The organism is Haloarcula sp. CBA1129 (assembly GCF_008729015.1).
Classification (GTDB): domain Archaea; phylum Halobacteriota; class Halobacteria; order Halobacteriales; family Haloarculaceae; genus Haloarcula.
In genome coordinates this window covers 2,025,111-2,081,220 of sequence record NZ_RKSM01000001.1, presented here as the reverse complement: position 1 = coordinate 2,081,220, position 56,110 = coordinate 2,025,111, and the positions used below count along the sequence as shown (strand labels likewise).

The 56,110-nt window shown below is 64.1% G+C and carries 54 protein-coding genes (2 of these 54 only partly in view); 19 read left to right on the top strand and 35 right to left on the bottom strand.

Features of this window, described 5'->3' with window-relative positions:
- A protein-coding gene (gene gltB / locus Har1129_RS10390) for a glutamate synthase large subunit (protein ID WP_151100586.1) crosses the window boundary here: on the top strand, nucleotides 1-4,343 show its 3' portion. The gene continues 205 nt to the left of window position 1, outside the view; 4,343 of the gene's 4,548 nt are visible here — the last part of the coding sequence; its start codon lies beyond the left edge, outside the window; it ends in the stop codon at nucleotides 4,341-4,343.
- Between the two features lie 185 nt (nucleotides 4,344-4,528).
- Nucleotides 4,529-5,500 carry a prohibitin family protein gene (locus Har1129_RS10385; protein ID WP_151100585.1) on the top strand — a complete coding sequence of 324 codons (972 nt, stop codon included), beginning with the start codon at nucleotides 4,529-4,531 and terminating at the stop codon, nucleotides 5,498-5,500.
- Nucleotides 5,501-5,623: 123 nt separating this feature from the next.
- Here Har1129_RS10385 and Har1129_RS10380 read toward each other — a convergent pair whose 3' ends face one another.
- Nucleotides 5,624-6,184: a type IV pilin gene (locus tag Har1129_RS10380; protein WP_151100584.1), complete on the bottom strand. Its 561-nt coding sequence runs from the start codon at nucleotides 6,182-6,184 to the stop codon at nucleotides 5,624-5,626.
- A gap of 210 nt (nucleotides 6,185-6,394) precedes the next feature.
- Here Har1129_RS10380 and Har1129_RS10375 point away from each other — a divergent pair, with 210 nt between their 5' ends.
- Nucleotides 6,395-7,378: an NAD-dependent epimerase/dehydratase family protein gene (locus Har1129_RS10375; RefSeq protein ID WP_191906153.1), complete on the top strand. Its 984-nt coding sequence runs from the start codon at nucleotides 6,395-6,397 to the stop codon at nucleotides 7,376-7,378.
- A 3-nt stretch (nucleotides 7,379-7,381) separates the two neighbouring features.
- Here Har1129_RS10375 and Har1129_RS10370 read toward each other — a convergent pair whose 3' ends face one another.
- Nucleotides 7,382-8,452: a TrmB family transcriptional regulator sugar-binding domain-containing protein gene (locus Har1129_RS10370; protein WP_151100582.1), complete on the bottom strand. Its 1,071-nt coding sequence runs from the start codon at nucleotides 8,450-8,452 to the stop codon at nucleotides 7,382-7,384.
- A gap of 176 nt (nucleotides 8,453-8,628) precedes the next feature.
- Nucleotides 8,629-11,211 carry a glycoside hydrolase family 3 N-terminal domain-containing protein gene (locus tag Har1129_RS10365; protein ID WP_151100581.1) on the bottom strand — a complete coding sequence of 861 codons (2,583 nt, stop codon included), beginning with the start codon at nucleotides 11,209-11,211 and terminating at the stop codon, nucleotides 8,629-8,631.
- A 143-nt stretch (nucleotides 11,212-11,354) separates the two neighbouring features.
- On the opposite strand from Har1129_RS10365, the gene Har1129_RS10360 reads away from it, so the two are divergent.
- Nucleotides 11,355-12,413: an NAD(P)-dependent glycerol-1-phosphate dehydrogenase gene (locus tag Har1129_RS10360; RefSeq protein ID WP_151100580.1), complete on the top strand. Its 1,059-nt coding sequence runs from the start codon at nucleotides 11,355-11,357 to the stop codon at nucleotides 12,411-12,413.
- Here Har1129_RS10360 and Har1129_RS10355 read toward each other — a convergent pair.
- Together Har1129_RS10355 and Har1129_RS10350 are read right to left on the bottom strand one after the other, a co-directional pair.
- Nucleotides 12,410-12,925, bottom strand: coding sequence for a hypothetical protein (locus Har1129_RS10355; protein ID WP_151100579.1), 516 nt, complete (start codon nucleotides 12,923-12,925; stop codon nucleotides 12,410-12,412). The two genes, Har1129_RS10360 and Har1129_RS10355, sit on opposite strands and share 4 nt — an antisense overlap.
- A 120-nt stretch (nucleotides 12,926-13,045) precedes the next feature.
- Nucleotides 13,046-14,857, bottom strand: a complete 1,812-nt coding sequence (locus Har1129_RS10350; protein WP_151100578.1) for a S9 family peptidase — start codon at nucleotides 14,855-14,857, stop codon at nucleotides 13,046-13,048.
- Between the two features lie 79 nt (nucleotides 14,858-14,936).
- Here Har1129_RS10350 and Har1129_RS10345 point away from each other — a divergent pair, with 79 nt between their 5' ends.
- Nucleotides 14,937-15,995 carry a glycosyltransferase gene (locus Har1129_RS10345; protein WP_151100577.1) on the top strand — a complete coding sequence of 353 codons (1,059 nt, stop codon included), beginning with the start codon at nucleotides 14,937-14,939 and terminating at the stop codon, nucleotides 15,993-15,995.
- A 48-nt stretch (nucleotides 15,996-16,043) separates the two neighbouring features.
- Here the strand turns inward: Har1129_RS10345 and Har1129_RS10340 are convergent, their stop codons facing one another.
- Entirely contained in the window at nucleotides 16,044-17,783 is a 1,740-nt protein-coding gene (locus Har1129_RS10340; RefSeq protein WP_151100576.1) for a Na+/H+ antiporter NhaC family protein, read from the bottom strand.
- Nucleotides 17,784-17,885: 102 nt separating this feature from the next.
- On the opposite strand from Har1129_RS10340, the gene Har1129_RS10335 reads away from it, so the two are divergent.
- Nucleotides 17,886-19,772, top strand: a complete 1,887-nt coding sequence (locus tag Har1129_RS10335) for a DEAD/DEAH box helicase (RefSeq protein ID WP_151100575.1) — start codon at nucleotides 17,886-17,888, stop codon at nucleotides 19,770-19,772.
- 27 nt (nucleotides 19,773-19,799) lie between these two features.
- Here Har1129_RS10335 and Har1129_RS10330 read toward each other — a convergent pair whose 3' ends face one another.
- The 7 genes from Har1129_RS10330 to purH form a co-directional block, all read right to left on the bottom strand.
- Nucleotides 19,800-20,417 carry a class I SAM-dependent methyltransferase gene (locus tag Har1129_RS10330; RefSeq protein ID WP_151100574.1) on the bottom strand — a complete coding sequence of 206 codons (618 nt, stop codon included), beginning with the start codon at nucleotides 20,415-20,417 and terminating at the stop codon, nucleotides 19,800-19,802.
- A gap of 114 nt (nucleotides 20,418-20,531) precedes the next feature.
- Nucleotides 20,532-22,025 carry a globin-coupled sensor protein gene (locus tag Har1129_RS10325; protein ID WP_151100573.1) on the bottom strand — a complete coding sequence of 498 codons (1,494 nt, stop codon included), beginning with the start codon at nucleotides 22,023-22,025 and terminating at the stop codon, nucleotides 20,532-20,534.
- A 134-nt stretch (nucleotides 22,026-22,159) separates the two neighbouring features.
- Nucleotides 22,160-24,631: a dihydropteroate synthase gene (folP, locus tag Har1129_RS10320; RefSeq protein WP_151100572.1), complete on the bottom strand. Its 2,472-nt coding sequence runs from the start codon at nucleotides 24,629-24,631 to the stop codon at nucleotides 22,160-22,162.
- Nucleotides 24,632-24,745: 114 nt separating this feature from the next.
- Nucleotides 24,746-25,459 carry a hypothetical protein gene (locus Har1129_RS10315; RefSeq protein WP_151100571.1) on the bottom strand — a complete coding sequence of 238 codons (714 nt, stop codon included), beginning with the start codon at nucleotides 25,457-25,459 and terminating at the stop codon, nucleotides 24,746-24,748.
- A gap of 42 nt (nucleotides 25,460-25,501) precedes the next feature.
- On the bottom strand, nucleotides 25,502-26,041 hold the full coding sequence (locus Har1129_RS10310; RefSeq protein ID WP_151100570.1) for a hypothetical protein: 540 nt from the start codon (nucleotides 26,039-26,041) through the stop codon (nucleotides 25,502-25,504).
- 36 nt (nucleotides 26,042-26,077) lie between these two features.
- Complete coding sequence (locus Har1129_RS10305; RefSeq protein WP_151100569.1) at nucleotides 26,078-27,064, bottom strand: formate/nitrite transporter family protein; 987 nt, start codon at nucleotides 27,062-27,064, stop codon at nucleotides 26,078-26,080.
- A gap of 84 nt (nucleotides 27,065-27,148) precedes the next feature.
- A complete protein-coding gene (gene purH, locus Har1129_RS10300; RefSeq protein WP_151100568.1) occupies nucleotides 27,149-28,729 on the bottom strand; it encodes a bifunctional phosphoribosylaminoimidazolecarboxamide formyltransferase/IMP cyclohydrolase in 1,581 nt (526 codons plus the stop codon).
- A gap of 133 nt (nucleotides 28,730-28,862) precedes the next feature.
- Between purH and Har1129_RS10295 the strand changes: the two genes are divergently transcribed.
- From Har1129_RS10295 to Har1129_RS10280, 4 genes are all read left to right on the top strand, one after another.
- Nucleotides 28,863-29,417: a hypothetical protein gene (locus Har1129_RS10295; RefSeq protein ID WP_151100567.1), complete on the top strand. Its 555-nt coding sequence runs from the start codon at nucleotides 28,863-28,865 to the stop codon at nucleotides 29,415-29,417.
- A gap of 48 nt (nucleotides 29,418-29,465) precedes the next feature.
- Entirely contained in the window at nucleotides 29,466-30,848 is a 1,383-nt protein-coding gene (gene purB / locus Har1129_RS10290; protein ID WP_151100566.1) for an adenylosuccinate lyase, read from the top strand.
- Nucleotides 30,849-30,938: 90 nt separating this feature from the next.
- Complete coding sequence (locus Har1129_RS10285; protein ID WP_151100565.1) at nucleotides 30,939-32,246, top strand: MFS transporter; 1,308 nt, start codon at nucleotides 30,939-30,941, stop codon at nucleotides 32,244-32,246.
- Nucleotides 32,247-32,333: 87 nt separating this feature from the next.
- Entirely contained in the window at nucleotides 32,334-32,978 is a 645-nt protein-coding gene (locus Har1129_RS10280; RefSeq protein WP_151100564.1) for a phosphoribosyltransferase, read from the top strand.
- Between the two features lie 16 nt (nucleotides 32,979-32,994).
- Here the strand turns inward: Har1129_RS10280 and Har1129_RS10275 are convergent, their stop codons facing one another.
- The 8 genes from Har1129_RS10275 to Har1129_RS10245 form a co-directional block, all read right to left on the bottom strand.
- On the bottom strand, nucleotides 32,995-34,122 hold the full coding sequence (locus Har1129_RS10275) for a M20 family metallopeptidase (RefSeq protein WP_151100563.1): 1,128 nt from the start codon (nucleotides 34,120-34,122) through the stop codon (nucleotides 32,995-32,997).
- Nucleotides 34,122-35,357: a diaminopimelate decarboxylase gene (gene lysA / locus Har1129_RS10270; RefSeq protein WP_151100562.1), complete on the bottom strand. Its 1,236-nt coding sequence runs from the start codon at nucleotides 35,355-35,357 to the stop codon at nucleotides 34,122-34,124. The genes Har1129_RS10275 and lysA overlap by 1 nt, the downstream gene beginning before the upstream one ends.
- A gap of 60 nt (nucleotides 35,358-35,417) precedes the next feature.
- Nucleotides 35,418-35,879, bottom strand: a complete 462-nt coding sequence (locus Har1129_RS10265; RefSeq protein ID WP_225307798.1) for a hypothetical protein — start codon at nucleotides 35,877-35,879, stop codon at nucleotides 35,418-35,420.
- A gap of 345 nt (nucleotides 35,880-36,224) precedes the next feature.
- The gene (locus Har1129_RS10260) at nucleotides 36,225-37,055 is read right to left on the bottom strand and encodes a 2,3,4,5-tetrahydropyridine-2,6-dicarboxylate N-succinyltransferase (RefSeq protein ID WP_151100560.1); all 831 of its coding nucleotides are present in this window, start codon (nucleotides 37,053-37,055) and stop codon (nucleotides 36,225-36,227) included.
- A gap of 86 nt (nucleotides 37,056-37,141) precedes the next feature.
- On the bottom strand, nucleotides 37,142-37,273 hold the full coding sequence (locus tag Har1129_RS21205; protein ID WP_255518343.1) for a hypothetical protein: 132 nt from the start codon (nucleotides 37,271-37,273) through the stop codon (nucleotides 37,142-37,144).
- Between the two features lie 197 nt (nucleotides 37,274-37,470).
- On the bottom strand, nucleotides 37,471-38,220 hold the full coding sequence (gene dapB, locus Har1129_RS10255) for a 4-hydroxy-tetrahydrodipicolinate reductase (protein WP_151100559.1): 750 nt from the start codon (nucleotides 38,218-38,220) through the stop codon (nucleotides 37,471-37,473).
- Nucleotides 38,217-39,137: a 4-hydroxy-tetrahydrodipicolinate synthase gene (gene dapA, locus Har1129_RS10250; protein WP_151100558.1), complete on the bottom strand. Its 921-nt coding sequence runs from the start codon at nucleotides 39,135-39,137 to the stop codon at nucleotides 38,217-38,219. The genes dapB and dapA overlap by 4 nt, the downstream gene beginning before the upstream one ends.
- Nucleotides 39,138-39,390: 253 nt before the next feature.
- Nucleotides 39,391-39,630, bottom strand: a complete 240-nt coding sequence (locus Har1129_RS10245) for a hypothetical protein (protein ID WP_151100557.1) — start codon at nucleotides 39,628-39,630, stop codon at nucleotides 39,391-39,393.
- Between the two features lie 171 nt (nucleotides 39,631-39,801).
- On the opposite strand from Har1129_RS10245, the gene Har1129_RS10240 reads away from it, so the two are divergent.
- On the top strand, nucleotides 39,802-40,299 hold the full coding sequence (locus tag Har1129_RS10240) for an NYN domain-containing protein (protein WP_151100556.1): 498 nt from the start codon (nucleotides 39,802-39,804) through the stop codon (nucleotides 40,297-40,299).
- Between the two features lie 124 nt (nucleotides 40,300-40,423).
- Here the strand turns inward: Har1129_RS10240 and Har1129_RS10235 are convergent, their stop codons facing one another.
- Nucleotides 40,424-40,606, bottom strand: coding sequence for a hypothetical protein (locus Har1129_RS10235; protein ID WP_151100555.1), 183 nt, complete (start codon nucleotides 40,604-40,606; stop codon nucleotides 40,424-40,426).
- Nucleotides 40,607-41,194: 588 nt separating this feature from the next.
- Here Har1129_RS10235 and Har1129_RS10230 point away from each other — a divergent pair.
- Both Har1129_RS10230 and Har1129_RS10225 read left to right on the top strand, forming a co-directional pair.
- Nucleotides 41,195-41,662 carry a PUA domain-containing protein gene (locus Har1129_RS10230; protein ID WP_151100554.1) on the top strand — a complete coding sequence of 156 codons (468 nt, stop codon included), beginning with the start codon at nucleotides 41,195-41,197 and terminating at the stop codon, nucleotides 41,660-41,662.
- Nucleotides 41,663-41,836: 174 nt separating this feature from the next.
- Entirely contained in the window at nucleotides 41,837-42,148 is a 312-nt protein-coding gene (locus Har1129_RS10225) for a hypothetical protein (protein WP_225307797.1), read from the top strand.
- Here the strand turns inward: Har1129_RS10225 and Har1129_RS10220 are convergent, their stop codons facing one another.
- Nucleotides 42,149-43,099: an AEC family transporter gene (locus Har1129_RS10220; RefSeq protein ID WP_151100552.1), complete on the bottom strand. Its 951-nt coding sequence runs from the start codon at nucleotides 43,097-43,099 to the stop codon at nucleotides 42,149-42,151. It abuts the gene before it with no gap.
- 146 nt (nucleotides 43,100-43,245) lie between these two features.
- Here Har1129_RS10220 and Har1129_RS10215 point away from each other — a divergent pair, with 146 nt between their 5' ends.
- From Har1129_RS10215 to Har1129_RS10200, 4 genes are all read left to right on the top strand, one after another.
- A complete protein-coding gene (locus tag Har1129_RS10215; RefSeq protein ID WP_151100551.1) occupies nucleotides 43,246-43,638 on the top strand; it encodes a nascent polypeptide-associated complex protein in 393 nt (130 codons plus the stop codon).
- Nucleotide 43,639: 1 nt separating this feature from the next.
- Nucleotides 43,640-44,362 (top strand): methyltransferase domain-containing protein, encoded by a 723-nt coding sequence (locus Har1129_RS10210; protein ID WP_151100550.1) that lies wholly within the window; start codon nucleotides 43,640-43,642, stop codon nucleotides 44,360-44,362.
- Between the two features lie 75 nt (nucleotides 44,363-44,437).
- Nucleotides 44,438-44,647, top strand: coding sequence for a hypothetical protein (locus Har1129_RS10205; RefSeq protein ID WP_004516669.1), 210 nt, complete (start codon nucleotides 44,438-44,440; stop codon nucleotides 44,645-44,647).
- A gap of 2 nt (nucleotides 44,648-44,649) precedes the next feature.
- Entirely contained in the window at nucleotides 44,650-45,030 is a 381-nt protein-coding gene (locus tag Har1129_RS10200; RefSeq protein WP_151100549.1) for a hypothetical protein, read from the top strand.
- On the opposite strand, the gene Har1129_RS10195 is transcribed toward Har1129_RS10200, so the two are convergent.
- The 3 genes from Har1129_RS10195 to Har1129_RS10185 form a co-directional block, all read right to left on the bottom strand.
- Nucleotides 45,011-45,622: a hypothetical protein gene (locus Har1129_RS10195; RefSeq protein ID WP_151100548.1), complete on the bottom strand. Its 612-nt coding sequence runs from the start codon at nucleotides 45,620-45,622 to the stop codon at nucleotides 45,011-45,013. The genes Har1129_RS10200 and Har1129_RS10195 overlap by 20 nt on opposite strands.
- 9 nt (nucleotides 45,623-45,631) lie before the next feature.
- Nucleotides 45,632-45,958 (bottom strand): transcription factor S, encoded by a 327-nt coding sequence (locus Har1129_RS10190; protein WP_005535365.1) that lies wholly within the window; start codon nucleotides 45,956-45,958, stop codon nucleotides 45,632-45,634.
- Between the two features lie 101 nt (nucleotides 45,959-46,059).
- The gene (locus Har1129_RS10185; protein ID WP_151100547.1) at nucleotides 46,060-47,142 is read right to left on the bottom strand and encodes a hypothetical protein; all 1,083 of its coding nucleotides are present in this window, start codon (nucleotides 47,140-47,142) and stop codon (nucleotides 46,060-46,062) included.
- A gap of 133 nt (nucleotides 47,143-47,275) precedes the next feature.
- Between Har1129_RS10185 and Har1129_RS10180 the strand changes: the two genes are divergently transcribed.
- Together Har1129_RS10180 and Har1129_RS10175 are read left to right on the top strand one after the other, a co-directional pair.
- On the top strand, nucleotides 47,276-47,563 hold the full coding sequence (locus Har1129_RS10180) for a DUF5789 family protein (RefSeq protein ID WP_151100546.1): 288 nt from the start codon (nucleotides 47,276-47,278) through the stop codon (nucleotides 47,561-47,563).
- Nucleotides 47,564-47,716: 153 nt separating this feature from the next.
- Nucleotides 47,717-47,917, top strand: coding sequence for a hypothetical protein (locus Har1129_RS10175; RefSeq protein WP_151100545.1), 201 nt, complete (start codon nucleotides 47,717-47,719; stop codon nucleotides 47,915-47,917).
- A 91-nt stretch (nucleotides 47,918-48,008) separates the two neighbouring features.
- Here the strand turns inward: Har1129_RS10175 and Har1129_RS20575 are convergent, their stop codons facing one another.
- The 9 genes from Har1129_RS20575 to Har1129_RS10140 all read right to left on the bottom strand — a co-directional run.
- Nucleotides 48,009-48,173: a hypothetical protein gene (locus Har1129_RS20575; protein WP_004962921.1), complete on the bottom strand. Its 165-nt coding sequence runs from the start codon at nucleotides 48,171-48,173 to the stop codon at nucleotides 48,009-48,011.
- An 89-nt stretch (nucleotides 48,174-48,262) separates the two neighbouring features.
- Nucleotides 48,263-48,427, bottom strand: coding sequence for a hypothetical protein (locus tag Har1129_RS20570; RefSeq protein ID WP_191906152.1), 165 nt, complete (start codon nucleotides 48,425-48,427; stop codon nucleotides 48,263-48,265).
- A gap of 74 nt (nucleotides 48,428-48,501) precedes the next feature.
- Nucleotides 48,502-49,272, bottom strand: a complete 771-nt coding sequence (locus tag Har1129_RS10170; RefSeq protein ID WP_151100544.1) for a creatininase family protein — start codon at nucleotides 49,270-49,272, stop codon at nucleotides 48,502-48,504.
- A gap of 79 nt (nucleotides 49,273-49,351) precedes the next feature.
- Nucleotides 49,352-51,049, bottom strand: coding sequence for an alpha-glucosidase (locus Har1129_RS10165; RefSeq protein ID WP_151100543.1), 1,698 nt, complete (start codon nucleotides 51,047-51,049; stop codon nucleotides 49,352-49,354).
- 97 nt (nucleotides 51,050-51,146) lie between these two features.
- Nucleotides 51,147-52,229 (bottom strand): Xaa-Pro peptidase family protein, encoded by a 1,083-nt coding sequence (locus tag Har1129_RS10160; RefSeq protein ID WP_151100542.1) that lies wholly within the window; start codon nucleotides 52,227-52,229, stop codon nucleotides 51,147-51,149.
- Nucleotides 52,230-52,354: 125 nt separating this feature from the next.
- Entirely contained in the window at nucleotides 52,355-53,314 is a 960-nt protein-coding gene (locus Har1129_RS10155) for a nucleoside hydrolase (RefSeq protein WP_151100541.1), read from the bottom strand.
- A 117-nt stretch (nucleotides 53,315-53,431) separates the two neighbouring features.
- Nucleotides 53,432-54,445 (bottom strand): ornithine cyclodeaminase family protein, encoded by a 1,014-nt coding sequence (locus tag Har1129_RS10150; RefSeq protein ID WP_151100540.1) that lies wholly within the window; start codon nucleotides 54,443-54,445, stop codon nucleotides 53,432-53,434.
- A gap of 78 nt (nucleotides 54,446-54,523) precedes the next feature.
- Nucleotides 54,524-54,796, bottom strand: a complete 273-nt coding sequence (locus Har1129_RS10145) for a hypothetical protein (protein WP_151100539.1) — start codon at nucleotides 54,794-54,796, stop codon at nucleotides 54,524-54,526.
- A protein-coding gene (locus tag Har1129_RS10140) for a Na+/H+ antiporter NhaC family protein (RefSeq protein WP_151100538.1) crosses the window boundary here: on the bottom strand, nucleotides 54,793-56,110 show its 3' portion. Its footprint extends 236 nt past the window's final position; only the last 1,318 of its 1,554 coding nucleotides appear in the window; its start codon lies off the right edge, out of view — the gene reads right to left on this strand; the stop codon is at nucleotides 54,793-54,795. The genes Har1129_RS10145 and Har1129_RS10140 overlap by 4 nt, the downstream gene beginning before the upstream one ends.

Here is a 56,110-nt window from a genome sequence, read left to right as displayed (position 1 = left end):
GCATCATGCTCCAGATTCCACACGAGTTTTTCGCTGCCGAAGTCGACGCCGACCTCCCGCCAACTGGCGAGTACGCTGTCGGCACGCTCTTTCTCCCGAAGGACGACGAGGTCGCCGCGAGTCTGAAAGACCTCGTCGAGACGGAACTCGCCGGAGACGGTCTGGACGTCCTCGAATGGCGCGACGTGCCCACGGACAACAGCGACCTCGGCGCAACGGCGCTCGAATCCGAGCCAGACATCGTCCAGTTTTTCGTCACCTCCGCGACGGACAAGACCGGCGACGCCTTCGAGAACCAACTGTATGTCGGCCGCCGGTCGCTCGAAAACACCGTCGAAGAAGAGAAACCAGCGGGCCACGAGCGCTTCTACGTCGTCTCGCTCGCAACCGACGTCGTGGTGTACAAGGGCCTGCTCAAGGCCGAACAGCTCGAAGACTACTACCCTGACCTCGAAGACGAGCGGATGCAGTCGACGTTCGCGATGGTCCACGCCCGGTTCTCGACGAACACGCTGGGCGCGTGGCACCTCGCGCATCCGTATCGCCGCGTCATCCACAACGGCGAGTTCAACACGATTCAGGGGAACATCAACTGGATGCGCGCTCGGGAGACAGACATCCAGAGCGACGAGTTCGAGGGCGATCTGGAGCAGATCAAGCCCATCATCGACGACCCTGAGCAGTCAGACACCGCGAGCGTCGACAACGCCCTCGAACTGCTACTGCAGGGCGGCCGTGACCTCCCGCACGCGCTGCGGATGCTCATTCCCGAAGCGTGGCGCGGTGAGATGAACGACGTGACCGGCGACCGGCGTGACTTCTATGACTACCACGCCTCGCTGGTCGAGCCGTGGGACGGCCCGGCGCTCGTTGCTGCGACGGACGGCGACCGCATCGGCGCGGTGCTGGACCGGAACGGCCTCCGCCCGTGCCGCTACGACGTGCTGGAGGACAACACGCTCGTGATGTCCTCCGAAGCCGGCGCGCTGGAACACGATGCCAGCGAGATTCAGGAACGCGGCCGACTCCAGCCCGGACAGTGTTTCCTCGCTGACCCCGAGGAGGGACGCGTTATTCCTGACGCGGAAGTGTTCGAGGACATCGCCGACGACAAGTACGGCGAGTGGGTCGCCGAGGAACAGGTCGACATCGACGACGTGGCCGACCGCGAGGACAACGCCCCACGCGACCCGTCGGACGCCCTCCGGAGCCATCAGGCCATGTACGGCTACACCTACGACGAGGTAGATCACCTCATCGAGCCGATGGCCGAGAAGGGCAAGGACCCCGTCGGCTCCATGGGCGATGACACGCCGCTGTCGGTCCTCTCGCAGTTCAACCGCCCGCTGTTTACCTACTTCAAGCAACTGTTCGCGCAGGTGACGAACCCGCCGCTTGACTACATCCGTGAGGAGCTCGTCACCTCGCTTGAGTCCCGACTGGGCTTCCAGCGGAACCTCCTCGACGAGAGTCAGGACCACGCCCGCCAGCTCGTCCTCGACTCCCCGATTCTCACCGACGAGGAGACGGAGTCCATCAAGTATCTGGATGCAAACGGCATGTCCACGAAGGTCATCGACATCACCTACGAGAAGGACGGTGACCTCCGACAGGCCGTCGAGGACGTGCGGGCCGAGGCCGACGCTGCGGCACAGGAACACGATATTCTCGTGCTTTCAGACCGGGGCTCGGGCGAGGACCGCGTGCCGATTCCGAGCCTCCTCGCGGTCGGCGGCGTTCACCACCACCTCGTCCGCAACGGTCTCCGCAACCACGTCGGCATCGTCGTCGAGTCCGGTGACCCGCGTGCGGTGCATCACTTCGCGACGCTCATCGGCTATGGGGCCGGCGCAGTCAACCCCTACCTAGCCTATCAGACCATCGACGATCTGGTTGCCGGGCCGGACGGCGCGGACCTCGCAGATGCCATCGACGCCTACATCACCGCCGTCGAGGACGGTCTGCTGAAGACGATGGCTAAAATGGGAATCTCCACCGTGGAGTCCTATCAGGGTGCCCAGATATTCGAGGCCGTCGGCCTCTCCTCTGACTTCATCGCGGAGTACTTCGAGGGAACGACCTGCCGGACTGAGGGCATCGGTATCGAGGACATCGAAGACGACCTCACACAACGCCACGAGGTCGCTTGGAGTGAGGAAGAGCCCGATATGCCCCGGCAGGGCGAGTACGAGTTCCGCTCGAACGGCATCCACCACCAGTGGAACCCCAACACGGTCGGCAAGATTCAACAGGCCGTTCGCATGGGCGACTACGACACGTACAAGGAGTTCGCCGAGCTGGTCAACGACCAGAACGAGGAGCTCCAGACGCTTCGGGGCCTGCTGGAATTTGACTCCGACCGCGAGTCTATCCCGGTCGAAGACGTGGAGTCGGTCGAGGATATCGTCGAACGCTTCGAAACGGCCGCGATGTCGCTCGGGTCGCTGTCGCCCGAGATGCACGAGAACAACGCCATCGCGATGAACCGGCTCGGAGCCAACGCTAACACCGGTGAAGGTGGTGAACCGCCCGAGCGCTTCGACACGGAGAAGGAGTGTACGACCAAGCAGGTCGCCTCCGGCCGCTTCGGCGTCACCTCCGATTACCTCGCGTCGGCCGACGAGCTCCAGATCAAGATGGCACAGGGGTCAAAGCCCGGCGAGGGCGGCCATCTGCCCGGCAAGAAGGTCAACGAGATGATCGCCCACGTCCGGTACGCGACGCCGGGCGTCGGCCTCATCTCGCCGCCGCCGCTGCACGACATCTACTCCATCGAGGACCTCAAGCAGCTCATCCACGACCTCAAGGCCTCGAATCCCGAGGCAGACATCAACGTCAAGCTGGTCTCGGAAGACGGCATCGGGACCATCGCGGCCGGCGTCGCCAAGGCCAACGCCGACGTGGTCCACATCTCGGGCCACGACGGCGGGACCGGCGCGTCGCCCAAGACCTCGATCAAGAACGCCGGGCTCCCGTGGGAACTGGGCGTCTCCGAGGCCAATCAGATGCTCCGAGCGACCGGCCTGCGCTCGCGCATCAAGGTGACGACCGACGGCGGCATGAAGACCGGCCGCGACGTGGCCGTCGCCGCCCTGCTCGGTGCCGAGGGGTACACCTTCGGGACCGCGTCGCTGGTCACGTCCGGCTGCGTGATGGCCCGGCAGTGTCACGAGAACACCTGTCCGGTCGGCATCGCGACGCAGAACGAGAACCTCCGCGAGCGGTTCCCCGGCGAGCCACAGCACGTCATCAACTACATGACGTTCGTGGCACAGGAACTGCGGGAGATCATGGCCGAACTCGGCTTCGAGACCATCGACGAGATGGTCGGCCGGCCGAACGTGCTCAAACAGCGCGACGACGTGTCTCAACCGAAGGCCCAGAAGCTCGACCTCTCTTCTGTCATCGCGGAGCCGGCCGACAACGACGGTCGCTACAAGCAACGCGAGCAGACTCACGAGGTCGACGAACAACTCGACTGGGACCTCATCGACGCCGCTGAAGACGCCATCTACAGCGGCGACCCGGTCGCCATCGACACCGACATCACCAACGTCGACCGCGCGGTCGGGGCGACGCTTTCGAACCGCATCTCCCGCGAACACGCAAGCGACGGCCTCGCGGACGACACTATCCGGGTCGACTTCGACGGCACGGCCGGCCAGTCCTTCGGCGCGTTCCTCGCACAGGGCGTGACGATGGAGCTGACCGGGACGGCTAACGACTACGTCGGCAAGGGCTTGTCGGGCGGGAAACTCATCCTGAACACGCCTGAGAACGCCCCCTTCGACCCGACGGAGAACATCGTCATCGGCAACGTCGCGCTGTACGGCGCGACTCAGGGCGAGGCCTACGTCAACGGCATGGCCGGCGAACGCTTCGCCGTCCGCAACTCCGGCGTCAAGGGTGTTGTCGAGGGTGTCGGCGATCACGGCTGCGAGTACATGACCGGCGGCGCTATCGTCGTGCTCGGCGAGACCGGCAAGAACTTCGCGGCCGGCATGTCCGGCGGCGTCGCCTACGTCTACGACCCCGACGACGAGTTCGCAGCGAAGGCAAACACCGGCATGGTGTCGCTGTCCGATGCGCTCGAAGGGAAAGACCGGCAGATGATTACCCGACTCGTCGAGAACCACGCCGCCTACACCGACTCCGACCGCGCGGCCGAATTGCTCGATGACTGGGACGCCGAAGTGGAGAACTTCACGAAGGTGATGCCAGACGCATACGCCGAGGTCATCGCCGACCGCGAGCGCGACGACGTGCGCAACGAACCGCCGGCAGAGGCCGCGCCGAGCGCCGAAGCCGCCGAGGCCGACTTCGCCGCCTCGACAGACGACTGAAGCGCTGCTGTTCGGCTCTTCTGGATCTCAGCCGGCAATCCTCGCTTTTTTGCCCACAATCGAGGGGGCAGTCTGTGAGCCGTGATGGGACACTGTGACAATCAACCGCTGCCCCTATAGCCGTCGGGCCGAAGTGCGGGACATGGTCCCTGTAAACCAACCGTGGTATCGTATCGGAGCACAGCATGAGTGACATCCCGGGTCCTGACCCCGATTCCGGCTCGGGCATCGACATCGATGTTGGCCGCGGCCTCCGCATCGGCGTCAGCGTCGTCGTTGCAATTGCTGTCGCAACGGCCCTGTTCGGTGGCTACCATCAGGTCCCGGAAGGCCACGTCGGCGTCCAGAAATCGTTCGGCGCGGTGACCGGCGATGAACTCCAGCCGGGCGCGCACATCATCGTACCGGTCAAAGACTCCGTTCAAGACGTCGAGATACGGCCGCGAACGTACACCATGGCCAACACCGAGGGTGAAGGAGACAGGGCGGCACAATCCGATGCCGTGACCGTCCAGACGGTCAACGGAACGACGGTTGACATCGACATCACCGTCCGGTACAAGGTCGAAGAAGCGGACGCATCAGGGTTTGTCATCCAATGGCGGAACGTCGAGCAAGCAGAAGAGCGACTCATTCGACCATCCGTCCGTTCGCAACTCCGCGACGAAGCCGCCGGTATCCAGACAAGTGAGATATACACCAGCAACGGCCGCGAGCGGCTTGGTGAGGCGGCACAGCAGAAGCTCAAATCCGCGTTCGAGGGCGAAGCGCTCGTCCTCGAAGAGGTGCAGGTCCGTGATGTCGATCTCCCGGACTCGTACGATCAGGCGCTCAACGACAAGGAAATCGCAAAGCAACGCGTCGAAGAGAAGCAGTTCGAGATCCAGCAGGCCAAAGCTGACAAGAAACGGCAGGAAGTCCAGGCCGAGGCCGATGCCCGGGTCATCGAGATTCGCGGTGAAGCGCTTCGGGACAACCCGGTCGTACTGAAACAGCAGTACGTCCAGAGCATCGACGATTCGGATAAGGTCATTCTGGCGACTGACGACGAGGGGACACCGATAATCCTGCAGACTGGCAGAAGCCGCGGCGGAAACACCTCCAGTGCCGATGCAGGGTTCTCGACAAACGTGACGAACGCGACGGCTGGGAACTGATCGCAGGCACGAGGTAGCGCCTCGGTCGTTTTTATTCCGCTGTGCCGCTCGCCGGTGATGACGACTGGTTCTTGCTTGGAGCGGTATCGATATCGGGACGGACCGTACAGCGTCCCTGCCGAGTCATGCAGTCAACTCCTGTCGGATAATAACCGCGTTTGACGGGGTGTGCACTACTCGGACGGTCACCGTATCGCCCGAGAGCAAATCACAGTCCCCGCCTGCTATCCGGAAAACGATCACGTCTCCCGGGCGGAACTCGTCTGTAACTAGCGCCCCGGTATCATCGGCACCGCGCTCCGTGAGCGAGCCAGTACTCTCGTCGAAGATATCGTCGCCCTCGATGTTGTCTCTCTGTGGCCGATCACCGGATTTCGCCGGGAGATTGACTAACCGCCCGTGTTTTTCGGTCCCGTCGCCGCTACATTCGGCACTGACTGCCACTTCGATCTCTGAGACACGGACGACATCTCCAGCAACGTTCGTGATCCGGACGATGCCCCCGTCGAACCCATCCTGTGCGGCGAACTCACCCTCCGATTGGCCGATTACAGGCGCGGTGTCATCCAGTTTCTCCGCGAGGCCAAGCGTCGCCACTGACAGCACCGCTGCAAGAACGACAGTTACCGCCACGAGGAGGATAACTGAAATGACCGAGGAGACAGCACGAAACTCACCTGCCACTGGGTCTATTACTCGCTGGCTACGTAAAAATATCCGCAACGGGAGCGTCGTGAGATGTCACTCTGAACGGAGACTTCGAGACCTAGCTTGCCGTTCTGCGGAAAACCGGTTCCCAGTCGCTCCAACAGATAAACGGCATCAATCGACGGACCCGCGGCAGACTCTGGCGGTGAGCCACACTGTTTTGCTGGTCCCGTCCGAGCACGGTGTATGGATAGTGTCCTCGTCATCGGCGGCGGTCGGTTCATCGGCCGGCACACAGTCACAGAGTTCCGCGACGCAGGCTACGACGTGACGACGCTCACCCGCGGACAGCGTTCAAACCCGTTTGCAGACACCGCTGTCGCCCACATCCAAGGTGACCGACGCGAGCGGGAGGCACTCGAAGCCGCTCGCGACCGAGTCGACCCGGATGTAGTCGTCGACTGTGTGGCGTACTTCCCGGACGATGTCCGAGTGGCGACCGACGTGTTCGCCGATGTCGACGCGTACGTGTATATCTCAAGTGGCGCGGCCTACGGTGCTGAACGGACGCCCAAGCGAGAGGGAGAGACGCCGCTTGCAGGCTGCACCGCTGAGCAGGCCACAACCGACAGCGCGGCGACCTACGGGCCACGGAAGGCCGAAGGCGACCGCGAGGTGTTCGCCGCCGCCGAGGACGGTGTGCGGGCGATGAGCGTCCGACCGACCGTCGTCTACGGCCCCTACGACTACACCGAGCGGTTCGCCTACTGGGTCGACCGGATTGCCGAGTACGACCAAGTGGTCGTTCCCAGCGACGGCCTCAGCCTCTGGCAGATGGCCTACGTCGAAGACGTGGCGAGTGCGCTCCGCCTCGTCGCGGAGCGAGGGACGGCCGGCGAGGCCTACAACGTCGGCGACGAGCACGCACCGACACTCCGGGAATGGGTCGACCTGCTCGCCAGAGTGCACGACACGTCTGTCGAGGCCATCGGCGTCGGCGAACGCGAACTCGCGGCGGCGGGGCTTGCCCCCGACGATTTCCCCATCTACCGCGACTCACCGCATCTGTTGTCGACGGCAAAACTGCGTGAACTGGGCTGGTCGTCGACACCCCATGAGACGGCGCTGGCCGTGACCGTCGCCGAACATCGGGAAAACGACCGAACCGGCCGGGAGTTCGGGCCTGATCGGGAGACGGAGTCAGCGCTTATCGACCGCCTGACAGAGTGACTCCTACGCTCGGCGCAATGTCGTATGCTTGACCTCGTAGTCTTCGAGGAACGCGCCGTACCCGCCAACAGTGATCCGCTCCTGTCCCGTGTCGATGACCAGCGAGTTCTCGAAACCGAAGTCACTTCTGGTCGGTTCAAGCAGGTTCTGCCGGACATCGACCACTTTGCCGGTCAGCATCTCGAACTCGCCGTCTGAGCCTGTCGGCCGGGCATACAGGTCGGCGACGACGGACTCACCAGCACGGAGCGCGAGCGTCGTCGTGAACACGACGTGGCGGAACATGTCGTACCGGACCGGGAGTGACGGCGGCCGCGAAACCAGGACTTCCTCGCCGATTGGCCAGTAATTGCCCAAGTAGGAACCGACCAACACCGCCGCGACGGCCTCCTGCGTGAACGTAATCGCATTCGTCTCGTCGTGGTCCCAGCTAAGCATCGTCGCCGGGGAAACGAGCCCGCGCTGCTGGTCCGTCGCGAGCAGTGAGGGTGCGCCGTCGAGGCCGAGCCGAACCGCGTTGGCGACGCCGTCCAGTTCCAGCGGCATCGATTCGGGGTCGTAGCCGGATAGCGTCAGCAGTACGAGGATGCCCCGTTCGCGAGCGCGGCGCAGCGGCTCGCGGAGGTCGGGCAGTCGGCGTGCCGGGAGCTGGAGCACGACCTCGCAGTCGGCGGCGTCGATGTGTTGCTCCAGCCGCTTGACAATGGTCGGTCTGGACTTGACCACCTCGAAGGAGTTGTCCTCAGTCGAGTTATCCTCGTACCGGGATTGGACCGCTGTCTCAAGCGTATCCAGTTCGCGTTTCAGCGCGCCGAAGGCCTCCGAGGGAGGCGTCGCACGGATGACTGTCGGCGTCCGGTGGTCGTCGACGGTGACGAAGCCGTCCGCTGCCAGCGAATCACAGATGTCGTACACGTAGCTCGTAGAGATACCCGCGGTTTCAGCCACCGTCCGGGCCGTTGCCGGTCCCGTTTCGACGACGGCGAGATACGTATCGGCCTCTGTCTCGGAGAGTCCGTACTGCTGGAGTCGGTCCCGAACTGTCGCGTTCGGCTGGCGTGTGAAGTCAGGCATAGTGAACGGGTCAGAGCATGTCGGATGGTCCCATATTACAGGGCCGCCGTGTCAGTTCGTGTCTCCGAGAGTATATAACAACTAGTGGGAGCGGGCCGACGTGTGTCGACGCGGGGTAGTGGTCTGCGGGATAGTGCTGTCCCCGAAACAGGCGGTATTAGACCGCGGTGGCCCTCTCAGGAACGCCGGCGAACCTCATCGAGGAGGTCGACGACGTCTTCCATCGTCGGGTCGCGATTGTTGTTATTCTCGTTACCGTTGTTTCCGTTACCGTTATTCCCGTTTCCGTTACCCCGACCGGGGTTGCCGCCAGAGCCATCGGGGAGGCCCGGAACGGGGTCCGGGTCGGTGATGCTCGCCGTGTTCTGCACGGTCAGCGTTGTCGTCGGGCCGTCCTGGCCGACAGTGAGTTCGTACGCACCGGCTTCGACGACCTTCGGGGCGAGTCCGAGCACGTCACCGGGCACGACTTCCAGCGCAGTGAGGTCGGCGGGCACGTCCACTGTGGTCGACTCACCGGAATCCAGTGAGACACGTTCGTAGCCGAGCAGTCGGCGCATCGGCTGGAGAACCGAGCCGTAGGACTGGGTGTTGAACACCTCGACGATGTGTTCGCCGGCCATGTCACCGGTGTTCGTCACCTCGACGCTGACGGTCACCTCGGACTGATTAGCCGGATTGCCGACGGTGGGCTGTGTGACCGAGACGTTCCCGTACTCGAAGTCGGTGTAGGAGAGCCCGTGGCCGTACTCGAAGATGGCTGTGTTGTCCGTCGCGCCCGTCGACGTCGGGTCGTAGCGGTTGTACTGCACGGGCGTTGTGCCGACGTTCTCGGGCCAACTGAACGGGAGCTTGCCCGAAGGATTGTTCTCGCCGACCAGCGTCTCGGCGATGGCGACCCCGCCGTCACTGCCGGGCTGACCGGCAAACAGGAGGGCGTCGAGCTGCTCGAACGTGTCCGGGGAGCCCCGCGGTGCGCCGGCGAGCATGACGCCGATAATCGGCGTCGAATCGTCGGTGGACTCGACGACAGTATCGAGCAGTGCCTGCTGGGCCTCATCAAGGACCAGTTCGTCCCGGTCGCCGAACCCTTCGTTGTGGGTCCCTTCGCCGATGACGACGACGACGGCGTCAGAGGCGGGGGCCGCCGACTCGACCTGTGACCGCTGTTCGTCGGTGAAGTCGAAGTTCCCGTTCTCGTCGCTCTGCTGGTTCTCGCCGTCGCCTTGGCCGTTGAACCAGGTCGTGTTCTCGTACGACGTGGGGACGTGCGTGAGACTCCCGACACGGGAGTCCAGTTCGTCGACGAGGAGGTTCTGGCGGGGATACGGACCGCCGGCGCTGGCCCCCTGCCAGCCGAGCGTCCAGCCGCCGTGTTGCATCAGCGCGCGGGTGTTGTTGCCGTCGGCGTCGACGCCGGGCCCGGTCAGCAGGACGCTCTCATCGCCCGAGAGCGGGAGCGTGTCCTCGTTGTTTTTCAGGAGGACCAGCGACTCCTTGGCCATCGTTTCGGACGCCTCCTGTGCGCCGCCGAGGACGTTCTCGATGCGGGATTCGTCGACCGTCGGCTGCTCGAACAGGCCGAGGTCGACCTTCAGTTCGAGAATCCGTCGGACCGCTTCGTCGATGCGCTCCATCGGAATCGCGCCGTCTTCGACGAGGCCCACCACGGTGTCGATGAACTGGACCGGTCCCGGTGCGTCGCCGCCGTTGCCGATCATGTACATGTCGACGCCGGCGTTGATGGCCATCTCCGTCGCCGTCTCGAAATCGGGCGCGTAGTCGTGGTTCGTTATCATTCGGTTCAGGTCGTCCCAGTCAGAGACGACCATCCCCTCATAGCCGTAGGTGTCTCGGAGCAGCGTCGTCAATAGCCAGTGAGAGGCATGTGCCGGAACCCCGTTTATCGCGCCGCTGTTGACCATCACCGTTCCGGGCTCAGACTCTAGCGCCTCACGGTACGGCGGGAAGATATTCGTCCGGAGGTCACGCATGGATGTCGAGGCCGGTGCGCGGTCGTTGCCGTTGTTCGGGATAGAGTAGGCGGCGAAGTGTTTGACACACGCCGTCAGCCGGTCGTCGTTCTCCAGTGCCCGCGCCCGGACTCGTGAGACATCCGCTTCGAGTTTCGGGTCCTCGCTGATGCCCTCGAAGAAGCGGCCCCAGCGGGGGTCCCGCTGGAGGTCCGTCGTCGGCGCGAACGTCCAGTGAGCCCCCATCGACGCTGTCGAGTCGCTCGTGTGGCGTTCGGCCTCCGCGATCAGATCTAGGTCTCGCGTCGCACCCATGTTCAGCCGCTGGGGGAACACCGTCGCGCCCTCCAGCAAGCCGTTCCCGTGTGTCGCGTCGACGCCGTAGAGGAACGGGATGTCGTGGTCGGCGTTCTCCAGATTGTACTCCTGTAGGGCGTTGATACCCTGAACCACTTCGTTTGCGTCGAAGCTCGGCGGCTCGGCCCCACCCGAAAGTATCGACCCGATGCCGAGTTCGCTGAAGTACTCGCCGACTGTGTCGACCCCGAAGCTGTCCGGGACGTTCGATTCCTCCGGCTCCGCCTCGAAGGAGCTAATCGCGACCTGTGTCATCTGGGCCGCTTTCTGCTCCAGTGTGAGGTCCTCGATGAGCGTGTCTACGTCCTGTTGCGCCGCAGCGGTCCCAACACCTGCGCCGGTCGCGGCCGCCGCCGTGGCCACTCCGGTCGCTTTCAGAAATGCCCGCCGAGACGCTCGCATGCCGTCGTCAGTCGTGTCATGTGCCATGACAGGCGCACCCAAACAGTGATGTTAATAATTGTTTTTGGAAAACTGGTGCGAGATAGTTGTCAAGAGATTTCAGTTGCCGTCGCAGTCGAAGCCCCCATTACACCTAAACTGTTTTCACGCGTGCCCGGGGACAGGCAACCATGTTCGAGAAACGCACTTGGATCCGCCTGCCCCGCAACGTCGTGGTCGGGCACGGGGTCCTCGGGCAGACAATCGAGGCCGTCAGCGAACTTCACCTGACCGGCCGGCCGCTCGTCGTCTCCAGTCCGACGCCACACGAAGTCGCCGGCAAGCGGGTCGTCGCCCAGTTCGAGGACGAGGGGTACGACCCATCCGAGATCGTTATCGAAGAGGCCAGCTTCGATGCCGTGGAACAGGTCATCGACCACGCGTCGGAGATCGACGCGGGCTTCCTGCTTGGCGTCGGCGGCGGGAAGGCCATCGACATCACGAAGATGGCGGCCGACGATCTGGGACTGGGATTCGTCTCGGTGCCGACGGCCGCGAGCCACGACGGTATCGTCTCCGGTCGCGGCTCGGTCCCGGAGGGTGATACGCGCCACAGCGTCGCCGCAGAGCCGCCGCTGGCCGTCATCGCTGACACCGAAGTGCTGGCGGAGGCCCCGTGGCGGCTGACCACCGCCGGCTGTGCCGACATCATCTCGAACTACACTGCCGTCCGGGACTGGCAGCTCGCGCACCGACTCAAGAACGTCCACTACTCGGAGTACGCCGGCGCGCTCTCCCAGATGACCGCCGAGATGCTCGTCGAAAGCGCCGACTCGATAAAACAGGGGCTGGAGGAGTCGTCTTGGATCGTCGTGAAAGCGCTCGTCTCCTCCGGCGTCGCGATGTCCATCGCCGACTCCTCGCGACCGGCAAGCGGGGCGGAACACCTGTTTTCCCACCAGCTGGACCGGCTTGTCCCCGATGGCGCGCTCCACGGCCATCAGGTCGGCGTCGGCTCAATCATGACTGAGTACCTCCACAGCGGCCAGAAAGGCAAGTGGAAAGACGCCAGAGACGCGCTGGCGGCCATCGGCGCGCCGACGACAGCGGATGAACTCGGCATTGACGACGAGACGGTAATCGAGGCACTGACGACGGCCCACCAGATCCGCGACCGCTACACGGTACTCGGCGACGGCATGAGCGAAGAAGCAGCGATAGAAGCGGCAACGGTCACCGGCGTCATCTAAACCAGTTCTGCGACCGCGACGTCACCGGCGTCGTCCCATCGAATCGACGCTTCGGTCTCGGCGGCCGTGGTACCGCCACTGTCTTCGAGCGCGGCGCTACTGATCTCCGCGTCGAACACGATACTGAGGCGATACACCGTCTCGGCGTCCGGGTCCGCTTCGTTCCGGACCCCGCAGATGGTAGCCCGCACCGCGTCCCGAATCGTACACGAGACGCCGGCCGTCTCGGTGACGACCCGTTTGACCGCTGTCGCTGGCCGCTCTGCCCCCTGTGTCTGGCCCTGCGGGATCTCCCAAGACCCGTCGGCGTCGCTGAGCAGCACGTCGCCCGACTCGTTGTGGACGAACGCGTGTACGTCTACCTGCCCCTCTCGCGAGCGTCCGACAGCACGCTGGTACGCCTCTGCACTCACTGAAAAGGTGGTCTGGTCCACCGGCGTCGAGCCGAACTCCTGTTCGAGCCGGGCGAGGCGCTCCTGAACCCGCGCTCGCGAGCGCTCGGCTATCTCCATACGAAACGGTGCTTCGGCAACGTAATAAATCCGCCTGAACGCTCTCACAGTTTGAAACTACCCTGTAGCCGGCTGTGAGCCCCTGTAATACACGCCAACGAAAGGGCTCGGCCGGACAGATCAGACGTGCTCGTTCAGGAACTCGACGACAGCTGTGTAGGCCTCGATGCGGTTCTCCCGTTTGCTGATGCCGTGGCCCTCGTCATCGAAGACGAGTTTCTCCACGGGAACTCCCTGTTCGGCGGCCTGCTCGGCTATCTGTTCGGCCTCGCCGACCGGGACGCGTGGGTCGTTGGCTCCGTGGAGGACGAACAGCGGCGCGTCGATACGCTCGACGTTGTTGATCGGCGAGATGGATTCGAGGAACTCCCGATCCTCGTCGAGGGAGCCGTACTCGGCCTCGCGGAGTTCGCGCCGCCAGTCGCCGGTGTTCTCTAAGAACGTGACGAAGTTGGCGATGCCGACCACGTCGACGCCGGCTGCCCAAAGGTCGGGATACTCCGTCAGTGCCGCAAGCACCATGAACCCGCCGTAGGACCCACCCATCGCCACGATTCGGTCGGGGTCAACAGCTGGGTGGTCGTGGAGCCAGTCGACGCCGGCCCGCAGGTCCCGCACAGAGTCCATCCGCTTTTCCACGTCGTCGAGGTGCGTGTAGGCCTTTCCGTAGCCGGTCGAGCCGCGGACGTTGGGCTCGAAGACGGCGTAGCCCCGCGAGAGGAAGTACTGGGTCAGGCCCGAGAACGACGGGCGACGCTGGCTCTCCGGGCCGCCGTGGATGTCGACGATGACGGGCGTGTCGCCGTCTGCATCGACCCCGTCAGCAGCACCGTCTGGCAACGAGAACAGCGCCGGAATCTCTCGCCCATCGAAGGAGTCGAATCGGACGACCTCGGACTCGATAAACGTCTCGCGTGGGATGCCGGCCGTCGAGGCGGCCGTCCACTGCTCGCTCTCGCCAGTTTCGGTCTCGACGACAAACACGTTGGTGTTGACCGTCCGCCCGGTGACGCTAACGGCGAAGCGCTCGGCCTCGGGACCCCACGAGACGCCGCCGGCCAGCCCGCCCGGCAGGTCCGGCGTCGGGAACGTCTCGATGGTCGTCGGCCCCGTCAGTTCACCGACGGTGAGCTCGTTGTAGCCGTCGACGTTGCGTGAGTACGCCAGCCGGCCGCTGTCCTTGTCCAGCGCGACCCCGTCGATGTTCCACTGGCCGTCCGAGCGGACGATATCGAGGTCGCCGTCGAGCGAGAGGCGGGCCAGTTCGAGCGTGTCGCTCTCGGCGTCGGTGACGAGATACACCGCCTCGCCCGCCGGCCCCCACGACGCGCTCGTATAGCGGACCTTCCCCTCGTGTGGCGTGAGGTGCGTGAGGTCCCCGCTGCCGAGGTCCAGCACGTAGATGTCCTGATCGAAACTGGAGTGGGCTTCGCTGACCAGCAGTCGCTCACCGTCGGGCGAGAACCCGCCGACCGAGAGCCAGCCGTCACCTTCCCAGACCAGTTCGGCGTCGTCGCCCGTCGCGTCGCGGTCCTGCACGTAGATATCGAAGACAGCCTCGTCCCGGCGGTTCGACGCGAAGGCGAAGCGCTCGCCGTCCGGCGACCAGCCGCCCCAGCGGTGTTTCGCGTCGGGCATTCCGGTGAGTTCGTGGACGTGCCCGTCCGCGTCGAGGCGGTACAGCTGCGCCCGTTCGTTGCCGCCCTCGTCCATGCCGAAGACGAGCTCCTGACGCTCGGGCGAGTAGTCGACGAAGCTCACGCTGTCGTCGTAGAACGTCAGCTGCTCGGGCCAGTCATGGGGTTCGGAAAGGGACCAAGCCTGTGCGACGCCGGTCGTGTTCATCAGGAAGGCGAGCGTTCCGTCCGGCGCGAACGAACTGCCGTAGGCGCTTCGGACGTTCAGATAGCGAGAGAGGTCGTACGCAGTCACAACGGGAGGGAGGGCAGGCACGGGCAAAACCTTTTGTTGCAAACGGGGGCTTTTTGAGCGGCCACGTCGTCGCCCCTGTATGCGTGTCGCGGTCGTCGCCATGGAGACGAGTCAGTACCGGGACACAGTGGGCCGGACCCGGCTGGAGCGGGTGGCTACCGAACTCGCCGATGCCGGCCACGACGTGACCGTGTTCTGTTCGCAGTGGTGGCCGGGATTCGACAATCAGCGCGAGCGCGACGGCATCACGTACCGCGCCGTCACCGTTTCACCGACGATCCCGTCCTTCTGTGTCCGCCTGCCGGTCATGCTCGCGCGGTTCCGCCCAGATGTCGTCCACGTGCATCCGACGCCAGCGTCAGTCGCGCTCGCGGCCAACGTCGGCGCGACGCTTTCGCGTGCACCGCTGCTCACGGAGTGGTACGGGGACGAGGACGTGCCCGAGAGCCGCCGGGCGAACCTCGCGCTTCGGGCGTCGGACTGTCTCGTCACGCCCTCCGAGCTCGTCCGCACGCGGGTCCGCGAACGAGGGGCGACGGCGGACCAGACCGCGATACTCCCACAGAGCATCGACATGGACCTCGTTCGAGCGGCCGACGCCGACGAGGAGATCGACGTGGTGTACGCCCACCGACTCGACGGCAGTGCGAACGTCGAGTCGCTCCTGCTCGGGTTGGCGGAACTCAGACAGAAGGGCTGGTCGGCGACGATTATCGGCGACGGTCCGGAACGAGCGTACTACGAACAGGAGGCGGCCGACCTCCGCATCGACGACCGCGTGACCTTCGCCGGCGCGTGCGACATCGAAGAGCGCGTCTCGATTTACAAAGGCGCACACGTCTTCGTCCAGACGGCGTTTCGAGAATGCTTCGCCACGGACCTCCTCTGGGCGATGGCCTGCGGGTGTATCGGCATCGTCGAGTATCAGGCCGAGTCCTCGGCCCACGAACTCATCGAGCAGCGCGACCGCGCGTTCCGGGTGACAAACCCGCAGGAGATCGCCGACAAAATCGCCGAGTCGGCCGACTTCGAGCGCTGGCGTGTCGACGAGTCCGTCGGCGAGTTCGACCACGATGCGGTTCGCGGGCGCTACGAGGACCTCTACGAGAATCTGATCGAGGAACACGGCCTTCTCTAATCGGGCCAGCACACGGACGTGCTAGCGACGAGGACAGATTGCCGCCAGTCAGTACGGGATGACGCGGAACCCTTCGGGAAGCACCAGCCCGAACACGAGGAACAGCACGGCGGCAATGCCCGCCGCGATGAGGGCGTACGGCGCTTGGCTCCTGACGTGAACCATGTGGTCGCTCCCGCTCGTCGACGACGCAAGGACGGTCGTGTCGCTGATCGGCGAGGTGTGATCGCCGAAGATACCACCGCTGAACACCGCTCCGAGCACGAGCGGCAGGTTCGCGCCCGTCGAGAACGCGAGCGGGATGGCGATGGGGAACATGATGCCGTAGGTCGACCACGACGAGCCATCGGAGAAGCTGACGAACGAGGTCACGAGGAAGACGCCGACCGGGATGACGAACGCCGGCACGCCACCGAAGACGTTCGTCACGAACGACGAGACGCCCAGTATCGTCACTGCGTTCTGGATGGAACTGGCGAACATCAGGATGACAGCCGCAAGGAGGATACCTTTGAAACCGACCATCATCGCGTCAGTTGCGTCGTCGTTGGACGGGATGTCGCCCTTCCATCGGTACAGGAGGAAGGCGACGATGAGCGCCGAGAAGGACGCGAGGCCGAGCTGAACGCCGCCAATGTTGAACGCCCACGGGCCACTCGGCGGCGTGATTAACTGCCAACTGCCGAGTTGGAGCAGTGTCGTCCCCATCCCCTCCTTTCCTTTGACGTAGACCACCGGGCTGGCCCGCCAGAACATCGCGCTGAGGCCGACAACAATCATCGTCAGGATGGGCCAAGCGAAGTTCCGCCAGTCCGGCGTCGCGGCTTCGGACATCTCGTACTCGTCCATTTCCGCCGAAATCATCGGGTCCGCGTCGTCGCCGACGACCTTCCCCTCGTTTCTCGCCCGGGACTCCTCCGTCCCCATCCCGTAGATATTCGGCACGACTTGCCACGCGACGAGCCCTGCGAGACCGAGCGCGATCCACGAATAGAAGCCGGTAAACAGCGTGTTGAAAAACAGCGGCCAGACGGCACCAGTCGCCGCGGTGACCTGCTCGCCGCCGGCGTTCACGAAGTTCCCCATTCCCGACGGGAGCGTTCCCTGTTTCTGTGCTTCGACGAGACCGCCACCGATGAAGCCGACCATCGCCGCGCCCCATGTCGAGTAAAACGCGAGCCGGGATGCCGGCGATCCCGCTGAGTCGACGTAGTAGGCCAGCTTGGCCCGCGAAACGTCGAACTTGTCCGTCAACGGACGCATCATCGACCCGACCACGAGGCAGTTGAAGTAGTCGTCAATATGAATGGCGATACCAGCGAGGAAGGCGGCCTTCTCGGCGTCCGCGGCGGATTCGGCCCGAGCCACCAGCGCCTCTAGCACGCCCTGTATCGCACCGGCCCGTATCATTAGCCCGATCAGCCCGCCGATAGCGAAGATGGCGAGCAGAACGTTCTTGACGTACCATTCCCCGAACAGCGGGGCCGTAGCGATTATGTCCGGAACGAGTTTCAGTCCGAAGATCGCTCCGAGTACGATGCCACCGACGCCGACCGTCCACGGACTTCCGTCCTCGGCCTGTGGCTGGACTGTCGTCACCTCACCGCCAGCGGTAATCAAGTCCGAGGGGACTCCGACCGCCTGTGGATGTAACGCGCCGACGAGGACGCCTGTAGCGACGATACCCACGAACAACCCGACGAGGGCGTCCCGGGTGTACCAGGCAAGTCCGATTGCGACGAGTGCGGGAACAATCGACCACGGTCCAGCCGCGATTCCCTCAACCATGCCGGCAGGTCTAAGTGGCGCTATATTAATGTACGTGTTCGAACCGGCGGTAAGGCGTACCCAGACGAAACCCGTTTGAGCGTCGACCACTTCCACTCGGTAGTGACAGCCGAGGAGCCAGCCGACCGAGACGACGACTCGGACCCTGCCACGGAACTCGAACTCGATGCCGTCTACGACGCTATCGACGCCGTCGGTCGCCCGCATCTGACGGCGACGGAGTTCTCCCGGAAGACGGACCTGACGCCCGACGAGGCGCGGGCGGCACTGGAGCGTCTCGCCGAGGACGGCGACATCGAGCGTCAGGACGTGACCGAGGTCGAGTCTGTATGGTATCCGACGGACATCGCCGAGGTGACCGACCGCGAGCGCGTCGTCCTGTTCCCCGACCGCCGGGAAGTCGTCGTCGAACACCCCGACCAGTTCACGCGGGCGCAACTCTCGCAGTTTGCTCGCCTACAGGACACCAACCGCTCGGGCGGCTACGTGTACGAACTCCGCGAAGAAGACATCTGGGCCGCGCCCCACGAATCTCTGGACGCCCTCCTGACGACGATGCGGGACGTGCTGGGCGAGCGCTCGCCCCATCTCGAAGAGTGGGTGACGAGCCAGTGGGAGCGCGCCCGGAAGTTCCGTCTGAAGACCCACGAGGACGGCTACGTCGTCCTCGAAGCCGAGAGCGACGATCTGATGGGGAACGTCGCCCGGCCGAAACTCGACGACGACCACCTCCGGGCCCCCATCTCGGACTCGGAGTCGTGGGTCAACGAAGACGCCACGGCCGAAATCAAGCGCACGCTGTACGAGGCGGGCTATCCGGTCCGGGACGACCGTGACCTCGAAACGGGCGACGCCATCGAGATGGACCCCCGTCTCCGCCTGCGGGACTACCAGCAGGACTGGGTCGAGCGGTTCACCGAGCAGGGCTCGGGCGTGTTCGTCGGCCCGCCCGGGTCTGGCAAGACCGTCGCCGCGATGGGTGCGATGGCCGCCATCAGTGGCGAAACGCTGATTCTCGTCCCCTCGCGCGAACTCGCGACCCAGTGGCACGACGAACTGGTTCGCCACACCACCCTGACCGACGACGACATCGGCGAGTACCACGGCGGCGAGAAGAACATCCGGCCGGTCACCATCGCCACCTACCGCACCGCCGGGATGGACCGCCACCGGAAGCTGTTCGACCAGCGCAAGTGGGGCCTCATCGTCTTCGACGAGGTCCACCACGTGCCCTCGCCGATTCACCGCCGGAGCGCGGACCTCCAGACCAAACACCGTCTCGGTCTCACCGCCACGCCGACCCGGGAGAGCGACGACGAGGAGGAGATATTCACGCTCATCGGCCCCCCAATCGGGACGGACTGGGGCAAACTGTTCGACGAGGGCTACGTCGCCGAGCCGGAGGTCGAAATCCGGCTCGTCCCGTGGGGGAACGAGACCGAACAGTCCGAGTACAGTTCCACGTCGGGCCACGACCGCCGGCAAGCCGCTGCAAGCAACACCGGGAAAATCGACGAGATACGCTACGCGCTGGCCGAGAACCCCGCGGCGAAGGCGCTTGTGTTCATCGAATACCTTGATCAGGGTGATGCCATTAGCGAGGCCATCGACGCACCGTTCATCAGCGGCGAAACGCCACACGCGCGACGAGAGAAACTGTTCGACGAGTTCCGCCGGGGCGAACTGAACACGCTGGTCGTCTCTCGGGTCGGCGACGAGGGCATCGACCTCCCCGACGCCGAACTCGCCATCGTCGCCTCCGGGCTGGGCGGGTCCCGTCGGCAGGGCGCACAGCGGGCCGGGCGGACGATGCGCCCGGCCGGAGACGCCCGGATGGTCATTCTCGCGACGCGGGGGACGACAGAGGAGGACTTCGTCCGCCGCCAGATGCGTCACCTCGCGTCGAAAGGGATTCGCGTGACCGAGACAGAGGCCGAGGCCGTCGAGCCACCCGAGACGGCGGAGCAGACCAGCGGGACTGCGGAGTAAGGACCGTCACCCTGCTCCCAGAACCGCTCAGGCAGTGGCCCGGAAAACAGCGAACCCGTCGGCCTCTTCCTGCGGAATCCGTGCCGCTGCAATCTCGAAGCCTGCAGCCTCGATAAGCTCGCGGCTCTTTTCGGGCCCGAAGTAGCTCCACTCCATCGCGGTGTCAGTGTCGAGCCACTCGTCGTTTCGCCCCTCCCACCCCTCGACGGCCCCCATCGAGACGAGCAGCTCACCCCCGTCACGGAGCACGCGGTGAAATTCAGCGAGGACCTGTTCGTGCTCCGGCTTCGGGACGTGGATAATCGCGTAGAAGGAGACCACGGCGTTGAAGCTATCGTCGGCGAACGGGAGCCGTACGAGATCTCCCTGTGCGAACGCCGCTGTCGGCACGCGTTCGCGTGACAGGTCGAGCTGGCTCGAGGAAATGTCCAGCCCGACGGGATTGTGGGCGGCCGCCAGCCGCTGGAGGACCGGCTTCCCACCGCCACAGCCCGCATCCAGCACGCGACAGTCGTCTGCAATTGATTCGAAGAACTCGTCAGTAATTTCGGCCTCGAAGTCGCTGTGGGTAGCTGTCTCGCGGTATTCGTCGTAGGCCACGGCGATGTCGTCGTACCCTTCGCGGACAACCCTTCGCTGGTCCATAGTCGGAGTGCTCGGGAGGGTTGTAAGTGCTTTCTGCCACGCTGTGGCTGCTGACTGCGGCTGCTGCCCTGTCATCCCGACAGTCGACTCCGGACGCGTGGCCGTGGGTCGAGCTTACTCCGTCTCTGTGTCGAGTCGACGCGCAGTCTCGGCCACGTCCTGAATCTTCGCCGTCTGTTCCTCGTTCGTCGCTGCGAGCTCGTCAAGCTGGGCCGACATGTCCTCGATGCCGCTCGACAGTTCGTCGATCATGCTGGCGACCTCCTCAGTCGACGCCGCCTGATCGTCAGTCGCCGCTGACACCTCCTGAATTCCCTGTGATGCCTCGTTGACCGCAGACACGATCTCTTCGAGTCGGTCGGCAGCCGTCTCGACCTGATCGATGCCCTCGGTCACCTGCTCGGTCACGGTTTCGAGGCTCTCGACGGCGTCGATGGCGTCGTCTTGAATCTCCGTGACGGTCTCCTCGATCTGGTTCGCGTGTTCCTGTGAATCCCCGGCGAGCGTCTTGATTTCGTCGGCGACGACAGCGAATCCGTCGCCCGCCTCTCCGGCACGTGCAGCCTCGATAGACGCGTTCAGCGCGAGCATATTGGTCTGGTCCGCGATGTCGTTTATCACCTCGACGATGTCGTCGATTTCGTCGGCCTGTTCCTGTAGGCCGGCGATATCCGATGAAACCGTATCGACAGCGTCATCGACGTCGTTCATCATGGTCGCTGCTTGCTGTGCGGCTTCGTTCCCGCGTTCAGCCTTCTGTTCGGCCGATGTGCTGGTGCTTGCGACCTCTTCGGCAGTTGAGGCGATTTCCTCGATGGTCGCGCTCATGTCCGCCACTTCGCCTGCCACTTCGTCCATCGACTCGGACTGTGTCTCGGCTGTGTCGGTGACCCGCTGGTTCGTTTCGGCGACCTGCTCAGCCGAGGTGCTCAGTTCGTCGATAGGCTTCTGGAGGCCACTTTCGACCTCCGCCATCAGCGTTTGCTGGTCATCGATTGCCGATTCCAGACGCTGGCTGTACGAGTCGATGTAGGTGTCCATTGCCACCTGCTGGTCGAGATTGAGGAGTTTGAATACGGAGAGCGCGCGTGACTGCATTTCTTCGAGTGCCTCGTCGCGGGCAGCGTCGCCCGACTGCAGGTCCTTGACGATTGTCCGCAGGAAGTGCTCGAAGTAGATACTGTAGGCTCCGAGATAGATCTTCGGCCCGAGATCGAGCATATCGTGGATCTTTCCGATGCGAGCCCTGTTCTCGAAGTACTGCTTGTCGTAGCTCCCGGCGACGAGGTCGCGAAGGTACTGCGACTGGGTGTTTTTGAGCTGGTCGACTGACTTGGTTGACCGCCCAAAAATCTCGACGGTTTCGTCGAACGACTGGAGATGATCGTAGAAATCATCGACGACAGATTCGGCTCGGGCGTCTGTCTCGTCTGCCATCGCGGTGAGATTATCGACATCCGACTCGTCAAATCCGGTGAATTCCTTCCGCCAGCGTATCTCCCCGGCGTCTAGTCCGATACGGTCGGTAAGCGTTCCGCCGTCAACGCCGGACCTATCAGATTCAGTGATACGTTTCCGAGCGCTGGTACTTTCGCTCTGGAATGCCATGCCGGGAGTCAAACCACACGGGGGTTATATGTTCGCCCCTAATTCTCATCAGTGAGAAAAATAAAGGGGAAGTGCAAAATTTGGGGTGCTCGTCGGTCATGACACTCTCACGGCTGGCTGTTCGGACGGCCGACTCAGTCCTCGAACTGCTGGGGATCACGGGCCGCCTCGGCGACCCGGACAGCGGCGACGTTCTCGGGCACGTCGTGGACGCGAACGATGTCGGCCCCCCGTTCGGCCGCTAGCGTCGTCCCGGCGATGGTCGCCTCCAGACAGTCGCCCGCTTCCTGTCCGACCAGCCCGAACAGCGACTTATGGGAGTGACCGACCAGAATCGGACAGCCGAGTGACTCGAACTCCGGAAGGCGGTCGAGCAGTTCGAAATCCTCCGTAGCTGATTTCCCGAAGCCGACGCCCGGATCGACGATAATCTGGTCGCGGTCGAGTCCGGCCTTCTCTGCGAGCAGGACGCGCTCTGTCAGCTGGTCGATGCAGTCTTGCACCACGTCGTCGTAGTGAATGTCGCTGTCGGGGTCAACCGGCGTTTCGATGGAGTGCATCACGACGACGGGTACGTCGTACTCGGCAGCGACGAGTCGCATCTCGGGGTCTTCGAGACCAGAGACGTCGTTCAGGATGTCCGCGCCGGCGTCGAGGGCCGCCCGCGCGACGGGGGCCTTCCGCGTGTCGACGGAGATGGCCACGTCCAGATCAGCGAGCGCCTCGATGACTGGGACGACGCGGTCGATTTCGTCTTCGACTGGGACGGGTTCGGCACCGGGCCGGGTCGACTCCCCACCGATGTCGAGGATGTCCGCGCCCGCATCGACCATCCGCTCGGCGCGGGCGACGGCGTCTTCGACGGCGTTGTACTCGCCGCCGTCGTGGAAGGAGTCCGGAGTGATGTTACAGATGCCCATAACGGCCGTGCCGTCGTCCCACGGGTGGGCTGTCGACGTGTCAGGTTCGGGCTGCTGGATGGACAGCGCCGCCCGCAGTTCGTCGGCGAACGACGCGAGCCCGTGGGGCTGGCCGTCTAGTTTCTCTGTGAGACGCTTGTACTGGGCCATCGTCGCCATCATGACTACGTCGAGGAACTCCTCGTCTTGGCCGTTCAGGCCGGAAACCGCACACTCGCCACCCAGCGACAGCAGTTCTTCCTTGAGGTACTGGGCCTGTCGCGGCTGGACGCGGGTACGCAGGACGCGGTGGACGCCCTTCCCCCGCATCCGCCAAGCCCCCGTATCGGTGACGTGGGCGCTCTCGATGGTCTCGCGGGCCTCGGCCAGTGAGTCGATCTGTTTGGGGACTAGCGAGCGCGACCAGCCGGTCCGTGCCTCTCGGACGGCGTACAGCGACCCCACCACGAGGACCGCGTCGCCGGATTCGGCGGCATCGAGCGCGATATCGAGTGCCCCAGTTACGTCGCTTTGCGTCTCGACTGTGGCGTCGGTCTCGTTCTCGACTGCTGTCGCGACAACGTGGTGGGACTCCGCCCGGTCGACGTTCGGCTGACAGGCGACGACGTGGTCCGTGTCCGGTAGTGCCGCGGCGATGCGTTCGTGGTCCTTGTCGACCATCGCGCCGATGACGACGTGGAGGTCGTCGTAGTCGAACGAGGACAGCGTCTCGGCGGTGCGCTCGATGCTCCCGGGGTTGTGTGCCCCGTCGAGGACAACCAGCGGTGACTCGTTCATCACCTCGAACCGACCGGGCCAATGAGCGTTTCGCAGGCCGCGTTCGAGGTCGGTCTGTGAGACATCTGCGACCTGCCGGCACAGGGTGGCCGCGATACTGGCGTTCTGTGCCTGATGTGCGCCCAGCAACGGGAGGTGCGTCTCGACTGACCAGTCCGGTCCCTCGACCGAGACCGCCCCCTCTAATCCTTCACGACCGCCGTAGTGTACCGCGATGTCGGGCTCGTCCTCGGCCGGTTCCTGTTCTGTCTCGACTGCGCTCCCAACGGTCACGACGCTATCGGCGACCTCGCGGACGGCGGCGAGCGCGTCGCCGGTCGTGCCGGTCACAAGTGGGGTGTCGTCAGGGGCGACGTGGGCCTTGTCGTGAGCGATTTCTTCGACGGTATCGCCGAGGATGTGAGTGTGTTCAAGCGTCACGGACGTGACGGCGCTGGCGACCGGGTCGACGACGCTCGTGGCGTCGTACCGGCCGCCGATGCCGACTTCCAGCACCGCGACGTCGACGTTCTGGCGGTCGAACTCCCACAGCGCCATCGCGGTGATTGTCTCGAAGAAAGTGGGGGAATCGTTGGCCGCGCCCTGTTTAGTCACGTACGCCCGGACCGACTCGACGAACTCGACGAGGGCGGCTTCGGAGAGCTTCCGGCCGTTGATACGGATCCGCTCGCGCACGTCGTCGAGATGTGGGGACGTGTACAGTCCGACATCGAGGCCGGCTTCCCGCAACGTTCGTTCGACCATTCGCGCGGTAGACCCCTTCCCGTTGGACCCCGCAATCTGGACGCAGCGCAGCCCCTCCTGTGGGTCACCGAGCGACGAGAGCAGGTCCTGCGTGGCATCAGTACCGGGTCGCGAGGCGAACCGGCGCAACTCGAAGAGGAAGTTCGCGGCCTCGTGGAACTCCATGGTCGGGCTATCGGAGCCGTTCGCTTTAGCCTGTCGGACTGTTGCGTATATCCGACGTGAAGACGCTCCGAACAGCCCGCTCACCCGTTGAGGTGACGGAGCCAGAGCCCGGCGTTACGCTTGGTTACTACGGTCGCGCGTGGCCCACCGACCGACCGCGCTCGACAGAATCAGGAACGCAGCACCAAGCAGCGGTGCCGGGTCGATTTTCGCCCCCGGTCGTTCATCGGTGTCTGTCTCATCTCGCTCTGTCTCGTCCCGCTTAAGCGTCTCCGCCTCGGTCTCCGAGCCGGTAACGCCAGCCGGCTCGACATCTCCTTGGGCGTCTTGGCGTCGGGACTCGGACGTAGTCTGTGGCCTCTCTGTGGCCAGCGCCGTTTCTTGCGCTTCTGGGGTCAGCGTATCCTCGGCATCGTCCACCGCTGCGGTCGGCTCGAACTGCGTGTCCGCTGGCGATGGCGTGTCAACAGCCGATTCCGCCGGTGGGGGCGTCTCGCCCGGACGTTCCGTGGCCCACTCCGACGCGCCCTCGCCGGTGTTCCCGATATCGGTTCGGTCAGTGTTGCGGCGGCGGTACCACCAGAGCCCGGCTGTTGCCGCGCCCAGCGCGATGAGGGACAGCCCAGTACCGAGCAGCCCCCACTGTCGCCACAGCGAGCCGAGGCGGTCCGTGAGGCTGGGGCCGGAATCGTCGGTCTCATCCGGCCCTGCTGGTCCCGGTGCTGGGACAGCAGTGTCGTCGACAACGGCGACGCCGGGAACGGCGTCGAGCACCGAGGCGACGGCGTCCCGCTCCGCCTCGACTTCGAGAAACGTAGGTGTGTCCATATTTCACCTGTCGTCGGGCGACCATGTAAAACCCGCTCAGTGCTATTCCCGGGCCGGTTCGGTCTCGGTATCGGTCGCCGTGGGCCGCGACTGCTCGGTTTCGGTGCCGGCGGCGCTCTGCAGGTCCGTATCCGGGTTTTCGGTCTCGCCGAGAAGCGCCTGCAACTCCCGCTCGTACTCGGCCTCGGAGAGTTCCCCCTCGACGTACCGGCGCGTCAGCTCCTCGTGTCGCTCCTCGGCTGTCGGCTCCGGCGGCGCGAACATATCGGCGAGACCAAGCGACGCCAGTGGTGGCACGGTTGCTTCGAGACGGGCGAGCCCGCCGGCGACGCGCTGGCTCTTCGGTACCGATGCCCGCCGGGCTAACGCACGGACCAGCGCGACTGAGAAGACAATGTCGACGCCCACCAGCAACAATGTGCCAAGCAGGAACCCGGCGAAGGTCTGGATAACCGCGCCGCCACCCAGAAGCGCCCCGACTGTCGCGACGACACCGACGATTCCCAGCCCGACAGCCCCCAGCGTCGTCAGAACGACGGCGGCAAACAGAAGCAGGAGGCGGTTATCTCTCACCCAGTTCACACCAACGATAGCCGGAGGGCGTTGAAATGGTTTATGTCAGCGCTCGTTCTCTCGCGATTCCGGATCGCTTCGGGGAACCTCGTCAGTCGCCGGCACGTACGAGCGGCCGGAGGCGGACCATCTGCCCCAGATCCACTCCCGGATGGTGAGCTGGCGCTTAGACCCTTCCTCTCGCGCTGTTTCGAGCCGTCGTTCGGTCGTATGGAAGTAGTTAACTACTGTCACGAGGACGACGCCGCCGACGGAGTTACCGACGAGTACTGGCAGGACGAACTGCCAGAGACCGACGGATAGCGCCAGTTCACCGATGAACACGAGGTAGAACATCTCTGTCGCGGAGACGACGACGTGATAGAGGTTCCCGAATGGAATCGCCAAGAACGAGATGTAAATCAACACGAGCCGGGAGATGCTGTCCCGCAGCGAGTAGTCGACCCAGACGACGCCGGCGACGATGAGGCCGGCGAACACTGCTTTCGAGAACAGCGTGATCTGAGAGGTCTCGATGGCCTTCTGTGCGAAGCCGGCGGCGGCCGCCGCTGCGTCGTCTGAGAGGACATCGGTCGTCGCCAGCGCGAGTGCCCCGAGCATCCCGCCGAAGACGTTCGAAACCAGAACGACGCCCCAGATGCGAAGTAGCGACGGGAGGCTCGCCAGTCGTTCGAGGACGAGCGCGACCGGCGGGAGCGTGTTCTCGGTGTACAGCTGGTAGTCGCCGAGGATGATAAAGACGAACCCGAGCGGATACAAGAGCGCGCTCAGTATCGGGTCCCCACCGGTCTTCGCATACAGTGACGCGTACAGCATGAACGTCACGGTAATAGCGAACCCGCCCGCGATGCCGGCAAAGAACAGTTCTCGGCTCCCGACTGTCACCTCCTCGTCTGCCGCGACGATGATGCGCTGGAATATCTCGTCGGCGGAGAACCGGTCCCGGATGACACTACCACCCGCCGGCGCTCCGCTTCGAGATACGTCAACGGCGTCGCGGACAGCTTCCTCCCTGTCGTTGTTGTCTGCCATCGACACCGGGTTCCGAGGCCGTGACAAAACCTCTTTCGTTGGCAGACAGTGTGGAACAATGAGTTGTGCCGCTGTTACGACGGGTCAGTCGTGACGGAACGACCGCTGACCGGTGAACACCATCGCCATGTCGTGTTCGTCCGCGGCCTCGATGACGCTCTCGTCGTTCTTCGAGCCGCCGGGCTGGATCACCGCCTCGATACCGGCGTCGGCGGCCTCCTCGATGCCGTCCGGGAACGGGAAGAAGGCGTCCGAAGCCATCACTTCGCCCTCGGCGTCTTTCCCTTCTGCGTGTTCGTCAGCCTTCATCGCGGCCAGTCGGACAGCGTCGACCCGGGACACCTGCCCCATGCCGATACCGACCGTTTCCGTCCCGTCGGCGAAGAGGATGCCGTTCGACTTGACGTGTTTGAGCGTGTGCCAAGCGAACAGCATCGATTCGATCTGCTCGTCGCTCGGTTCGCGCTCGGTGACGACCTCCAGATCGTCGGCCGAGAGGTGCTGGGTGTCCCGCTCCTGAACGAGGCGGCCGCCGACGAGTGGCTTTTCCGTGAGGCTGTCGGTGACTTCGAAGTTCTCGTTCACGTCGAGCACGCGGAGATTGTCCTTCTCGAACAGCACGTCGAGCGCGGCGTCGGTGTAACCGGGCGCGACGACGACCTCCTTGAACGAGTCGATGATCTGCTCGGCGGTGGCGGCGTCGCACTCGCGGTTCAGCGCGACGATGCCGCCGAAGGCACTCATGGGGTCCGTCGACAGCGCCTTTTCGTAGGCGTCGGCCACGGAGTCGGCGGTCGCACAGCCAGCCGGATTAGTGTGTTTGATGACCGCCGCAGCGGGCTCCTCGAAATCCTTGATGAGGTTCAAGGCGCCGTCGGCGTCGTTGTAGTTGTTGTACGACAACGCCTTCGCGCCCTCGTTGAGTTGGTCGGCGTGGACGACACTGGCCTCCGAGACGGTGGTGTCGGTGTACAGCGCGGCGTTCTGGTGTGGGTTCTCCCCGTAGCGAAGGCTCGACGCGAGGTCGTCGGAGACGATGCGACGGGCGGGGAAGTCGCCGCCGTCGTCGCCGTCCACCGAGACCGTCCCCTCGTCCCAATCGATGGTGACGCGGTCCTCGGCGAACCACTCGATGACGCGGGGGTAGGCGGTGAACTCGCCCTCATAGAGCACGCGCTCTTTGAGACTGTCCTCGTCGTCGTCCTCGAAGACAGGGATGGGTTCCTGCGTGACGATGGGGCCGCCGTCGACGCTCTCGTCGAGGACGTGGACGGTACAGCCCGTCACCTTCACGCCGGCGTCGAGGACCTGCTCGTGGGCGTTCGCTCCGGTGAAGTTTGGCAGGAGACTCGGGTGAATGTTCAACGCGGTCGGTGTCGCTTCAAGGAACGTCTCGCTGAGGACGCGCATATAGCCGTCCAGCGTGACGAGGTCGAAGTCGTACTCCGAGAGCGCGTCGAGAACGCGTTCCTCGTGGGCCTCCCGTGCCTCGTCCTCGTCGCGCTCGACGACCTCGGTCGGGATGCCGCGCTCGGCGGCCGCTTCGAGTACCGGCGCGTCGGCGTCGTTGGTCAGAACGACGGCGAAGGACGCCCCGCCCGGGGCGCGGTCCGCGATGTTCATGAGATTTCGGCCGCGGTTGCTGGCCATACCGGCGAGTTTCATGTGGGACCGACGGACCGGCCCGTGCAAAGTTGTTGCGAAACCCCCGGCTGGCCTGTGCCGTGGGACCGGGCCACACTGTCTGTCAGTCGTGTCGGTCCGGTGTGCATTTGTAGCCCGCTGCCGACTCGCCCGTATGGCGAAGCTACGGTGTCAGCGCTCGGGTGCGGTCGCCGCCGTCGGCGGTCTCGTCTGGATCGGCTGGGCCGTGGCGCTGTCCGCGACCGGACAGACAGCCACGAATAAATCTGTTCTGGCCGGAATCGCCGTCTCTACACTCGGTATCGTCGTCGGCCACTACGCCATCGAGGAGTTCTATGGCGCACGGATGAAGCGGCCCGGCACTATCGGGGCGTGGGTCGGCGCGGTCGGCGGTGTCGTCTTCGCGGCCGGACAACTGCTCCGCCTCCTCGACGGGGGCGGCGAGGCGATCATCGGAATCGGCGTGCTCGTGCTGGTCAGCGGGTCGCTGCTGGTCGCGGCCGGCATCGTCAGGACGCGCATCCAGCCACCGTGGCTAGGTGTGTTGCTGGGAATCGGGACCATCGCGTTTCTCGGATTCGACATCCAGCCAGTGACGGCAACCATTTACGGCCTCGCATGGGCCGCACTCGGACAGGACCTCTACCGGTTCGACCCGCCGGACGGCCGCTTCGGCGACGCCGAAGGCGATTACGGCTGGCTGAACTGACAGCGCCGGAACGACACGCTTTTTCGCGACTCCCGCGCACACTCGGGTATGACCGAGAGAGGGCCACTGGCCGCCGTCTCACCGCTCGACGGCCGATACGCCCGCTACACCGAACCGCTCGTCCCGTACGCCAGCGAGCGGGCGCTGATGCGCGCCCGCGTCGAAGTGGAAGTCGAGTATCTCATCGCGCTCGCGGACCTCGACGCCACGCCGCTGTCTATCGACGACGGCCAGCGCGCGACGCTCCGGGCGCTGTACGAGGCGTTCGACGACGAGGACGCGAGCGTCGTCAAGCAACTGGAGACAGAGGGCTACGGCGAGTACGCGGCGACCAACCACGACGTGAAGGCCATCGAGTACTTCATCCGGCTGGGCATGCCCGAGGACCTCGACGCCGACAACTGGATTCACTTCGGGCTGACCAGCGAGGACGTGAACAACCTCGCCCAGCGGCTGCTCGTCAAGCCCGCCGCCGAAGAGGTGCTGGTGCCCGAACTCCGCGAGATTCGGGATACGCTGGTGGAGATGGCTCACACCTACGCCGACGTGCCGATGCTCGCCCGCACCCACGGCCAGCCCGCGACGCCGACGACGTTCGGCAAGGAAATGGCCGTCTACGCCTCGCGGCTGGGTCAGGCCATCACGCGGGTCGAGCGCGCCGCCGAAGACCTCTCCGGAAAGCTCGCTGGCGCGTCGGGAACCTACGCGGCCCACGTCGCCGCCTACCCCGACGTGGACTGGCCGGCGTTCTCGGCGTCGTTCGTCGCCGACCTCGGGTTGGACCACGAACCGCTGACGACACAAGTCAACCCCTGTGACGACCTCGCGGTCCTGTTCGACGCGCTGCGGGGCGCGAACAACATCCTTCTGGACCTCGATCTGGACGTGTGGCTCTACGTCTCGGACCGCTATCTCGGGCAGGAGGCCGTCGAGGGCGAGACGGGCTCCTCGACGATGCCCCACAAGGTCAACCCAATCGACTTCGAGAACAGCGAGGGGAACCTCTCGAAGGCGAATGCCGACCTCCGATTCCTCGGCGACTACGTCACGAACTCCCGGCTCCAGCGGGACCTCTCGGACTCGACGGTCAAGCGCAACATCGGGGCCGCGTTCGCCCACTGTCTCATCGGCTACGGCAAGTGCCAGAACGGGCTGGCGAAAGTCGTCCCCAACGAGCAGGTGATGCGCGATGACCTGACCGCGACGCCGGAAATCATCGGTGAAGCCGTCCAGACCATCCTCCGGCGCGAGGGGTACGCCGACGCCTACGAGCAGGTGAAGAAGGCGACGCGGGGCCGCGAGGTCACTATCGAGGACTTCCACGATATGTTCGCCGACCTCGACGTAAGCGACGAGGTGCGGGCCGAACTGGAAGCGTTGACGCCGACCGGGTACACGGGAATTGCGGAGCAGCAGGCCGACGATATCTGAGGGTGTTGCCCCGCCAGTGCCGTCTTCGGATCGACGGACCACCGCGGCGAACACAACTATCAGGGGCGTGGCCGCCTTCGTAGCCGGTAGATGGTCCTCGGAACTGATTCGCGAGTCCTGACGCTTGCGTTCGCTAGGATGGCAGACGCGCTCGGGAACTCGTTTCTCATCATTGTTCTCCCTCTGTACATCGCCAGCGGACAGGTGTCGCTTGCCGGTATCGTCGGCGAACAGGTACTCGGCTTCACGCTTCAGACGGAGACGCTTATCGGACTGGTGCTCTCTCTGTTTGGCCTGTTGAACAGTTTCGGGCAGCCCTTCACCGGGCGGCTCTCGGACCGGACCGGCAAGCGCCGGATTTTCGTCCTCACCGGACTGGTGTTGTTCGCTATCGGGAGCGCGGCCTACCCGTTCCTCTCCTCGTACTGGACGGTCCTCGCTGCACGGGCGTTTCAGGGACTCGGTGCGGCCTTTACGATTCCGGCGACGGTGGCGCTGGTCAACGACTACGCGGCGAGCGACGCCGAGCGCGGCGGGAACTTCGGCGTGTTCAACACCTTCCGGCTCATCGGCTTCGGCTTCGGGCCGATAATCGCCGGTGTCGTCATCACCGGCGGACTCTCCGCGAACGACGTGGTGACCTACCGGTTCGCCGGCATCGCGATATCCGGCTTCACCGCCGCCTTCGCCGTCGCCGTGCTGGGCGCTGTCGTGAGCTTCGCCCTCGTGTGGGCGCTGATTCAGGACCCGCCGCTCGATGCCGAGGCGGGCAAAGACCTCTCGATAGCGATTCTGGACCGGAGAGGGAAGGGGCTGGACCCGGTGTTCGTCCTCGGCGTCGGCACGTTCATGATGGCGACCACCATCGCGCTGTTTGCCACGCTCGAAGGCCCGATTCGAATGCGATTGGACGAGTCGACGCTGTTTTTCAGCGTCCAGTTTGCCGCCGTCGTCATCGCGAACGTCGTCTTTCAGGTGCCTATCGGTCGAGCGAGCGACCGCTTCGGCCGGCGACCGTTCATCGTCGCCGGGTTCGTCATCCTCGTCCCGTCGGTGTTCGTACAGGGTATCGTGACAGGCCCGTGGCTCATGCTTCTGGCGCGGTTCATTCAGGGCATCGCCGTCGCGCTCGTGTTCGCTCCATCGCTCGCACTCGCCGGTGATCTGGCCGGCGCGAGAGGGTCCGGGACGACGCTGTCTGTCCTGACAATGGCGTTCGGTCTCGGCGTCGCTATCGGGCCGCTGGCGTCGGGCCTGCTGTACAACGTCGGCTCGTTCAGTACGCCCTTTACTGCCGGTGCCGCGCTCGCGTTTGTCGGACTCGTTCTAACCTATACACAGGTCGAGGAGACGCTGAACCTCGGGCAAGAACCGGAGCAGCCAGTGCCCCAAGACTGAATCGGGGCCGCAGTCGGCTGCTCGGTCAGCACGCCACGGATGCCACTAACCGGAATAATTAGGATGTGTGACTCCATATAGTGGTATATGTTCACAGACCGCTCGGATGCGGCGCAACAGCTTGTAGCCGCGCTGCGCCGGCGGGATGTCGTCGCCGATGTCGTCGTCACGCTCGCACCGAACGGCATCCCCGTCGGCAACGTGGTCGCCGACGCGACCGGACTCCCGATGGATGTCATCGTCATACAACGTATACGGGCACCGAACCACCCGGAGTTGACTATCGGGGCCGTCGCGCCGGGCGGCTTTTCGTGGATCAACAGCCCGATGATGCGGTTTCTGGACGTGAACTGGGAGTACGTACAGGAGGCGAAGACGCATGCGAGCGACACTGTTGAGACGCGAGCCGTCGACTACGGCGAGACATGGGGGCCGCTCGACGTGGCTGGCAAACGGGTCCTGCTTGTCGACGACGGGATACCGACGGGCGCGGCGATGCGCGTCGCGACACAGCGCCTGCGGAAGGCGGGTGCCGACGATGTCGTCGCTGCCGCCCCCGTCGCACCACCGGACGTACTCGAGGAGGTACAGCGGTGGGCCGACGACGTCGTCGTCCCGCTGAAACCGGCGGCGTTTCAGGCCACCGCGGATTATTACGAGGAGTTCGAGAGCGTGACAGACGAGGAAGCGACGACGGCACTGTCTGATCTCGTCCGGCGACGGTCTGCGTAGGTCGTGATGTGCCGACTCAGACCAGCCGTTCGACCGTCTCTCGCACGGCTCGTGCAGCGGTCCGCACTTCCGGGAGACGGACGTACTCGCGTTTCGAGTGGGCGATGGCACCTATTTCGTCGCTCAGATCACCGGGGCCGAATACCACGGTCGGCCCGTTGCTCGCGAAATACGAAGCTTCCGTTGCGGCCCCGAACTGTCGAACCCCGCCGCCGCTTGCTTCCTGCAGCGTGCGGACCAGCGCCGCGTCGGTGTCGGTCGCGAACGCCTCGGGGAACGGCGTGTCCGGGCGGATGAGGTCCACAGAGAGTTCCATCGAGTCCGGGAGCCACTGTTCGAGGTGGGCCTGCAGGTCGGCACAGAACGACTCGCTGGTCTCCGGGGGGACGCTCCGGCGGTCGAACGTGATGGTGCACTGCGCCGGGACCTGATTGGTCGCCTCGCCGCCCTCTACCATCGACGGGGTGAGAATGGGGTGCCCAAGCGTCTCGTGTTCGCCGGGGCCTTTCTTTTCATCATAGCTTTCCATCGCCTGTAAGACCGGCGCGGCGGCCCGAATCGCGTTGTGACCGCTGCCGGGGTCGGCGGCGTGGGCGCTCTCGCCGTGGATGGTGACGGTTCCCTCGAACTGGCCGCGGGCGGCCGTACAGACGTCGAGGCCGGTCGGCTCGCCGACGATGTACCCGTCGGCGTCGATAGTGTCCGCGAGATGTGCGCCGCCGGTCTGTGTCGTCTCCTCGTCGGTAGAAATCGCCAGCGTGACCCGGCCGTTGTCGGGCGTCACGGTGAGGAACGCATCGAGAAGCGCCGCGAGCGGGCCTTTCGCGTCACAGGCACCGCGGCCACAGACGATGTCACCCTCTCCGTCGCCGCCGGTGCCATCGACAGCCTCGTCCACCCCCGGCGGCTCCGTTCGCCGCTCGTAGGGTAGATGTGGCGGGACAGTGTCGATGTGCGTGTTGAGCAGGATGTGGGTCCCGTCGTCATCGCCGCGTGACACGACGACATTGCCGAGGTCGTCTATCTCCGGGTATTCGCCGGCATCTTCGAGCGTGTCGACCAGTAGCGAGCGCATCTCGTCGACGCTCTCATGAGAGGGCGTCTCGACGGCCTGCCGGTGGAACGAGGGAATGTCGAACGCCATTACTGTTCCATACGGGTCACGTCCGCCAGCGTCTCGCGTTCCCGGACGACTCTCGTCTCGCCGCCCTCGAAGGCAACTTCGGCGGGCCGTGGCTGGGAGTGGAACTGATTCGCCAGTTCGTAGCCGTACGCGCCGGCGTTGCCGATGGCAAGCAGGTCGGTCCGCTCTGGCCGAGCGATAGGCCGGTCCGTGCAGAACACGTCGGCGCTCGTACAGCAGGGGCCGCCGACAGAGACGGGTTCGGCCTCGCGGTCCGGCGCGGTGACGTTCCGAATCGGGTGATATGAGCCGAACATCGCCGGTCGGATGAGCGTCGCTAGCGAGGCGTCGACACCAACGACTGTCGCTGCCGGCGTCTCCTTGACGGTGTTGACCTCTGTGAGGATACACTCGGCGTCAGCGACGACGTAGCGGCCGGGTTCGAGTTTGATCTGCGCGTCAAGGTCCCCGACCGCCTCGCGGACCTTCTCACCGACGATTTCCATATCCAGCGGCTCGACGTCCTCCCGGTACGGGACACCGAAGCCACCGCCGAAATCGACAAAGTCGAGGGCCGCGCCGTCGGCGATGACCTCCCGGCCCATGTCGGCCACCTTGGCGATGGCCCGGCAGTGGTCGTCTAAGTCGTCGTGGAGGACGCCGCTGCCGGCGTGGGCGTGGAGGCCGACGAGATCGAAGCGCTCGCGCACGTCGGCCGCGACTTCGGGTACTTCGTCGTAGGGGATACCGAACTTGGCGTCTTTGCCTGTCGCTACTTTCTCGTGGTGGCCCGTCCCGATGCCGGGATTGATTCGGATGGCGACCCGGCCATCGTAGCCCCGCTCTTCGAGGCGGTCAAAGGTGTCTCGCGCACCTGCTGTAATCGTCAGTCCGGGATTCTCGGCGGCCAGTTCGACGGCGTAATCGAGGTCGTGTTCGGGCGGATTGACGGCCGTATACTGGAGCGTGTTCGGATCTGCGCCGGCGTCGATGGCCCGCTGGAGTTCTCCCCAAGCCGCACATTCGATGTCGGCCCCAGTCTCCAGTAGCTTCGAGAGGACGGCCTGACCGGTGTGGGCCTTCGCGGCATACATGACGTGGGCATCAGGAAACGCCGCGGCGAATCGCTCGTAGTTCTCGGCGACGCGGCCGAGGTCAACGACGTACAGCGGCGTGCCGTGCTCGGCAGCCACCGCTTCGAGGCGTTCATGGTCCCAGTCCGCGAGGCGGCGGACTGGCGGCGAATCGTGGCTCATTGAGGAAACCACAGCGTCGGTGGCTAACAAGGGTTCCGCTTCAGGCCACTCGGGGAGGCGCTACCCCTCCGTTGGGACCGTCTCCATCGCGAGTCGCTCCCGGGACAGCGCGTATGTCGAACCCAGTAGCAGTCCGTACACCAGATGCGCCACGCCGACCGAGAGAATGACGAGGAAACTCCCGAGCATTCCCGGCAGCGGCACCAGCGGCTCCGGGAACGACTGGACGCCGAGCATATTCATCGAGAGCGGCAACAGAAGACCGGTCGAAACGAGCCCGATAGCGGCTGCGTACACGACCCCTGCGGCTACGCTCTCCGCCACGGAGGCTGTCTGCTCCCGCAGAATCGGCCGGGAGACGATGACCGCGAACACCAACCCGGCGACGGCGCTGTTCACTAGGTGAACGACCCACCCGCCGACGACTGTGGGCCACCCGTACAGCGCTCCGACGAACGGCATGAGGTTCGCCCCCGCGTGGAAGACGATTCCCATCCCGATGCCGGCGACAAGTCCACTCATCGCTCCAGTGACCCATTTGAACCGTATCAGATTCGCAACGCGAGTGCTGACGTGTTGCTGGCTCATGCGAACATATTTGACCCATGGTACCAAATACCAGCCGATAGTGTACTGCCGGTAATGTGGCCTTACATGTTCGCTGGCTGTGAGAATCAGGCATCAGTGTTTGTCTGAGGGGATGTCGAGCCGGCGGTTTTCGTTCGAAAACACTGCCTGCCGCTGCTCGCGGGTCACTCCGTTCCCGCTCGCGTATCGAGATTCTTCGCGTCGCTCAGAATCTCGCTACTCCACGGCTCACGACGTTCGCCGTTCCGTCGAGGAAGCTTCCCTCTGGTCGCTTCCTCGCTACTCCCGAAGCGCGTCTTCTCTCTCAGTCGCTTCCAGTGTCTCCTCCTCCACGTCGGTCGCCACGACGGCGGGCTTGTACGCGCCGCCGGGGATGAGGTCGTTCTCGCCGACCGAGGAATCGACGAACCGCTGGAACGCGCGCCGCTCCGGTGGCAGCTCGCCGTACAGCACCTCATCTTCCACGAGGTCGTACACCGGAATCCGCGGCGTCAGAAGCGTGTTCTCGCCCACAATCGACCCTTCGCCGACGACGAACCCGCTGGTGACGCGACAGCCAGCGCCCAGTGACACCTCGTCCTCGACGATGACCGGCGCGCTCTCGACCGGTTCGAGGACGCCGCCGATGAGCGTGTTCGCGCCGAGCTTGACGTTCTCGCCGATCTGGGCGCAGGAGCCGACGGTGTCACAGGAATCGACGAGCGTTCCGTCGCCGACATAGGCCCCGATGTTGACGAAGGAGGGCGACATCATGATGCAGTCCTCACCGAGGTATGCGCCCCGGCGGATGGTCGTGCCGTCCGGCGTGTTTCGTGTGCCGCGCTCGCCGAGGTCCGCTGTCTCTCGGAGCGGGAGCACGTCGTGGTAGTCGACGCCGCCGTACTCGCGAGCGCCGGTCTCGCGCAGGCCGAAGTTCAGGAGAATACCCTGCTTGACCCAAGCGTTTGCCTCCCACTCACCGCCGGACTTCTCCGCGGCGCGGACCTCGCCGGCTTCCAGTGCCGCGAGGAATTCATCAAGCACTGCACGGTGATCATCGGTCGCATCAGTCGCTGACAGGCCGTCCTGTTTCAGTTGCCAGAGGTCGTCGATATCGGCTTTGAGGCTCATACTACTCGGTTGCGATGCCGGGGGCTTACCTATCGGGGTTTCGGGACGGGTATGCTACCATATCACATTCTTCGAATGCCGTTCTTTCAGTCGGACCCGCGTCCGGGAATGTACCCGCATTCCTGACACATACTGATGCGTGGCGTCGTCACTTCGAATTCACTGGCACACCGCGGGCAGTCGGCCGCTGGCAGTTGTACGCGTTGGTTCGTAGCCATACACGGTATTCGATAATTCTAATATATAAGGCTAACCGTAATATCAAGAGAAGTATTCGAGTGTGTATTATGACATACTAGTTTTCAGGGACTGTCCATCTCACAGAGGGTGGCTTCTCAGCTCCGCTGTCCAGACGAGAAATCAGCGACTTCGCCACGTGGCTGACACACTCTCTGTGGTGCTTGCTCTCTCCTTCTCAGGCGTCCACTACGTCGCCAAACTCGTACCAGCCGGCGTCACGGCCGACGAGCCACGTCGCTGCATCGAGTGCACCGGCGGCGAACACGCCGCGGTCCTCGGCCCGATGGGAGAGCGAGAGGACTTCGTCGTTGCCGGCCAGCACGAGTTCGTGTTCGCCGCGAATGTCGCCGGCGCGGCGGGCGAACACGCCGATTTCGTCGTCTTCGCGCGGGGCGTGCCCTTCCCGGCCGTACACCGGCTCCACGTCGCGCTCTTCCTGAATCACGTTGAGGATACTATTGGCCGTCCCCGACGGGGCGTCGACCTTGCGGTTGTGGTGGGTCTCCATCAGTTCGAGGTCGTAGTCATCAAGCGTACCGACCGCCTCGCTGACGAGGCGCTGGAGGACCTGAATCCCCTGCGAGAAATTCGTTGCTTTCAACAGCGGAATCTCCTCGCTGGCGGCGCTTAGACGAGCCATCCCGTCCTCGTCGAAGCCGGTGGTCCCGACGACCATCGGGACGCCCGTCTCGACGCAGGCCTCGACGACGGCCAGCGTCCCTTCGGGAACGGCGAAGTCGATCACGACGTCGACATCGTACTCCCGGAGCGCTGCGGCGGCGTCCGTCGGATGGACGACCGGGACGCCGTCGACCGCGTCCGTGTCGCTCGTGGCGAAACCGACCACGACTTCGCTGTCGGTGGCGGCCTCGATGACGGCGCCACCCATCTGGCCGGTGACCCCGTTGACCGCCACCCGCGTCATCGCTCGGCCTCCGCGTACTCGTCTTCCAAGTCCTCGGTTTCGAGGGACGCCAGCACGTCGCGCAGATGGTCGAGGTGCTCGTCGGAGAGCCGTGTCAGCGGCGAGCGGAGATGTGCCGGGCCGTAGCCCCGGATTCGCATGGCTTCCTTGACCGGGATGGGGTTGGTCTCGACGAACATCGCGCGGAACAGTGGGCCGAGTTCGTGGTGAATCGCTCGCGCTCGCTCGAAGTCGCCGGACAGCGCCGCACCGACCATCGCGCAGGTGCGCTCCGGTTCAATGTTGGCTGAGACGGAGATACAGCCGGTTCCACCGACCGACAGCATCGGCAGCGTCATCCCGTCGTCGCCGGACAGCACCGCGAAGTCCTCGTCCCGGGTACGTTCGATGATCTCTGAAATCTGGTTCATGTCGCCGCTTGCGGCCTTGTAGGCACGGATGTTCGGGTGTGTCGCGAGTTCGGCCGCGGTATCCGGTTCGATGTTCTGGCCCGTTCGCGAGGGGACGTTGTACACTATCTGTGGCAGGTCGACGGCGTCAGCCAGCGTCGTGTAGTGGTCGATGAACCCCTGCTGTTCGGGCTTGTTGTAGTACGGCGAGATGAGCAACAGGGCGTCAGCGCCGGCGTCGGCGGAGCGCCGGGATAGCTCCAGTGCTTCCTTGGTGTTGTTCGACCCTGAGCCGGCGATAACCGGCACGTCGTCGACAGCATCGATGACCGCCTCGACGACCTCGATGTGTTCATCGTGTGAGAGCGTCGCCGACTCGCCGGTCGAGCCGACGGGAACAAGCCCGTCCACACCAGCGGATTCGAGCCGCTGGGCGTCTTCTCGGAGCGTTTCGAAGTCAATACTGCCGTCCTGATCGAACGGCGTGCACATCGCTGGGAACACGCCGCGGAAGTCGATATCTGTCATTGCTGTGTCTGTTATGTTGTTGGGTGGGGTGTCCGGTCTGTCGATACCTGAAAAGGCGGCCCGGGACGGGGTCGCTACGCCCGCAACGAGCCATCAGAAAGACTGCTTGCGTTTTGCTTTCGAGACGACGCGCTGGCTAGCGGTCAGCGGTCCCGGCGAAGTCGTGGCGCGTCGTCGCATATCTATTTGATCAACTGTGAGGGACTTATCGCTTGCGCTCTTGTCCGACGGTGCGTCCGGTGTAGACACCGGCTCAGCGACTGATCGACCGTGTGAGTGTAACGACAAACAGCGCAATGGTGAATCCGCCGATGAACGCTTCGATGGCAATAACGAAGCTCAGTAGTGTCCCAGCCGCCTCGGGAAGCCCAAGGATTATCGAAACGAAACTGACGATACTGAAAATGACGAACCCGAGCGGTCTCGTGTAGGTGATCGGGGCATCGAACCGCTCGCCGGAGACGTCGTGGCTGTACCCACACGTAGCCGTCATGATACACTCACGTCGCTCTGGACTCCGAGCACGACAACAAATACTCGGTGACGTTTACACCATCACGTCTGGCAGTGTTCTCGCTGAGGACGGACTGGCTGCCAGTCTGACACGCTCGGGCCGTTCTCCAAACCCCGAAAACCTATCCCAGTCCGGGAGAAAAATCAGGGTATGACTGTCTCACATCCGGGACAACGCGTGGCCGTACTGGCCGACGCGCAAAACCTCTATCACACTGCCCGGAGTCTTTACTCGCGAAACATCGACTACGAGGCACTACTGCAAGAGGCCGTTGACGACCGTGAACTGACCCGCGCTATCGCCTACGTCATCCGCGCGGATTCGCCAGAGGAAGAGTCGTTTTTCGAAGCGCTCGTCGACATCGGCTTCGAGACGCGCATCAAGGACATCAAGACATTTCAGGACGGATCGAAGAAGGCCGACTGGGATGTCGGGATGAGTCTCGATGCGGTCTCGCTGGCGAATCACGTCGATACGGTGGTGCTCTGTACCGGCGACGGCGACTTCGCTCGTGTGTGTCGCTATCTCCGCCACGAGGGCTGTCGCGTCGAGGCGATGGGCTTCGAGGAGTCGTCCTCCGAAGACCTCAAAGCGGCCGTTGACGGGTTTATCGACATGAGCGACGACTCCGATCGATTCCTGCTATAGCCGACCCAGTGTGTGGGCGGTCACACCGTCGCTGTGCCAATCACGAACATAGCTTCCTGCGGTTCGACGGGCTCACCGCTCCTTGTTTCTGGGTTGCCATCGAAGGAAAAGACTCTCTCAGCGATTAGACCGGACGACCGTCTTCTGACGTTCCAACGAGGAGGGCCCCGGCGGCCAACCCCAGTGCAGCTAGCGCTCCGGCAGCGGCCGGGATGCCGATGTTGATTGCCCCTGTACCAAGGATGAGTACAGTGCTTATCACCAGCAGCGCAGCGCCCAGAATAACTTTTCGCGTGTCTGTAGCCATATCACCAGTCACTTGGAAGTCATCCGGTATAAATTTCCCCAAAACCGACGGGGAAAGTATGTTACAAGGAAGCAATGACCATAGTCTCCGGAGAGACACCGCCGCTCCGGCCCGGTAGAACGATCTCTCGGGCCCACCTGCATAACTGAAGCAGCACATACATCCCCTCGTAGTGCCCTCCACCAGTTGGGTCACAGAGACGGCGTGTTGCCATGTGTTGAGGAGTGTCGGACACCCTCGCGACTGCTCGTCACGGAACAGGCGCGAGACGGAGACCCACCGCAGTTCTAGATGACGTGGTCGGATCTCTGACCGCGGATCGGATACAGAGGCACACGCCCCGTGGACTCGGGCCGGGGCGACTGACGGAGCGAACCAACGGCATTCCGGTTCGGGATTCCGTCACCCATAGGGCCGGACCGTTGATTCCGGAACGGATTGGGGGAGTGGCATTCACCATCGCCACACGATTTCGGCCGGCCGTGGTTCGGGCAGCCACAGTCGGACCTACGATTCGTTTCAGCGTGTTTCGGACGGCAGGACGGACAGACCGAAAGGCGGTTTATCACCCGGCATCGAACAGGAGCAATGAGTGACAACGAGCTCCGCGGGCTCCGTCGTGCGGCCGACTACCAGTTCGGCGGTGGTGGCGGGACTGCGCTGTTTGCAGGTCCTGACGCCCTCGATGTAACACATACCAGTTCCGGCCGTCCGCGGCAGATCCATACCACGGACGGCCGCGTCGCCACGTACGGTGACGACGGACGTTTTCGACTCGGGCTTGCCGGCGGGAACCGACTCCTCGATGCGTTCGACGCGTCGCGACACCGCGTTGTCGTCGGCGACGAGAGCGAGCCGTTCATCCGCGAGGGCCGCAACGCCTTCGCGAAGTTCGTCCAGTCCGCCGACAGCGAACTCCGCCCGGGCGACGAAGCCCTCGTCGTCCACGAGGACGGCTATCTGCTCGCCGTCGGCCGCGCGGAACTGCCCGGCAGCGGTATGGACGACTTCGAGACGGGCATGGCCGTGAAGGTTCGACAGGGCGCTGAGGACTGACAGAAAGCACTTATCGCTTCCTCCGAGACGAGCGATACGCACCGCCGAACGCTTCTCGCTGCGATTGCCCTCTTTCCAATCGCGGGCTGTTCCGCTCCCGGTGGTGACGCCTCGACAGCGAGGGAAGCGTCGACGCCCACCGCCACGACATCACAAGGAGCGACAACCCCGACGGTGACACCGCCCCCAGACGACCCGATTCTGTTCGTCGTCCACAACCCCACGGACAGCGAACTGACTGTCACGATCACCCTTACGCACGATGGGACCGCGCTGGTTGATGAGACGGTGACGCTGGCGGCCGACGAAGCCGTGGAGTACGACCCAGACATCCACGCGCCCGGGGAGTACACGCTAACCGTCGCTGTCGACGGCGGCCTGACGCGGACCAGTGACCTCAGTATCGAACGGTTCGACGTTGGGGCGGGGTCGAACCACTACGTAGAAATTTACCCGGACGAGATCCAGATATTCTGGGAGGAGTAGTCACAGCACCAGTCCGGACTGCAAGAGCCAGACTAACACTGTTACCGTCACCGCACTGGCGACGGTCGTCAGGAACACCGTCGCGCTGACGAGTTCGCTCGGCGAGTCTGCTCCGGCCCCGTGACTGAACGCGCCGACGAGGATGATGGTCGTCACGCCGGTCGGCGTCGCAAGCAGCAGGACGACCACTCGCGCGACCGTCTGGTTCTGGAAGCCGACCGCGAGCACCGCGGCGAACGCGAGCACTGGGGCCAACAGGAGCTTCATCACGCTGGCGATACTGACCGACCGGAAATCGCTGTTCCCGTCGACGTTCGATAGCTGGATGCCGAGGATGAGCAACATTACCGGAATCGAGGCGTTGCCCAGCAGTTCGAGCGTCTGCATCACCGTCGAGTCCACGGGCGGCACCGCGCCAAGCCAGCGAAGGCCGAGCGCGGCGACGACGGCGTAGACGAGGGGAACACCGAACACGCGGCGCATATCAGCGAGCGGGCTGCCGCCGCTGCCTCGGGCGGCGATGTAGATCCCGAGCGTGTAGAGCAACACGCCCTGCAACGCGGTCACGAGAACGGCCGTACTGCGCCCTGTCGCACCGAAGGCGAAATCAGCCAGCGGAATACCGTAGTTGCCCGTGTTCGGGAAGATAGAGACGAGGACGAACGCACCGAGAATCGGTTCCGAGTGCCCCGTGAGGCGACCGACGCCCTCCGCGATGAGGAGCATCGCCGCGGTGAACAGGACGACGGCGAGAACGACGCTCAAAATCGTGTCGCCGGCCAGCGTCGACGTGGTCAGGCTGTGGACGACGAGCGCGGGCGCGAGGACGTACACCGTGATGGTGTTGAGCGCGTCGGGGTCGGTGCCTTTCACCCGACCGAGCGCGAAGCCGGCCACAGCCACGACGACGACTGGAAGGATCGCCGTGGCGAAGATGGACAGCAGTGACACGGCGGGAATGGTCGGGCGAGCCTTAGAATCGTTACGAAGCTGTGGGAGCGTGCCGGTTTCGGCCCCACGACCCGCCCGTTCCGCGCCAAGCGTCGGCCCGAGCCCGGGTCGCTACGCTTTTCTGCCCTGCCCCGCCAGTCCTACGTATGTTTGGCGGAGGCGGCGGGATGAACCCGCGCAAGATGAAGCAGATGATGGAACAGATGGGCATCGACATGGAGGACATCGATGCGCAGGAAGTAATTATTCGCACCCCGGACGAGGAGCTCGTCTTCGACGATGCGGAGGTCCAGCTGATGGAAGCGCAGGGCCAGAAAACGTATCAGGTCGTCGGTGAGCCAGAGAGCCGCGAACTCGGCTCCGGTGAGAGCTCGGCCGCGACGGCTGACGACACCGACGAGACCGCCAGCGACTCCGGCGTCGACGAGGACGACGTCGAACTCGTCGCCATGCGGGCCGGCGTCGACGAGGACACAGCAAGAGAGGCACTCGAAGCCAACGACGGCGACCTCGCTGACGCGGTCGACGAACTGGAGTAACGTGGCGTACCTCTTCGTCCACGAGGACCGCGAGTACCTGCTGGACCCCGGCGAGCGCTTCGAGTCTGACCTCGGCATTCTGGAGGTCCCCGAAGACGTGGAACCGGGCGATGTCGTCGAGACGCATCTGGGCACCGGCTTCACCGTCCGCCGACTTCGCGGCCCGGACCTGTTCACGCATCTCGAACGCACCGGCGCACCGATGATGCCCCGCGACGTGGGGCTGGTCGTCGGCAAGACCGGCGTGGCAGCGGCGGACCGCGTCCTCGACGCTGGTACCGGAACGGGCATCCTCAGCGCGTATATGGGCCGCATCGGCGCTGACGTGGTGACCTACGAGCAAGACCCCGAGTTCGCCGAGGTCGCGCGCCAGAACATGGAAATCGCCGGCGTCGCGGACACCGTCGAGGTCCGAACCGGTGATATCACCGACGACCTCGACGACCTCTCGGGCTTTGACGTGCTGACCCTCGATACAGCGGACGCCCCGACTGTGGTCGAGCGAACGCCCACGCTGCTGGACCGCGGCGGGTCGCTTGCGGTGTACTCCCCGTTCGTGGAGAACACGCGCGAGGTCGTCGAGACAGCCACCGAGGTCGGCCTTGACGGCGTCGAAACGCTTGACACCATCCAGCGGGAGATGGACTTTGACGACCGCGGCTCCCGACCCTCGACCGGCGGCGTCGGCCATACCGGCTACCTGACGTTCGCGCGGCGGCCCTGACAGTTTCTGTCTTCCCGCCGAACCCCTGTTGTTGGGGTCGACTTTAAACATGTAGTAGCACGTACACTGTATCGTATGAGCGAATCAGAAACGCCGATGGAGACGACAACTTGGCCAGACCTCGCAATCGGGCTCTATGACCGCTTGACCGGGCGCAATGCCGAGATAACGTATGACTTCGAGGACATGGAAGTCGATGTCCCGAGCAAGGCCGGCGAGGACGCCGAACACGCTCGCTGGCGGGTCGATGGGACGCTGACCATCACGACACGCGATAACGACTGACAGTGGTCACCACGGCGGAGGCGGTCGGTGATCTGTTCGACCTGATCGAGCGAAAGCCGGACCTCCTCGTCGACGCCGACCTGACCGTCGAGCGGGACGGAGTCGCGTTCACCATCCGCGGGTACGACGACCTCGTCGCCGTCGACCTGCCGTCGCTCGGGGCGGCGTTTTCCCTCTGGCGGGACCGACCGGTCGAGGGACGGAGCGTGGCCGGGGCACTGGCTGCTGCCGGACTGACGGCTGAGATCCGCGTTCGCGGCGCGCCCGTCGCCCGCCTCGGTGCGGACGCCGTCCCGAGTTCGCTCGCCAACCGACTCGGGCTCGGCCCGGTCGAACTGTTCCTCGACGGACTGCTGCTGGCGCTTACGCCACGGCGCGGATGAGGGCCAGCAGTTCAGATCGGTAGTCCGACGGCGTCCGCTGGAGTGGTTCCGGCGGATTCTCAATCTCAAGCAGTGACGACAGCGACTGGTCCGGATACGCCCCGGCGGCGATGCGGAACCCGTCGCTGTGCCAGACGCCGACCCAGCCGGTAATCGCCAGCGTCACGTCGATTGCGTCGAGATAGAGTTCAGCACTGTAGGTCCGGAGTCGCGCCCGGTCGCCGCTGTCAACGCGGACCCGCTCTCTCCGTCCGCGTTCGATAGACTCGAACCCTCTGTCGGCCAGTTCGTCGGCAAAGGCCGACTGCGCCTCCGAACGGACCGTCGGAAGAATCATTGCCGGCCCGATGCCCGGTGCCAGCGACGGCGTAAACGACAGCGCGGTCGCGAAAAAGAACCGCCACTGATTGTCGAACCCGACCGCATCCCGGACGGCCTCGCGTGTCTCGGCGGCGTCGTACACCTTCGTTGCCCCCTCGACGCGGGCTGTCGGTAACTCGAAGACGGTCTCGACGCTTTCGTCGACGAGCTCCCAGCCGCCGTCGCGCAACCGGTCGGTGGGCACGTCCGGGAACGCGGGATCAGTGGGCACGGGCTGGCCTCAGTGGTCGTCCTCTCGCCACTTGTGTTCGCACTCGGTGCAGGTGAAAAAGCGCGTCTCGGACTCGTCGGCCGCGCGGATCTGCTTCATCTCGTAGAAGGCCCGCTCGTTGCCACACTCGGGACAGCGAGCACCCGTCGTCGGTCCCATGTCTTCGGCATCGACTTCGGAGGTGTCGACGACTTCCGACTCCTCTTGGCCCTGCGTAGTGACGGCCATCTCCTGTTCGGTCTCGGCGTTTCGAGCCTTCTCGTAGCCGCAACTGCCACAGACCCAGCGCTCGTCGTCCGTTTTCATCATCGAACCGCATTCGTCGCAAAACTCCATTGTAGTACCACCGTTTGCTTGCCGACCGTGTTAAACGCCCGGTTTCGCCCGGCCCGTTCTGTGTCGTGCGGACCGAGCGCCGGGACAGGGCTCGGACCGTCTCAGTCGTTGCGAACCCACGCGGAGCAGGCTTCCATATCGTCCATGACCTCGCCGTGGAACGAACAGTACGGCTCGATGTCGCCGTCCTGCATCACGTACTCGAAATGCCGGCAGTTCCCGCAGTAGGTGTCCGGTTCGCCCTGATGGACCGCCGTCTCCGTAATCGCATCGTGGCCCGTCGTCGCCGTCCCGCCGTCGGTCGACGGCGATGCTTCCGGGCCGGCCGCAGCTATTTTCGGGTCGAGCGCGTTCTCGGAGGGGCCGGTCCGGTCCGGTCCACGCGATGCGGTGTTTTGCTGACTGGCGTTCGTCTGGCGGTCCGACTGTCGCTCGGTCGCTGTGCCGCTGTCAGATTGCCGCTGGGACCGCGTGCTGCGGTCAGACTGCGTGTCGGCTGTCTGTCGCCGATGGCGGCTGTTGGCCCTGTGCGTATCGCCCGAGCGCTGTCCGTTTCCGCCGTCGCTGACAGCGCCCTCGTCACCGGTGCCCGGGCGATTCGTCTGTGTCTCGACTGTGCCGTCCGGGTCCCGTCCGAAAAACCCGATGCCGCCCAGCCCCGGGAGCGTCCGGGCTTCCTCGACGAGGCGAATCGTCCCTTCTTCGGTCACTTCCATGCGTGCCGTCCCGCCGGGTTCGTTCCGCGTCTTGAATGTCGCGAGCGACGCGAACAAGCACCAAAACGCCGTCACGATACCAGCGAAGTAGACGACCCCAGTAAGCAGTGCCAGCAGCGGGTCGCTACTGGTCCAACTGTAGGGGTACAGCGACTGGAACAGCCAGACACCCACCGCTGCGACGCCCGTACCGCCGAGGGCAGTCAGCCGGATTCGACGACTGGCCGGCAACACTGCGAACACGCCGAGGATGACCGACGGCAATCCGAGCCCAGCGACGATGCCGGCGATTCGCCTAGCTGCGTAGGCGTCCAGCCCGTACCTGTTGCCGACGCCGGTCGTTGCGAGCGCGATTGCCCCGATGAGTCCGACAGTACCCACGAGAAACAGTGCTGTCCCGACGAGTTGCTGGCGACGCGACGCGACGCGCCCAACCTCCCCTTCGTACACGTCGGTGAGACTAGTCATGCAGTATACTACTGCTACATCAGATAAAACTACCCGTCAGACATATGCATGACGCGGGCACGCGCGTATCTGGTCTGATAGACACGCGAGCCGTTCCGAAAGCACTAATCGGACCCACGAGCACAGTTCGGGTATGAGCGACGACGAAAGCGAGGACGCGGAGGAGCCGGCTGTCGAACTCGGTGATGGACCCGACGTTGCCGGTGCGCCGCTGGCCCGCGTCTCGGCGCGGCTCACTTGGGGCATCGAACACAGCACTATCGTCGAGCGAGAGAGCGACACGACTGTTCGGACGCCCGACGGCCCACAGGAACTCGCGTCGGTTCTGGCGGACGTCGACGTGCCGTACTTCGCCGACCGTCACGAGTTCGAAGACGCGGTTCGAGAGGTCATCGGGACCGGTCCCGTTCCGACCGAGTAAGCTGCGTAGCGGACTTTTGTCTGGCTGGACACATCATCTGGGCCAGCAGCGGTCCGTTTGACGACATGGCCTGTGTGGCACTGCTGTCTACGCGGCATTCCGCCATCGTATTTGAACCGCAGGGTTTGATACCGTTTGTTGTGGAGACAGCGTATGTTCCGTAGGAGGGGGATGTCTTGGAAAGAGGGAACCGGGTTCGCTATCTGGGGACTCGGGGTCATCATCGTTCTCCGGACCCTGTACGATGTATTCGGCGTGGCGGGGCGCGAATTAGCTATCGTGGCCGTTGTCCTGTTCTTTGGCTCGTTCTACGGCGTGTTCATGCCAGTCTGGCGGCGGTTCTCAGCGGAGTGACACACGGGAAAAAACGCCTGTACAGACACAGCAGCGTCACCGTATCGACGCAGTACGACCCGCTGTCGCAGTGTCACAGCACAACAGTTTGCTACCGCATGTTTTCGAGCGCACACACCGTGTCGGAGATAATCCATTCCGTCTCACAGTCGGCGTGCTCGATACTGAGCGCGTTGAAGGTCTCTCGTCCGTCATCGACCGTTATTTCGAACGCTCGGCTACGAAGCGACTCGGGATGGGGACTCGGTGGGGACACACATCTCCCTCATAGAGTGGGACCGATAAACGAGTCGATTCGCCGCGACAGACCCATTACGGGCCGATTGGCCGCCGTCTGGCGATTGGTTACGAATCGCCTGAGTCGCTCATCTCGGCTTTGCCGCGGCGCTTGCCGAACAGGTACGCGGCCACGATGAGTGCGAGGGGAACGACGAGGAACAGCCCCATCATGATGAGGACAATGACTAATTCAGTGGTTCCGGGCATCCCGGGGAACAGGAGGAGGGCCATATCGTCGCTTCATCGTCCTGCCCAAAAAATCCCTCTGCAAGCGAGCTCCGGGACTGGTTCCCGAGGTGCCCGGCTCAGACGTGTGGTTCCGGCAGCAGGTCGTCGAACGCTTGCGAGTCCAGCCACTCACAGAGCCTGACGAGCTGTTCGGTTGCGGCTTCGAACATCTCCGCGCCCTTCTCGCCCGTGGCGTCGGTCTGGTCGCCCAGAACGCCATTGGCGGTGTTGTCGGCGGCGTCATAGAAGGTCCGCGAGCCGAACTTCTCCGTATTCGCCGCCTCGACGCTCGGGATTCCGCCGTCCCGTGCGTCTTCGAGGCGGTCGTCGTGAACGAGCTCGGAGCGCAGATGTTGGATCATGGCCGTCTCCTTCGGGCCGCCGTGTGGCCCGTTCTGTTCGAACAAGTCGTCCACGAGGTCAGGGATGCTCTCGTCCCACATCCACTCGATGGCGTACAGGACTTCGTCGTCCCGGAGCCGACGGCCGACCTCCCGGAGGTGCTCGACGTTCCCGCCGTGGGCGTTCACGTAGATGACCCGGTCGATGCCGTGGTAGGCCAGATTCCGGGTGAACGACTCGACGTAGTCGCGAAACACCGGCGCGTCGACCCACATCGTGCCGTGGAACTGTCTGTGATGGGGGCTCACGCCGACGTTGATCGTCGGGGTGCAGAGATAGCCCGTTCGGTCAGCGACCTCTCGTGCAAAGGCCTCGGCGATGAGGTGGTCCGTTCCCTCGGGGAGATGCGGTCCGTGTTGCTCGGTCGACCCGAGCGGGACGAGCGCCAGCGACTCCGTCTCGAAATAGTCGCCGAGGTCCGGCCAAGTCTCGTCGGCAAGGTACATACACGTGCTGGTGACGGGTGCGCCTTGAATCTGTGCCTCGGCCTGCCCTCGCGATGGGATTCAGGGCGGGAAGACGGGCTCAGTCGAACAGTTCGTACACGCGAGCCTCGTATGGCGCGAGCGTCACCGTTTCCGGGTCCGGATTGTCGCGGTCGTAATTGCTCTCTAACAGCGTCATATCGGCATACTCGACTGGAAGGTCGAACGTCTCCGTCACGTCATCGAAGTGCAAAACGACGAGGATTCGCTCTGGGCCCGAATCCGTCGACAGCGACCGCGTGTAGGCGAAAACGGTCTCGTGGTCGGGGAGCAGGTCGGTGTAGTCCCCATACACCAGCACGTCCCTGTCGGAGCGCAACTGAATGAGTCGACGGTAGTAGTTATAGACGGAACCCGCATCGGCTCGCTGCTCGGCGGCATTGATATCCCTGTAGTTCGAATTGACCTGAATCCATGGGTCACCGTCGGTGAAGCCGGCGTGTTGCGAGTCGTCCCACTGCATCGGCGTTCGAGCGTTATCGCGGGTCCGGTAGCCGACGATGTCTTTCACGTCGTCGTAACTCTCGACGTCGTCCCGGTCGAGGAGCTCCCGTGCGTGGTTGATGGCGTCCACGTCGCGGAGGTCGCCCATCGTGTCCCAGTCGGCGTTTGTCATCCCGAGTTCCTGCCCTTGGTAGATGTAGGGGGTGCCACGGAGCGTGAGGATGAGCGTCCCGAGCAGTTTCGCGGATTCACGACGGGAGTTCTCTGGGTCGCCGTATCGGGAGACGCTTCGGGGCTGGTCGTGGTTCTCCCAGTACAGCGTGTTCCAGCCGTCGGCCGCCAGCCCGTCCTGCCAGCGGTCGATGATACGCTTCAGTTCCGGCAGACTCCAGTCGCCAACCGACCATCGCTCGCCGTCGGCATAATCGAGTTTCGTGTGCTGGAAGTGAAACGCCATATCAAGCGGGCCGTCCGCGCCGGCGTACTCGCGGGCCGACTCGACGGTGAGCTGTGGCATCTCCCCGACGGTCATCACGTCGTAGTTCGACAGCACCGCCTCGTCCATCGCGTCGAGATACGACAGCATCTCCGGTCCGTTAATGAACTGTTCGGACCCGACCCACTCGCTGTCCGGGTCGCCGTCGGGCAGCCCCTCGACTTTCGACAGGAGATTAATCACGTCCATCCGGAAGCCGTCGATGCCCTTCTCCAGCCACCACTCGATAGTGTCGAAGATGTCCTGACGGACGGATTCGTTGCGCCAGTTCAAATCCGGCTGGGTGGTGTCGTACAGGTGAAGGAAGTACTCGTCGCGCTCCTCGTCGTACTCCCAAGCGGAGCCACCGAAGAACGACTCCCAGTTGTTCGGAGGCGTTGGCTCGCCGTTCTCGTCTGTTCCGCCCTCGCGCCAGATGTAGTAGTCCTCGTACTCCGGGTCGCGCTGGCGGGATTTCCGGAACCACTCGTGTTGGTCCGACGTGTGATTGACCACGAGGTCCATAACGAGTCGCATATCCCGGGCGTGGACCTCCTCCAGCAGCGCTTCCCAGTCGGCCATCGTTCCGAACTCGTCGTAGATGGCCTGATAATCGCTGATGTCGTAGCCGTTGTCCTTCTGGGGGGAGTCATACACCGGGTTGAGCCAGATGACATCGACGCCGAGATCAGCGACGTAATCCAGCCGCTCGATGATGCCCTGTATGTCACCGACGCCATCGCCGTCGCTGTCGTTGAAGCTCCGGGGATAGATCTGGTAGACGACTGCCTCTTTCCACCAGGCGCGCTCTGCGGTCATACAGAGGGGTAGCCTGACGCGTTGCTTAAATCCACGGGTTCATACAACACCCGTTGTAAATCTCTCACCAGCGCCGAGTAAAGGTAGCCCAGTACCGCTACAGTTCCAGCACCGTGTGTCGTGGCAGTTCGAGATCGTAACCGACTGCCGAAACCGTCTCAGTCGGCCAGTTGCCGGTCTCAGACAGCAGTTCGATGTCGTCGGCCGAGACGCGATACGTGTCCTCGCTCTTCGTGCCGGCGATAGTCGGGTTCCAAGCGTACCCATGCGGTAACGCGACCCCGGCCGCGTGTCCGGGCGTGGCGATCCATTCACGGCCGGCGAAGCCCGTCGCACCGCCCTGATGATGGTTCTCCCACTCGCCTTCCCAGCCGACCTCGGCGTAGGCGTTCTGGATCGCGTCGAACACCTCGCCCGCTGTGCCGCCATCCCGCCCGACTACCTGTGTCGCAGCCAGCGCAGTGGTCTCGACGCGGGCAGCCTTGTGAGTTCGCTCCATGAGCCACTCCGGCGGGTCGAACGCGACTGCACGGGTGGCGCTGACGTGGAGGCCGTTCCGCTGGACGGTCACCGAGATGAGCGCATAGTCGCCGAGTTCGGTGTCTGTTGGGGTGTAGTGCCGGTAAGACTGTGCCCGCTCGGCGCTGCCAACGAGCACGACTGGTGTGGCGATCCCCCGGCCTTCGAGTTTCTGTCGAAGCACCGCAGTCACGTCGAGTTCTGTGTGGGACGGCTCGACGTTCCGTGCGACGGCTTCGACTGCGTCAGCCGTGTCCCGCGCGAGGTCACGACACTGCTCGATTTGGGTCTCGGTCAGCGGCTGCCGGAGCTGTGTGGCGTCGACTGATTCGAAGCCGGCGATATCGAAATCGGCGGCCGCTGGGGTTGGACTCGCTTCGGCGACGGCGTCAGCCAGCGACTGTGCGTGCCAGTCGAACGTCTCGACGGGCACGTCGCTGTCGAGTTCCTCGTCGCGGAGCCGCGGCGCTTCGATGTTGTCGGTGACGACCCGTATCTCGTCGCCGTCGTAGCCCGCGGCGGCGACGCCGACGCCGACCTCCCGGTCAACGACGTTGTCGCCACCCCCAGTGAGCCACGCGAAAGAGTTCGGTCGGGCGAACCAGACGGCTTCGAGTCCCGCTGTCCGGAGGTACTGGTCGAGACGGTCTGTGAGCGTCATACCCAGATATGCCTTCGACCCCTAGTAAAAACCAAGGACACCACGCGGCAACAGGACTGCCGCCACATCCCGCACAGCGGCAACTACGCCACACACCGGTCACTACTATCGCGTTCGGCTCCGACTCACTCCGCGATGCCGGTATCCGGTTCCCGAGACTGGAGCAGCGAGTACATGACCGACTGGAAGGCGTCGCTGTCGACGGACTCCACGACGTGTGTGTTCGCGTCCCCGTCGGTCACGCCGTTGACATCGACGCTGGTATACCCGCGGGTGAGTCCTTCGCGGTCATCGACCGCGACGTGATACGTCGACACGTCCTCGCGGAGTTCCGGATACGCAAGCAATGCGGCGGTGACGCTGTCCGGGAGTGCTGTCCATCCGCGGTCGTCGGGACTCTCGCTGTTGAACGCCCGGGCCTGTTCGGTCACCGACTCGAAAAACGACGCCAGCTCAGTGTCGAACGCCGATACCGCCTCGAACTCCGACGGTCCGAACACTGTGTCCTGAAGGCACACGCCCCAGTCGACGAGCGTCACCTCGAAGGCGTCGAACACGCGCTTGGCAGCATCGGGGTCGACCCACAGATTGAACTCCGCGGCGGGGGTGACGTTCCCCTCACAGTTGACGTTCCCGCCCATCACCCACACTTCATCGACGAGGTCTGGCAGGTCTGGCTCGCGGGCGTACGCCAGCGCCAGATTGGTCAGCGGTCCGATGCAGAGCAGCGTGATCTCGCCCGGGGCCGCCCGACAGCGGTCGACAATCTCGTCGGGGCCAAAGCCTGCTGCCGACTCGATGCCGGTGTCGGGGAACACGTCCCCGCCGAGGCCGTCCTCGCCGTGAATGTACGTCGCGTGTTCGAACTCCTTGAGGAGGGGCTGTCTCGCCCCTTCGTAGACGGGTACGTCGAGCGAATCGGCGAGTTTGAGCGTGTATTTCGCGTTCTCGACTTCCCGGTCGAAGGGGACGTTGCCGGCTACAACCGTGATGGCTTCGACGGTAACTCGGTCGCTGAGACAGGAAAGCAAAATCGCCTGTGTGTCGTCGCCCGCGGTGTCCGTATCGATGATGACGCGTCGCATACCCCCTCGTCGGAGGGCACATACAAATGATGCCGGGCTACAAACTGTGCCATATCTACAGATTCGCCACGCAACACCGACAGGTGAAGGCCGGGCGACGTTGTCAGCGACTCGGCGTTACACCATTTCGAGGCGGTGGCCGCTGTCGTCACCGAGCGATTCGTACACGATGCGTGCGGCGGCGATGTCCTGAATCGCGAGCCCGGTCGAGTCGAAGACGGTAATCCCGGACAGGTCCTCGCGACCCGGCGCGTTCCCGACGACGATTTCGCCGAGTTCGGCGTCGATATCCGACTCGTCGATCTCGCCCGTGCTCCAAGGGACGTTTATCTCGCCGGAGTGAGTCGTCTGCTCGAAGTCGTCGATGACGAGGGTCGCCTCGCGGATGACCTCGGTGTGGAGTTCCTGCTTTCCTTCGGCGTCGGCACCCATGGCGTTGACGTGCGTGTGCTCCCCGAGATCGTCGAGCGTGACGATGGGGTCCTCGACCGGCGTGACCGTCGACAGGACGTCACACTGGGCCGCCTCGGAAATCGTCCCGGCTCGTACGTCGAACTCGTCGCCGAAGGTGTCGATGAAGCGCTGAACACGGTCGTCGTCGAGGTCGCTGACGACGACGGTCTCTATTGGTCGGACCTGCGAGATGGCCTCCAGTTGCGTATAGGACTGGACGCCGGCCCCGATGATGCCGAGCGAGGACGCGTCCTCGACGGCGAGGTGGTCCGTCGCCACGGCCGCGGCCGCACCGGTTCGTTTCATCGTCAGCGTCGTGGCGTCCATCACGGCAAGCGGGAAACCGCTCTCGGGGTCCGTGTACACGAGCGTTCCCATCACCGTCGGCAGGTCGAACTCGTCGGGGTTGTCCGGGTGAACGTTTACCCACTTGATGCCCGACGCCTCCCAGTCGTCCGTTTCGAGGTAGGCCGGCATCGACCGGAAGTCGCCGTTGTGCTGTGGCAGGTCGATGTATGACTTCGGCGGCATCTGCGCTGTGTCGTTTTCGTATGCGGCGAACGCGGCCTCGATGGCCGGAACGAGGTCCGCCATCTCGACGGCCGCCTCGATGTCCGTACTGGGGACGATAGTCGTCTGGTTGTGCTGTCGTGCTGTCGAATATAGTGAGTTGCTCATATGCTTCGAATTCGGTATCTCGATTTAGTTGATCGCGCTATACTGGCTCAGCGTCCGTCTCGGCTCTCGTTGGCAATCCTAGAACGACCCCTGTGACAGCGTCTCGAGATGGGTGACGCGGCCGCGGTGCTCGGCATCGTCGAACGACTCGACCTTCGCGAGAACGCGACAGCCGACCATGTCTGCCTCACCGTTCTCGAAGTAGAGGCGAGTCTCGCCGACCAGTGCGAGCAACTCTCCGGATTCCTCGTCGAGTTCCGTGACGTACACCTCGATCTCCTCGCCTGCCTCGAACGTCGGCGTGGTTGTCCTGAAGGTCATCCCCGTCAGGAACTTACTGAACATGCTCATACACGGCTCACATCCTTGGATTTGCGGTCAGTGGTGTATTCGAGCCCGAAGCCGGTCAGTGCACAGAGCAGGAACACGCCGAACAGGAACCAGCCGTGGAAGACGTACGGCCATACCTGCACGGGGTTGACGACCATTGCATCAGTGAACCACTCGTACTGGCTCGGAAGGCCCTGTAGCGTCGCAAAGCCGATGAGCACGCCGCCGCCCCACGGGAAGATGTACCCGAGAGCCGAGGTGTTCGCGTCGAGGATATTCGCCCGGCGGTAGCTGTTGATGTTGTACCGCTGGCCGATGCGGGCGATGTACGGCGCAATCGCGATCTCCGCCGCCGTGTTGATCGTGATCATCGAATTGACGAGGGCGGTACCGACCACCATCGTCGTTTCGGCCCTCCGGACGCCCGTTGCGACGTGTTCCAAGAGCCACTCCTGTATCGCTTCGAAGCCACCGCCACGGATCATGATCTCTGACCCGGCGACGATGAGCAACACGAGCACGATCAGCGGGAAGAACCCGGCTGCACCGTTGTAGATCGACCCGGTGACGCCGGCGTTTTGCGGCGCGACCACTTCTGCAATGGGGAGCGAGCCGGCCCAGCTTGCGGCCGCCGACGTTTCGGGAACTTTGAACAGCAACACCTCACTCAGCGGTGCGAGATCGAAGACGACGTTGAAGACAACCGCAACGATGAGTCCCCACGAAATGGCTTCGACGATGTGGCGGCCCATGACTGCCGTCACGATGACGACGAGCATGGAGATGAGATGCAACAGTCCCGCTGGCTCGCTGTTCTGGACGAACAGGTCCTGTGCCTGCTGGGAGATGTCCAGTCCGGCCATCGCGTTGCCGGCGAAGACGTACGCCGCGAGCGCCAGTACCGCCGCAATAATGGCGTACTTGAACCGCGACGCGACGACGCCGCCGATATCGGCGTCCTGCGTCACTGCGCTCACGATCGTCGTATCACTGACCGGTGCGAGGTTATCCCCGAAGACAGCACCCGAGAGAATTGCTCCGAACAACAACACCGGGTTCGCCCCGAGCAGGATGCCGGCCGGGAAGAAAAGTGCCGAGAAGGCGACTGCCGCGCCGTAGCCGGTACCGATACCGGTCGTGAACAGCGCTGCGAGGATGAAGGTGGCCGCCGGGAACAGTGCGCCCCCGACATCGGCCGCGTTCGCGGCCCAGACGAGCCCGCCGACGAAGCCACCTGCCTGAAGTGTATTCGAGAACATCCCGGCCCAGAGCCACGCGACGACTGCCGTCGCGGCGACTCGCTTTGTCATCCCGTCGAAGATGGTGTTCGCGTAG

What these genes read in the sequence shown, in the direction of transcription:
- Har1129_RS10385 (WP_151100585.1), top strand. Translation starts at nt 4,529, where the DNA reads ATGAGTGACATCCCGGGTCCTGACCCCGATTCCGGCTCGGGCATCGAC.
- Har1129_RS10375 (WP_191906153.1), top strand. Translation starts at nt 6,395, where the DNA reads ATGGATAGTGTCCTCGTCATCGGCGGCGGTCGGTTCATCGGCCGGCAC.
- Har1129_RS10370 (WP_151100582.1), bottom strand. Translation starts at nt 8,452, where the DNA reads ATGCCTGACTTCACACGCCAGCCGAACGCGACAGTTCGGGACCGACTC.
- Har1129_RS10365 (WP_151100581.1), bottom strand. Translation starts at nt 11,211, where the DNA reads ATGGCACATGACACGACTGACGACGGCATGCGAGCGTCTCGGCGGGCA.
- Har1129_RS10360 (WP_151100580.1), top strand. Translation starts at nt 11,355, where the DNA reads ATGTTCGAGAAACGCACTTGGATCCGCCTGCCCCGCAACGTCGTGGTC.
- Har1129_RS10355 (WP_151100579.1), bottom strand. Translation starts at nt 12,925, where the DNA reads ATGGAGATAGCCGAGCGCTCGCGAGCGCGGGTTCAGGAGCGCCTCGCC.
- Har1129_RS10345 (WP_151100577.1), top strand. Translation starts at nt 14,937, where the DNA reads ATGCGTGTCGCGGTCGTCGCCATGGAGACGAGTCAGTACCGGGACACA.
- Har1129_RS10340 (WP_151100576.1), bottom strand. Translation starts at nt 17,783, where the DNA reads ATGGTTGAGGGAATCGCGGCTGGACCGTGGTCGATTGTTCCCGCACTC.
- Har1129_RS10330 (WP_151100574.1), bottom strand. Translation starts at nt 20,417, where the DNA reads ATGGACCAGCGAAGGGTTGTCCGCGAAGGGTACGACGACATCGCCGTG.
- Har1129_RS10325 (WP_151100573.1), bottom strand. Translation starts at nt 22,025, where the DNA reads ATGGCATTCCAGAGCGAAAGTACCAGCGCTCGGAAACGTATCACTGAA.
- folP (WP_151100572.1), bottom strand. Translation starts at nt 24,631, where the DNA reads ATGGAGTTCCACGAGGCCGCGAACTTCCTCTTCGAGTTGCGCCGGTTC.
- Har1129_RS10315 (WP_151100571.1), bottom strand. Translation starts at nt 25,459, where the DNA reads ATGGACACACCTACGTTTCTCGAAGTCGAGGCGGAGCGGGACGCCGTC.
- Har1129_RS10305 (WP_151100569.1), bottom strand. Translation starts at nt 27,064, where the DNA reads ATGGCAGACAACAACGACAGGGAGGAAGCTGTCCGCGACGCCGTTGAC.
- purH (WP_151100568.1), bottom strand. Translation starts at nt 28,729, where the DNA reads ATGAAACTCGCCGGTATGGCCAGCAACCGCGGCCGAAATCTCATGAAC.
- Har1129_RS10295 (WP_151100567.1), top strand. Translation starts at nt 28,863, where the DNA reads ATGGCGAAGCTACGGTGTCAGCGCTCGGGTGCGGTCGCCGCCGTCGGC.
- purB (WP_151100566.1), top strand. Translation starts at nt 29,466, where the DNA reads ATGACCGAGAGAGGGCCACTGGCCGCCGTCTCACCGCTCGACGGCCGA.
- Har1129_RS10285 (WP_151100565.1), top strand. Translation starts at nt 30,939, where the DNA reads ATGGTCCTCGGAACTGATTCGCGAGTCCTGACGCTTGCGTTCGCTAGG.
- Har1129_RS10280 (WP_151100564.1), top strand. Translation starts at nt 32,334, where the DNA reads ATGTTCACAGACCGCTCGGATGCGGCGCAACAGCTTGTAGCCGCGCTG.
- Har1129_RS10275 (WP_151100563.1), bottom strand. Translation starts at nt 34,122, where the DNA reads ATGGCGTTCGACATTCCCTCGTTCCACCGGCAGGCCGTCGAGACGCCC.
- lysA (WP_151100562.1), bottom strand. Translation starts at nt 35,357, where the DNA reads ATGAGCCACGATTCGCCGCCAGTCCGCCGCCTCGCGGACTGGGACCAT.
- Har1129_RS10265 (WP_225307798.1), bottom strand. Translation starts at nt 35,879, where the DNA reads ATGAGTGGACTTGTCGCCGGCATCGGGATGGGAATCGTCTTCCACGCG.
- Har1129_RS10260 (WP_151100560.1), bottom strand. Translation starts at nt 37,055, where the DNA reads ATGAGCCTCAAAGCCGATATCGACGACCTCTGGCAACTGAAACAGGAC.
- Har1129_RS21205 (WP_255518343.1), bottom strand. Translation starts at nt 37,273, where the DNA reads ATGGCTACGAACCAACGCGTACAACTGCCAGCGGCCGACTGCCCGCGG.
- dapB (WP_151100559.1), bottom strand. Translation starts at nt 38,220, where the DNA reads ATGACGCGGGTGGCGGTCAACGGGGTCACCGGCCAGATGGGTGGCGCC.
- dapA (WP_151100558.1), bottom strand. Translation starts at nt 39,137, where the DNA reads ATGACAGATATCGACTTCCGCGGCGTGTTCCCAGCGATGTGCACGCCG.
- Har1129_RS10245 (WP_151100557.1), bottom strand. Translation starts at nt 39,630, where the DNA reads ATGACGGCTACGTGTGGGTACAGCCACGACGTCTCCGGCGAGCGGTTC.
- Har1129_RS10240 (WP_151100556.1), top strand. Translation starts at nt 39,802, where the DNA reads ATGACTGTCTCACATCCGGGACAACGCGTGGCCGTACTGGCCGACGCG.
- Har1129_RS10235 (WP_151100555.1), bottom strand. Translation starts at nt 40,606, where the DNA reads ATGGCTACAGACACGCGAAAAGTTATTCTGGGCGCTGCGCTGCTGGTG.
- Har1129_RS10230 (WP_151100554.1), top strand. Translation starts at nt 41,195, where the DNA reads ATGAGTGACAACGAGCTCCGCGGGCTCCGTCGTGCGGCCGACTACCAG.
- Har1129_RS10215 (WP_151100551.1), top strand. Translation starts at nt 43,246, where the DNA reads ATGTTTGGCGGAGGCGGCGGGATGAACCCGCGCAAGATGAAGCAGATG.
- Har1129_RS10205 (WP_004516669.1), top strand. Translation starts at nt 44,438, where the DNA reads ATGAGCGAATCAGAAACGCCGATGGAGACGACAACTTGGCCAGACCTC.
- Har1129_RS10190 (WP_005535365.1), bottom strand. Translation starts at nt 45,958, where the DNA reads ATGGAGTTTTGCGACGAATGCGGTTCGATGATGAAAACGGACGACGAG.
- Har1129_RS10185 (WP_151100547.1), bottom strand. Translation starts at nt 47,142, where the DNA reads ATGACTAGTCTCACCGACGTGTACGAAGGGGAGGTTGGGCGCGTCGCG.
- Har1129_RS10180 (WP_151100546.1), top strand. Translation starts at nt 47,276, where the DNA reads ATGAGCGACGACGAAAGCGAGGACGCGGAGGAGCCGGCTGTCGAACTC.
- Har1129_RS10175 (WP_151100545.1), top strand. Translation starts at nt 47,717, where the DNA reads ATGTTCCGTAGGAGGGGGATGTCTTGGAAAGAGGGAACCGGGTTCGCT.
- Har1129_RS20570 (WP_191906152.1), bottom strand. Translation starts at nt 48,427, where the DNA reads ATGGCCCTCCTCCTGTTCCCCGGGATGCCCGGAACCACTGAATTAGTC.
- Har1129_RS10170 (WP_151100544.1), bottom strand. Translation starts at nt 49,272, where the DNA reads ATGTACCTTGCCGACGAGACTTGGCCGGACCTCGGCGACTATTTCGAG.
- Har1129_RS10165 (WP_151100543.1), bottom strand. Translation starts at nt 51,049, where the DNA reads ATGACCGCAGAGCGCGCCTGGTGGAAAGAGGCAGTCGTCTACCAGATC.
- Har1129_RS10160 (WP_151100542.1), bottom strand. Translation starts at nt 52,229, where the DNA reads ATGACGCTCACAGACCGTCTCGACCAGTACCTCCGGACAGCGGGACTC.
- Har1129_RS10155 (WP_151100541.1), bottom strand. Translation starts at nt 53,314, where the DNA reads ATGCGACGCGTCATCATCGATACGGACACCGCGGGCGACGACACACAG.
- Har1129_RS10150 (WP_151100540.1), bottom strand. Translation starts at nt 54,445, where the DNA reads ATGAGCAACTCACTATATTCGACAGCACGACAGCACAACCAGACGACT.
- Har1129_RS10145 (WP_151100539.1), bottom strand. Translation starts at nt 54,796, where the DNA reads ATGAGCATGTTCAGTAAGTTCCTGACGGGGATGACCTTCAGGACAACC.